55 protein-coding genes and 1 riboswitch (2 of these 56 running past the window's edge) are annotated in these 57,671 nt (G+C 48.0%); of the genes, 24 read left to right on the forward strand and 31 right to left on the reverse strand.

All coding sequences use genetic code 11. The features are described from left to right. The 4 genes from K7399_RS11900 to rpoE form a co-directional block, all read right to left on the reverse strand. Positions 1 to 1,220 carry the 5' portion of a UDP-N-acetylglucosamine 1-carboxyvinyltransferase gene (locus K7399_RS11900; RefSeq protein ID WP_028983906.1) on the reverse strand. The gene continues 76 nt to the left of window position 1, outside the view, so 1,220 of the gene's 1,296 nt are visible here — the first part of the coding sequence; it begins with the start codon at positions 1,218 to 1,220; its stop codon lies beyond the left edge, outside the window. Between the two features lie 214 nt (positions 1,221 to 1,434). Continuing rightward, complete coding sequence (locus tag K7399_RS11905; RefSeq protein ID WP_223362607.1) at positions 1,435 to 1,815, reverse strand: response regulator; 381 nt, start codon at positions 1,813 to 1,815, stop codon at positions 1,435 to 1,437. A 468-nt stretch (positions 1,816 to 2,283) separates the two neighbouring features. Continuing rightward, positions 2,284 to 3,882 carry a CTP synthase gene (locus K7399_RS11910; RefSeq protein WP_028977543.1) on the reverse strand — a complete coding sequence of 533 codons (1,599 nt, stop codon included), beginning with the start codon at positions 3,880 to 3,882 and terminating at the stop codon, positions 2,284 to 2,286. A gap of 300 nt (positions 3,883 to 4,182) precedes the next feature. After that, positions 4,183 to 4,632: a DNA-directed RNA polymerase subunit delta gene (gene rpoE / locus K7399_RS11915; protein ID WP_028977544.1), complete on the reverse strand. Its 450-nt coding sequence runs from the start codon at positions 4,630 to 4,632 to the stop codon at positions 4,183 to 4,185. A gap of 336 nt (positions 4,633 to 4,968) precedes the next feature. Here rpoE and K7399_RS11920 point away from each other — a divergent pair, with 336 nt between their 5' ends. Continuing rightward, on the forward strand, positions 4,969 to 6,183 hold the full coding sequence (locus tag K7399_RS11920) for a phospholipase D-like domain-containing protein (protein WP_028977545.1): 1,215 nt from the start codon (positions 4,969 to 4,971) through the stop codon (positions 6,181 to 6,183). A gap of 287 nt (positions 6,184 to 6,470) precedes the next feature. Here K7399_RS11920 and argS read toward each other — a convergent pair whose 3' ends face one another. Together argS and K7399_RS11930 are read right to left on the reverse strand one after the other, a co-directional pair. Beyond that, positions 6,471 to 8,141 carry an arginine--tRNA ligase gene (argS, locus tag K7399_RS11925; RefSeq protein ID WP_028977546.1) on the reverse strand — a complete coding sequence of 557 codons (1,671 nt, stop codon included), beginning with the start codon at positions 8,139 to 8,141 and terminating at the stop codon, positions 6,471 to 6,473. A 92-nt stretch (positions 8,142 to 8,233) separates the two neighbouring features. Further along, complete coding sequence (locus tag K7399_RS11930) at positions 8,234 to 8,668, reverse strand: YwiB family protein (protein WP_028977547.1); 435 nt, start codon at positions 8,666 to 8,668, stop codon at positions 8,234 to 8,236. A 285-nt stretch (positions 8,669 to 8,953) separates the two neighbouring features. Here K7399_RS11930 and K7399_RS11935 point away from each other — a divergent pair, with 285 nt between their 5' ends. From K7399_RS11935 to K7399_RS11955, 5 genes are all read left to right on the forward strand, one after another. Then, positions 8,954 to 10,957 (forward strand): transglycosylase domain-containing protein, encoded by a 2,004-nt coding sequence (locus K7399_RS11935; protein WP_028977548.1) that lies wholly within the window; start codon positions 8,954 to 8,956, stop codon positions 10,955 to 10,957. A 240-nt stretch (positions 10,958 to 11,197) separates the two neighbouring features. Then, the gene (locus K7399_RS16315) at positions 11,198 to 11,296 is read left to right on the forward strand and encodes a helix-turn-helix domain-containing protein (protein ID WP_081788033.1); all 99 of its coding nucleotides are present in this window, start codon (positions 11,198 to 11,200) and stop codon (positions 11,294 to 11,296) included. A gap of 79 nt (positions 11,297 to 11,375) precedes the next feature. Next, the gene (locus tag K7399_RS11945; RefSeq protein WP_197021222.1) at positions 11,376 to 11,528 is read left to right on the forward strand and encodes a zinc ribbon domain-containing protein; all 153 of its coding nucleotides are present in this window, start codon (positions 11,376 to 11,378) and stop codon (positions 11,526 to 11,528) included. 211 nt (positions 11,529 to 11,739) lie between these two features. Beyond that, the gene (locus tag K7399_RS11950) at positions 11,740 to 12,189 is read left to right on the forward strand and encodes a DMT family transporter (RefSeq protein WP_028977549.1); all 450 of its coding nucleotides are present in this window, start codon (positions 11,740 to 11,742) and stop codon (positions 12,187 to 12,189) included. A gap of 15 nt (positions 12,190 to 12,204) precedes the next feature. Next, the gene (locus K7399_RS11955; protein ID WP_028977550.1) at positions 12,205 to 12,672 is read left to right on the forward strand and encodes a DMT family transporter; all 468 of its coding nucleotides are present in this window, start codon (positions 12,205 to 12,207) and stop codon (positions 12,670 to 12,672) included. A gap of 8 nt (positions 12,673 to 12,680) precedes the next feature. Here the strand turns inward: K7399_RS11955 and K7399_RS11960 are convergent, their stop codons facing one another. Beyond that, the gene (locus tag K7399_RS11960; RefSeq protein ID WP_051575278.1) at positions 12,681 to 13,211 is read right to left on the reverse strand and encodes a YwhD family protein; all 531 of its coding nucleotides are present in this window, start codon (positions 13,209 to 13,211) and stop codon (positions 12,681 to 12,683) included. 204 nt (positions 13,212 to 13,415) lie between these two features. Here K7399_RS11960 and K7399_RS11965 point away from each other — a divergent pair, with 204 nt between their 5' ends. From K7399_RS11965 to K7399_RS11975, 3 genes are all read left to right on the forward strand, one after another. Further along, on the forward strand, positions 13,416 to 14,627 hold the full coding sequence (locus K7399_RS11965) for a glutathione synthase (protein ID WP_051578025.1): 1,212 nt from the start codon (positions 13,416 to 13,418) through the stop codon (positions 14,625 to 14,627). Between the two features lie 160 nt (positions 14,628 to 14,787). Further along, entirely contained in the window at positions 14,788 to 15,018 is a 231-nt protein-coding gene (locus tag K7399_RS11970) for a hypothetical protein (RefSeq protein ID WP_028977553.1), read from the forward strand. 51 nt (positions 15,019 to 15,069) lie between these two features. Then, entirely contained in the window at positions 15,070 to 15,306 is a 237-nt protein-coding gene (locus tag K7399_RS11975) for a YdbC family protein (RefSeq protein WP_028977554.1), read from the forward strand. Between the two features lie 611 nt (positions 15,307 to 15,917). Here the strand turns inward: K7399_RS11975 and K7399_RS11980 are convergent. The 3 genes from K7399_RS11980 to K7399_RS11990 form a co-directional block, all read right to left on the reverse strand. After that, entirely contained in the window at positions 15,918 to 16,436 is a 519-nt protein-coding gene (locus K7399_RS11980; protein WP_028976123.1) for a YwgA family protein, read from the reverse strand. Between the two features lie 67 nt (positions 16,437 to 16,503). Then, positions 16,504 to 17,796, reverse strand: coding sequence for an HD domain-containing protein (locus K7399_RS11985; RefSeq protein WP_028983392.1), 1,293 nt, complete (start codon positions 17,794 to 17,796; stop codon positions 16,504 to 16,506). Between the two features lie 157 nt (positions 17,797 to 17,953). Further along, complete coding sequence (locus tag K7399_RS11990; protein ID WP_028976125.1) at positions 17,954 to 18,745, reverse strand: PHP domain-containing protein; 792 nt, start codon at positions 18,743 to 18,745, stop codon at positions 17,954 to 17,956. Positions 18,746 to 19,260: 515 nt separating this feature from the next. Here K7399_RS11990 and ilvD point away from each other — a divergent pair. Both ilvD and K7399_RS12000 read left to right on the forward strand, forming a co-directional pair. Beyond that, positions 19,261 to 20,985: a dihydroxy-acid dehydratase gene (gene ilvD, locus K7399_RS11995; protein WP_028976126.1), complete on the forward strand. Its 1,725-nt coding sequence runs from the start codon at positions 19,261 to 19,263 to the stop codon at positions 20,983 to 20,985. 141 nt (positions 20,986 to 21,126) lie between these two features. After that, entirely contained in the window at positions 21,127 to 22,113 is a 987-nt protein-coding gene (locus tag K7399_RS12000; protein WP_028976127.1) for a bile acid:sodium symporter family protein, read from the forward strand. Positions 22,114 to 22,269: 156 nt separating this feature from the next. Here K7399_RS12000 and K7399_RS12005 read toward each other — a convergent pair whose 3' ends face one another. The 4 genes from K7399_RS12005 to K7399_RS12020 all read right to left on the reverse strand — a co-directional run bounded on the left by K7399_RS12005 (position 22,270) and on the right by K7399_RS12020 (position 27,560). After that, entirely contained in the window at positions 22,270 to 24,255 is a 1,986-nt protein-coding gene (locus tag K7399_RS12005; protein WP_028976128.1) for a beta-glucoside-specific PTS transporter subunit IIABC, read from the reverse strand. Positions 24,256 to 24,765: 510 nt separating this feature from the next. After that, positions 24,766 to 25,770 (reverse strand): NAD(P)/FAD-dependent oxidoreductase, encoded by a 1,005-nt coding sequence (locus K7399_RS12010; protein ID WP_160168692.1) that lies wholly within the window; start codon positions 25,768 to 25,770, stop codon positions 24,766 to 24,768. A 13-nt stretch (positions 25,771 to 25,783) separates the two neighbouring features. Beyond that, the gene (locus K7399_RS12015) at positions 25,784 to 26,578 is read right to left on the reverse strand and encodes an ABC transporter ATP-binding protein (RefSeq protein WP_028976130.1); all 795 of its coding nucleotides are present in this window, start codon (positions 26,576 to 26,578) and stop codon (positions 25,784 to 25,786) included. A 16-nt stretch (positions 26,579 to 26,594) separates the two neighbouring features. Beyond that, positions 26,595 to 27,560, reverse strand: coding sequence for an iron-hydroxamate ABC transporter substrate-binding protein (locus K7399_RS12020; protein WP_051577802.1), 966 nt, complete (start codon positions 27,558 to 27,560; stop codon positions 26,595 to 26,597). 150 nt (positions 27,561 to 27,710) lie between these two features. On the opposite strand from K7399_RS12020, the gene K7399_RS12025 reads away from it, so the two are divergent. Further along, positions 27,711 to 28,769: a FecCD family ABC transporter permease gene (locus K7399_RS12025; protein WP_028976132.1), complete on the forward strand. Its 1,059-nt coding sequence runs from the start codon at positions 27,711 to 27,713 to the stop codon at positions 28,767 to 28,769. Next, the gene (locus K7399_RS12030) at positions 28,766 to 29,776 is read left to right on the forward strand and encodes a FecCD family ABC transporter permease (protein WP_037562925.1); all 1,011 of its coding nucleotides are present in this window, start codon (positions 28,766 to 28,768) and stop codon (positions 29,774 to 29,776) included. Before K7399_RS12025 ends, K7399_RS12030 begins: the two co-directional genes overlap by 4 nt. A 91-nt stretch (positions 29,777 to 29,867) precedes the next feature. Here the strand turns inward: K7399_RS12030 and K7399_RS12035 are convergent, their stop codons facing one another. Together K7399_RS12035 and K7399_RS12040 are read right to left on the reverse strand one after the other, a co-directional pair. Further along, the gene (locus K7399_RS12035; RefSeq protein WP_028976134.1) at positions 29,868 to 30,659 is read right to left on the reverse strand and encodes a GNAT family N-acetyltransferase; all 792 of its coding nucleotides are present in this window, start codon (positions 30,657 to 30,659) and stop codon (positions 29,868 to 29,870) included. 229 nt (positions 30,660 to 30,888) lie between these two features. Continuing rightward, complete coding sequence (locus K7399_RS12040; RefSeq protein WP_028976135.1) at positions 30,889 to 31,593, reverse strand: HD domain-containing protein; 705 nt, start codon at positions 31,591 to 31,593, stop codon at positions 30,889 to 30,891. A gap of 152 nt (positions 31,594 to 31,745) precedes the next feature. On the opposite strand from K7399_RS12040, the gene K7399_RS12045 reads away from it, so the two are divergent. Continuing rightward, entirely contained in the window at positions 31,746 to 32,576 is an 831-nt protein-coding gene (locus K7399_RS12045; protein ID WP_028976136.1) for a lipoate--protein ligase family protein, read from the forward strand. A gap of 81 nt (positions 32,577 to 32,657) precedes the next feature. Then, the gene (locus K7399_RS12050; protein WP_223362308.1) at positions 32,658 to 33,281 is read left to right on the forward strand and encodes a L,D-transpeptidase; all 624 of its coding nucleotides are present in this window, start codon (positions 32,658 to 32,660) and stop codon (positions 33,279 to 33,281) included. A 57-nt stretch (positions 33,282 to 33,338) separates the two neighbouring features. Here the strand turns inward: K7399_RS12050 and K7399_RS12055 are convergent, their stop codons facing one another. The 7 genes from K7399_RS12055 to K7399_RS12085 all read right to left on the reverse strand — a co-directional run bounded on the left by K7399_RS12055 (position 33,339) and on the right by K7399_RS12085 (position 38,725). Next, positions 33,339 to 33,590, reverse strand: coding sequence for a hypothetical protein (locus K7399_RS12055; RefSeq protein ID WP_051577803.1), 252 nt, complete (start codon positions 33,588 to 33,590; stop codon positions 33,339 to 33,341). Between the two features lie 311 nt (positions 33,591 to 33,901). Continuing rightward, complete coding sequence (locus K7399_RS12060; RefSeq protein WP_028976138.1) at positions 33,902 to 34,858, reverse strand: ABC transporter permease; 957 nt, start codon at positions 34,856 to 34,858, stop codon at positions 33,902 to 33,904. After that, positions 34,851 to 35,789, reverse strand: a complete 939-nt coding sequence (locus tag K7399_RS12065) for an ABC transporter ATP-binding protein (protein WP_028976139.1) — start codon at positions 35,787 to 35,789, stop codon at positions 34,851 to 34,853. The genes K7399_RS12060 and K7399_RS12065 overlap by 8 nt, the downstream gene beginning before the upstream one ends. Further along, a complete protein-coding gene (locus K7399_RS12070; protein ID WP_028976140.1) occupies positions 35,779 to 36,471 on the reverse strand; it encodes an ABC transporter ATP-binding protein in 693 nt (230 codons plus the stop codon). The genes K7399_RS12065 and K7399_RS12070 overlap by 11 nt, the downstream gene beginning before the upstream one ends. Next, positions 36,468 to 36,845, reverse strand: a complete 378-nt coding sequence (locus K7399_RS12075; protein ID WP_028976141.1) for a GntR family transcriptional regulator — start codon at positions 36,843 to 36,845, stop codon at positions 36,468 to 36,470. Before K7399_RS12075 ends, K7399_RS12070 begins: the two co-directional genes overlap by 4 nt. A gap of 41 nt (positions 36,846 to 36,886) precedes the next feature. After that, complete coding sequence (locus K7399_RS12080) at positions 36,887 to 37,681, reverse strand: hypothetical protein (RefSeq protein ID WP_037562927.1); 795 nt, start codon at positions 37,679 to 37,681, stop codon at positions 36,887 to 36,889. Between the two features lie 84 nt (positions 37,682 to 37,765). After that, positions 37,766 to 38,725, reverse strand: a complete 960-nt coding sequence (locus K7399_RS12085) for a CPBP family intramembrane glutamic endopeptidase (RefSeq protein ID WP_051575196.1) — start codon at positions 38,723 to 38,725, stop codon at positions 37,766 to 37,768. Between the two features lie 158 nt (positions 38,726 to 38,883). Here K7399_RS12085 and K7399_RS12090 point away from each other — a divergent pair, with 158 nt between their 5' ends. From K7399_RS12090 to K7399_RS12110, 5 genes are all read left to right on the forward strand, one after another. Next, positions 38,884 to 39,378, forward strand: coding sequence for a hypothetical protein (locus K7399_RS12090; RefSeq protein ID WP_028976144.1), 495 nt, complete (start codon positions 38,884 to 38,886; stop codon positions 39,376 to 39,378). Between the two features lie 696 nt (positions 39,379 to 40,074). Further along, positions 40,075 to 41,541, forward strand: a complete 1,467-nt coding sequence (locus tag K7399_RS12095; RefSeq protein ID WP_051575195.1) for an FTR1 family iron permease — start codon at positions 40,075 to 40,077, stop codon at positions 41,539 to 41,541. 6 nt (positions 41,542 to 41,547) lie between these two features. After that, positions 41,548 to 42,702, forward strand: a complete 1,155-nt coding sequence (gene efeO, locus K7399_RS12100) for an iron uptake system protein EfeO (RefSeq protein ID WP_037562929.1) — start codon at positions 41,548 to 41,550, stop codon at positions 42,700 to 42,702. A gap of 20 nt (positions 42,703 to 42,722) precedes the next feature. Further along, positions 42,723 to 43,967 carry an iron uptake transporter deferrochelatase/peroxidase subunit gene (gene efeB, locus K7399_RS12105; RefSeq protein ID WP_028976146.1) on the forward strand — a complete coding sequence of 415 codons (1,245 nt, stop codon included), beginning with the start codon at positions 42,723 to 42,725 and terminating at the stop codon, positions 43,965 to 43,967. Positions 43,968 to 44,277: 310 nt separating this feature from the next. Next, positions 44,278 to 45,159, forward strand: a complete 882-nt coding sequence (locus K7399_RS12110) for an aminoglycoside 6-adenylyltransferase (RefSeq protein ID WP_028976147.1) — start codon at positions 44,278 to 44,280, stop codon at positions 45,157 to 45,159. Positions 45,160 to 45,225: 66 nt separating this feature from the next. Here the strand turns inward: K7399_RS12110 and K7399_RS12115 are convergent, their stop codons facing one another. Both K7399_RS12115 and pta read right to left on the reverse strand, forming a co-directional pair. Further along, positions 45,226 to 46,503 (reverse strand): MFS transporter, encoded by a 1,278-nt coding sequence (locus K7399_RS12115; RefSeq protein WP_028976148.1) that lies wholly within the window; start codon positions 46,501 to 46,503, stop codon positions 45,226 to 45,228. 706 nt (positions 46,504 to 47,209) lie between these two features. Further along, positions 47,210 to 48,202, reverse strand: coding sequence for a phosphate acetyltransferase (gene pta, locus K7399_RS12120; protein ID WP_028976149.1), 993 nt, complete (start codon positions 48,200 to 48,202; stop codon positions 47,210 to 47,212). A gap of 154 nt (positions 48,203 to 48,356) precedes the next feature. On the opposite strand from pta, the gene hemQ reads away from it, so the two are divergent. The 3 genes from hemQ (at position 48,357) to gerQ (ending at position 50,374) form a co-directional block, all read left to right on the forward strand. Further along, positions 48,357 to 49,103 carry a hydrogen peroxide-dependent heme synthase gene (gene hemQ, locus K7399_RS12125; protein WP_028976150.1) on the forward strand — a complete coding sequence of 249 codons (747 nt, stop codon included), beginning with the start codon at positions 48,357 to 48,359 and terminating at the stop codon, positions 49,101 to 49,103. Between the two features lie 275 nt (positions 49,104 to 49,378). Continuing rightward, positions 49,379 to 49,801, forward strand: a complete 423-nt coding sequence (locus K7399_RS12130; RefSeq protein WP_028976151.1) for a cell wall hydrolase — start codon at positions 49,379 to 49,381, stop codon at positions 49,799 to 49,801. Positions 49,802 to 49,831: 30 nt separating this feature from the next. Then, positions 49,832 to 50,374 (forward strand): spore coat protein GerQ, encoded by a 543-nt coding sequence (gene gerQ, locus K7399_RS12135; RefSeq protein ID WP_028976152.1) that lies wholly within the window; start codon positions 49,832 to 49,834, stop codon positions 50,372 to 50,374. Positions 50,375 to 50,607: 233 nt separating this feature from the next. Here the strand turns inward: gerQ and K7399_RS12140 are convergent, their stop codons facing one another. From K7399_RS12140 to K7399_RS12150, 3 genes are all read right to left on the reverse strand, one after another. Beyond that, on the reverse strand, positions 50,608 to 50,982 hold the full coding sequence (locus K7399_RS12140) for a DUF423 domain-containing protein (protein ID WP_028976153.1): 375 nt from the start codon (positions 50,980 to 50,982) through the stop codon (positions 50,608 to 50,610). Between the two features lie 98 nt (positions 50,983 to 51,080). Then, on the reverse strand, positions 51,081 to 51,953 hold the full coding sequence (locus K7399_RS12145; RefSeq protein WP_028976154.1) for an NAD(P)-dependent oxidoreductase: 873 nt from the start codon (positions 51,951 to 51,953) through the stop codon (positions 51,081 to 51,083). 81 nt (positions 51,954 to 52,034) lie between these two features. Beyond that, positions 52,035 to 53,294 (reverse strand): glycosyl hydrolase family 18 protein, encoded by a 1,260-nt coding sequence (locus tag K7399_RS12150; RefSeq protein ID WP_028976155.1) that lies wholly within the window; start codon positions 53,292 to 53,294, stop codon positions 52,035 to 52,037. Between the two features lie 250 nt (positions 53,295 to 53,544). Between K7399_RS12150 and K7399_RS12155 the strand changes: the two genes are divergently transcribed. Continuing rightward, positions 53,545 to 54,738 (forward strand): aminotransferase class I/II-fold pyridoxal phosphate-dependent enzyme, encoded by a 1,194-nt coding sequence (locus tag K7399_RS12155; protein ID WP_028976156.1) that lies wholly within the window; start codon positions 53,545 to 53,547, stop codon positions 54,736 to 54,738. 54 nt (positions 54,739 to 54,792) lie between these two features. Here K7399_RS12155 and K7399_RS12160 read toward each other — a convergent pair whose 3' ends face one another. The 3 genes from K7399_RS12160 to recQ all read right to left on the reverse strand — a co-directional run. Continuing rightward, positions 54,793 to 55,119, reverse strand: a complete 327-nt coding sequence (locus K7399_RS12160) for a DUF1516 family protein (RefSeq protein ID WP_081788048.1) — start codon at positions 55,117 to 55,119, stop codon at positions 54,793 to 54,795. 207 nt (positions 55,120 to 55,326) lie between these two features. After that, positions 55,327 to 56,715, reverse strand: a complete 1,389-nt coding sequence (locus tag K7399_RS12165) for an amino acid permease (RefSeq protein ID WP_223362608.1) — start codon at positions 56,713 to 56,715, stop codon at positions 55,327 to 55,329. A 232-nt stretch (positions 56,716 to 56,947) separates the two neighbouring features. Next, a riboswitch (Lysine riboswitch) is annotated at positions 56,948 to 57,129 on the reverse strand. A gap of 189 nt (positions 57,130 to 57,318) precedes the next feature. Further along, positions 57,319 to 57,671, reverse strand: the end of a protein-coding gene (recQ, locus tag K7399_RS12170) for a DNA helicase RecQ (protein ID WP_028976159.1). Its footprint extends 1,432 nt past the window's final position; the window shows 353 of its 1,785 coding nt (coding positions 1,433-1,785); its start codon lies off the right edge, out of view — the gene reads right to left on this strand; it ends in the stop codon at positions 57,319 to 57,321.

Consider the following 57,671-nt stretch of genomic DNA (forward strand, 5'->3'; position numbering starts at 1 on the left):
TGTAATTTTTCCATGATATGATCATAACCGCGATCAATATGTTCAACGCCGACAATTTCCGTAATGCCTCTTGCCATCAGACCCGCAATAATCAGCGATGCACCGGCTCTTAAATCCGTCGCACGAACCTTTGCTCCTTCGAGTGGTGTCGGCCCGCTTAAGATTGCAGAACGTCCTTCAACTTTGACATCGGCACCCATTCGGCGTAATTCATCAATATGCTTAAAGCGTGCTCCGTAAATCGTATCGGTAATAATGCTTGTACCTTCAGCTTGAGTCAACAGACTGGTCAACGGCTGCTGAAGGTCGGTCGGAAATCCGGGATATACCAAGGTTTTGACATCAGCGCTTTTTAAAGGCATGCGACTGCGCGATACAAACACCTGATCTTCGCCGACCTGAACGTCAGCGCCAATTTCGCGAAGTTTGGCAGTCAGTGGCTCCACATGTTGCGGAATTACATTGTCGATCAACAGGTTATCGGACACTGCCGCACCGGCAACCATGAACGTACCGGCCTCGATTCGATCAGGAATAATCATGTGCCGGCATCCATGAAGTTCATGCACGCCTTCGATGCGGATGACATCAGTCCCCGCTCCCTTTATTTTTGCGCCCATACTGGTTAGAAGCGTCGCAACGTCAATAATTTCCGGTTCCTTCGCAGCATTCTCGATAATGGTTTGCCCTTCGGCTTTCACGGCAGCCAGCATGATGTTAATTGTCGCACCCACACTGACCACATCAAGATAGATGCGCGCACCATGCAGTGAATTTGCACGCAGATAGATCGCACCACGTTCATTCGTTACCTTAGCGCCCAATGCTTCAAAGCCTTTAATATGCTGATCGATGGGGCGCGGTCCGAGATTACATCCACCCGGCAATCCGATCACCGCTTTATGAAAACGGCCGAGCATCGCGCCCATTAAATAGTAAGATGCCCTTAGCCGTTTCACCGAACCGTTAGGCAGTGGCATGTCCACCATGTTTCTCGGATCAACAACAAATGTATGTTCTTCAAAAGACACCGTTCCACCAATCTCACGCAAAAGTTTGCACAGGATACGCACATCAGAAATATTGGGAAGTTGATCAATGGTCACAGGTGAATCAGCAAGAATAGTGGCCGGTATTAATGCGACCGCACTGTTCTTCGCACCGCTGATCTGAACGGTGCCTTGTAAACGTGAACCGCCTTCGATTAACAATTTATCCATGGTCAGAATACTTCCTTTTAAATCATTTAGTCGGTTTTCTTGGGTGTGAAAAGAAACGGACAGAACATTATATGTAACGTTTCGAATTAATGACGCCTTTTTTAGGCTGTCGGCATAACTCTTTTCGGCAAAACGCTCTGTGAGCATTATAGCATAAACAAGCACTTGATGTCTGTGCCGGGCTTTCGCAGTGACTTGCAGAATAACAGGAGGATCATGCGATTTGTGAGCATTCGGCTTCTACAGCAATGATCAATTTTTGAAGATCAAATGGCTTTTTAAAATGAGCGATAGCGCCGTTTTTCAAAGCCTGACGGACCAGTTCATTTTCTTCATAAGCGGTCATAATCATCACTTTCACATCCGATTTGACGCTTTTCATGGCATCCATAAGTTCCAATCCGTTCATCTTTGACATATTTATATCCAGCAAAACCAGCTGCGGGTGTGCTTCCCTAAGCAGCTTCAACGCCTTGTTGCCGCTCTCAGCAGTCAGCACTTGATAGCCTTGCTTTTCAAAAACTTCGTGAAGCAGCATCCGGATACCCGGTTGATCGTCTACAACCATAATGTTTGTTTTCTTAGTAATTCGCATGTTCTTCAAAATTATTTTACCCCTTTTCCGATCTATTCTTCCGTTTGCATTCATTCTGTCTCTATAGATAATCATTCTTTATCTTCTTGACGATTCCTGCCTGTTTTTTAAAATCAAAAAGAAAGTACCTCGCACTAAGAAAAAGCCAAGCTGTGCTTGGTCCTTAATCTCCAGCCACATGTGATGGACTCGTGTCTTATCAGTGCTGAATCACCGCTCCGATTGCTCGCTTGCCGCGGGCGCACCGCAAGCCTCCTCAGACAGGCAAGACTCTGCGGGGTCTCGCTGGCACGCTGTTCCCGCTGGCGCCAGAGCATCTGCGCTTTGTTTCTCGGCCAAGACACTGGGCTATTGGTTTGAAGACAGGTCAAAATCATATACTTTCTTATCCTATCAGAAAAAACCGGCTTTCCATTGAATTGGAAAAGCCGGTCCGTTTGTTTTTAGCGTTCAATTATAGGCAAACAGTTACTTATTCTCTAAGGAAGCTTTAATGAAGTCATGGAACAGCGGTTCTGGGCGCGTTGGGCGCGACTTGAATTCCGGATGGAACTGGCAAGCAACAAACCATGGATGATCCTTCAACTCAATCATTTCCACTAAGCGGTCATCCGGGCTGACTCCGGAAAATACCATCCCGTGATCGGACATTTTCTGCCGATACTGATTGTTGAATTCATAACGATGGCGGTGCCGCTGATAAATGATTTCTTCATTATAAGCTCGATACACCTTTGTGTCCTTTTCAATCTTGCACGGATACAGACCAAGACGAAGTGTTCCGCCGAGATCTTCAATATCCAATTGTTCCGGCAGAAGATCGATAATCGCCTCGTGACAATCCTGATTAAATTCAGCAGAATCCGCACCGTTCAATTTCAATACATGACGTGCGAATTCGATCGTAGCCAACTGCATTCCCAAACAGATGCCAAAGAATGGAATTTTATGTTCGCGCGCGTATTGAATCGCAATAATTTTCCCTTCAATTCCGCGATCGCCGAACCCGCCGGGCACAATAATCCCCTGACAATCTTTTAATTGTTCTTCAATGTTGCCCGGTTCCAGATCTTCAGAATTAATGTATTTCACTTTCACTTCTGCATCGAAACTGTAACCACCGTGTTTCAGTGCTTCCACAACAGAAATGTACGCATCTTGCAGTTCTACGTATTTGCCGACAAGACCGATCTTGACATGTTTCTTCAGGTGGAGCACCTTGTCCACCAAACCATGCCATTGGCTCATATCCGCTTCACCTTGCGGCAAGTGCAGCTTCTCGCATACAATGTCGTCAAGGTTTTGATCTTGCAGTTGCAGCGGCACTTGATAGAGCGTTTCTGCATCCGTCGCTTCGATCACCGCTTCTTTGTCAATATCGCAGAACAAAGCAAGTTTCGCCTTCATCTCGTCAGAAATCGGATATTCCGTACGAACGACAATAACATTGGGTTGAATGCCCAAACTGCGCAATTCCTTCACGCTGTGCTGTGTCGGTTTCGTCTTCATCTCGCCTGCCGCTTTCAAATACGGAATCAGCGTACAGTGCAGGTACAATACATTATCGACACCGACATCGCTCTTAATTTGGCGAATGGCTTCCAAAAACGGAAGGCTCTCGATATCACCGACCGTACCGCCGATCTCCGTAATCACTACATCGGCACCCGTGGTTTTGCCTGCTCGGAATACACGATCTTTAATTTCATTGGTAATATGAGGGATAACTTGAACCGTTCCGCCCAGGTAGTCGCCTCGCCGCTCTTTTTTCAAGACCGTTGAATAGATCTTACCTGTTGTCACGTTACTGTTCTTATTCAGATTAATGTCAATGAACCGTTCATAGTGACCAAGGTCGAGATCGGTCTCTGCGCCGTCGTCAGTCACAAACACCTCACCGTGCTGGTACGGGCTCATGGTTCCCGGGTCAACGTTAATATATGGATCAAACTTCTGTATGGTCACGGTTAATCCGCGGTTCTTCAACAGACGCCCGAGCGACGCTGCAGTAATCCCTTTTCCAAGAGACGAAACGACGCCTCCAGTCACAAAAATATACTTTGTCATCCTAGATGATATCCCCCTTATAGCCTATGGAATCAGTGTTCGGCATGGTTATGCGTTGCTTAGCAAGAGGTCTTGTGCAGGATCATTTGTGCCCTTTTTCGACCAATTTTTCTTGCCTTTTCTTATAAAAAAGCAAAAGCGAAAGCTCCCCTTACGGAGGGCTCGCTTTTGCTTTGCTATCGATTCTATTTGTCGCCCTTTGCAATTCTAACAAACTTGTTCAGTCGAATCAAGGGGACCCGGCAGGAAAAAAACACCTGCAAAAAAGGCCATCAAACACCACGGATACGACGTGTTTAATTATTCGTCGTCATCATCAATAACAGCTTTCCTGCGAATCCTTTTTACATCATCATCGTCGTTACCGAGATCGTCATCTTCAGCTTCTTGATCATTATCAAGCAGTTCACTACCATCGTCATCGTCATCATCATAATCATCAAACCCGTCTTCAGCAACCTTGTGCTTCTCATGCACACTGTCACCCAGCGTTTTCGCAACATCATCCTCGCGCTGATCCAGCGGATACCAGTTGCGCAAGGCCCAAAGATTATGTCCGACACTGAGAAAACGACCATCAAGCGAGAGCGTTGTATAAAGGCGCGCCAGTGATTCGCCGTTGTCAACCTCAATTTCTCCTTCTTTAAAAACCTGATCGGTTAGCTCATAGAAGGTTTTCGGTTCCTTAGCCTGAACTAATAAATCGTAGAATTGGTCAACCTTTGACTTTTCAAGCGTATGTTCTGTCAATGGAAACATCCTTTCCCTGTATCATACTCGAATCAAAGCATTGCATCGGACACTCGGCAGGGCTTACTTGTCATGCAGCACAAACCATCCACACGCAATCCTTATCCAAAACTCTATTTAGCAGCCCATCGCCACGATGCGCAGAAAAAACCATTGTAAAGTTATACAATAAATACAATAATCGGTTCGCAATCTAAAATCAAGTCTGGACACAAAATTGATTCTTCCTTCTTACTTCAAAACAAGTCGCAGCTTGATTATCAAAACGGACGCAGTGGTTACACTAAGGGAAAAGCGTCTCGAACCAACAGGTCTCAACGAATCGGAGGAACCGTCATGAATCTTTTCATCACACTGATCACAATCCTTATACTGTTCATCATTTTGCTCGCTGCTGCCCTCGCGCTCGACCTTTACATGGGATGGAAAGTCATGCGACCGCGCATTCGCCCTAGCGTGCCGAAAACCGGAAGCAACCATTTCCACTATTTCACAAATGGTCAGCCATTGTTTCAGGACATGCGGCAAAGCATCGACCGCGCTCAATCCTCGATTCATCTGTCCTTTTTTATTTTTCGTGCAGATGAAGTAGGCAATGAATGGCTGGAGCTTCTGAAAAAGAAAGCAAACGAAGGCGTCGAAGTCCGACTGCTCGTTGATACGCTGGCGAGCTTTGCCCTGCGAAAAAAGCGTTCAGCGCTTAAAGCGGCAGGGGTCTCGCTTGCCTTTTCAGCAAAACCGACATTTCCCTACACCCTCTATTTTTTAAATCGGCGCAATCACCGCAAGCTGACAATCATTGATGGCACCATCGGCTATTTTGGTGGTTTTAATGTCAGCCGTGATTACATTGGCCGCAAACCGGAGATGGGGCCGTGGCACGACAATCATTTAAAAGTCATCGGGGAAAGTGTCGCTGATTTGCAGCGCTTCTTTCTTGAGGACTGGAAAAAGGCGACTCACGAAGATCTTGTCCATGAACCTGTGTATTTCCCGAAGAGTGAAAAGGGGCCCGGAGAACTTACCCTCCTCGCTACCGATGGAAAGCAACTGGACGAGCGTTTCGCTGAAGAATTGGCTCGCGCTCAATCGTCAATCATCATCGGGTCACCCTATTTCGTTCCGAGCAGCAGACTGATGCATGTGCTTCAGGATCGCCTTAGACATGGCGTCAAGCTGATGATCCTCTTACCGTTAAAAAAAGATCACGGTCTCGTTCAGCCGGCCTCCTACCATTACCTTGAGCCTCTCGTCAAAAAGGGGGCGAAACTGTTTCACTTTTACCAGGGCTTCTACCATTCAAAGCTCTTCATTATCGATCGAAAGCGATGCTATCTCGGAACGGCAAATTTCGATCAGCGTAGTTTGTTCTGGAACGGTGAACTATCCGGATTTACAGAAGATCAGACCGTAGTCCGCCATGTATTCGATCAATTAGCTAAAGAAATCCATCTGAAATCGATTCCGATTTCTTATGATCAAATCAAGAAACGTTCACCTTTTGAAAAAGCAAAAACACGCTGTAGCGTTTGGCTGAGTTATTTTCTCTGAATCCTCAGCTGCTGTTTTAGCTACCGTCTCCCCTAAGGACCAAACTGCGCTTGGTCCTTAGTCTCCAGCCGTCTGTGATGAATTCATGTCTTTTCGGTGCTGAATCGTCGCTTCGGTTTCTCGCTGGCACGCATCAACTAAGCGTGATCTCGCTGGCGCCAGAGTACCTCCACTTTGATTTTTAGTCAAGACACGGGTCTATGGGTTTGAAGATGGGGCAAAATCTTATATTTTCTTATCCTGCAAAAAAGCCTTCCGCAATGGAAGGCTTTTTTTACTAGCTCTGCTTACATTTTTTCAGGGGCATGAACACCGATCAGTGCCATACCGCTTTTTAACGTGATGCGTACAGCTTTCATCAGCGCCACTCGAGCCTTGCTGAGCGGAACATTCGTTTCATCCAGCACTTTTTCAGCATTGTAGAAACTGTGCAGGCACGATGCCAACTCAAACAAGTAATTCGGAATATGCTGGATCGCGAGATTTTGCGCGCTTTCCGCAACAACTGAAGGGAAGTCGCCCAACTTTTTCAAGAGATCAATTTCCTTTTCACTGGAAAGCAGATTCAAATCCAGTTTTTCGAGATCATCCTGTTCAAAAGCTTCCGCACGCTTCAGCATACTCGTAATACGTGCATACGCATATTGTACATAGTACACAGGATTTTCATTTGAGTGAGAAATGGCAAGATCCAAATCAAAATCGAGATGGCTGTCCGAACTGCGCATTGCGAAGAAGTAACGTGCTGCATCAACACCAACGTCTTCCATCAGTTCACGCATGGTTACAGCTTTACCAGTCCGCTTGCTCATTTTAACCTTTTCTCCGTCTTTGAACAGGTTAACGAGCTGAATAATCTGAACGGTCAATTGATCCGGATTGTACCCAAGGGTCTGAATCGCCGCTTTCAATCGCGGCACATAGCCATGATGATCCGCACCAAGCACATCGATCAGCTGCTCGAACCCACGATCAAGCTTGTCCTTGTGATAAGCAATGTCTGGTGTGAAGTAGGTATAGCTGCCATCTGATTTGACGAGAACGCGGTCTTTGTCGTCCCCATACTTCGAGGTTTTTAGCCATAATGCTCCATCTTTTTCATACGTTTCTCCCTTACCCTTCAGGTAGTCAAGCACCGCTTCTACCTTATGCTCCTCATAGAGGGAGCGCTCGGAGAACCAGCGGTCAAAGTGAACCCGAAAATCGGTGAGATCTTTTTTGATGCCGCGCATCAGGTGATCGACGCCAAAATTACGGAAGAAACGAATGCGTTCTTCTTCCGTTTTTTTTGCGAGAGTATCGCCGTATTTGGCAACTAACTGTTTTGCCAGTTCAATGATATCCTTACCATGATAGCCGTTTTCCGGGATTTCTGCCTCCTGCCCCAGCTGCTGGAGGTAGCGGACTTCAATGGAAACCGCTAAATTGGTGATTTGGTTGCCGCCATCGTTAATGTAATACTCAGGAACAGCATCATAACCTGCTTTTTTGAGTAGCTTGCACAACGCATCACCTACCGCAGCCCCGCGTCCGTGACCGAGATGCAGACTGCCGGTTGGGTTAGCGGAAACAAATTCGACAAGCACGCGTTTCCCTTGCCCGCTGTCCGAACACCCATATGCGTCGCCCGCTTTTATAATTGTTGGGACTAGGTCGGTTAGGTACTGGTTATCAAGAAAAAAGTTGATGAATCCCGGCCCGGCAATATCAATCTGGCGTATGTGTCCTTTTTGCTTATCAAAGCTGGCAATCATCTCTTCAGCGATCTTTCTCGGCGCCTTCTTCGCAATGCGTGCGAGCTGCATCGCCATATTCGTCGCAAAATCGCCATGCGCCTTGTCTTTCGGTGTCTCAAGCACCACATCCGGCATTTCTTCTGGTGCAGCGAGTTCCGCCTTAATTACTGCCTGTATAATTTCTTCCTTTAACTGATTCTTGACTTGTTCCACAATCGTCATCTTATTTACCCTCCAAAAAATTGCGAATGACGCATCGCTTGCACGATCAACCTTTATTGAACATGGGAAACCCTGAATGCTTGCATGCCGCTCTATTTGATTGAGTAGCGATACTCCATTGTGGCTTTCCCAACTGATTGTTCCTGTATCAACAATTCGTAGACCAAATGAACCGATCCGCAGCGGCCGGCCGGATCACAGGTAGTCTCTATTCTTTTTGCCGTTGCTTGCGTCTCCATTCGACCAAACTGAGATTCATAACTGCCCTTTATCGATTGCCCGATTACGAGCTGCTGCCTCATCGGCAGTGCACCTTTGCGTAAAATCAATGCGTCCTCATTACCGACACGGATTGTATAATCCGCAAGCCCGACATCGGCGATCTCAGCGCTGAACACGAGGTAAAGGCTTGATTCGCTTTTGCCGATCTTACCTTGAATCACCTGTTCAATCGTCTGCCGATTTCCCGGATCGCTCGGATCATCAATGTGGCTCGTAAAAACGATTTCAGCATTTTGTGTCTGCATTGATTCGCCTTCCTTCATAAACGCGCAAGTCCGCATTCTTATACTACTATAAAAGATTGCCTATCCAGGGGCAAGGTCAAGCGACTATTTTTCCAAGGATTCTATTTTTTTCCTGGATTTATACCTTTCTTCATCCATTTTCAGGCCGCAATGTTTAAAATTCAGCGCCTCATTCCATAATGATCGATAGAACCGAATGAAGACATGCCGCGTCATTTGGGTAGCTGTTTTTCGGATTGAGGAGGTTCTATATTCATGCATTTTGACACGAGGATCCGAAAAAAGATGGCTCTGTTACTTAGGCGGAGCGCCTTGTTTCTGCCTGTATCTCTCTTGCTGGGGTTGATTATACTGCTCCTAGCCGCCAAAATTGCCGGACCAATGGACATCCCGGCTTCCAAGCCTGCCGTTTTCTATGACAACCGCGGTCAGCTGGTCGGAAAATGGGACACAACGAATAAGCAATGGATGGATAGCAACGCAATGGCTCCCGCACTGAAACTCGCAACACTCGCCGTGGAAGACCGCCGTTTCTTCCATCATCACGGTTTTGACTTTCGGCGCATGATCCAATCCGCCCTGATCGATCTGCGTCATTTCAGCAAAGCACAAGGTGCAAGTACCATCACCATGCAGTACGCGAAAAATTTATTTTTAAGTAATGACAAGACGTGGCTGCGCAAATTCTCAGAGATGTTCTACACTATTCGTCTCGAAATGAATGAATCAAAAAAGAGCATTCTTGAGGGCTACTTAAATACAATTTATTACGGGCGTGGTGCCTATGGGGCAGAGGCTGGCGCACGCACATACTTTAATAAAAGCGCCAGGGATCTGTCCCTTGCAGAGGCAAGCATGCTCGCAGGAATTCCCAACGGCCCAAGCATCTATTCACCGTTTATGAACTATGGCAAGGCAAAAAAGCGGCAGAAGGTCGTTCTGAACACCATGGTGAAAAGCGGCTTCTTGTCGAAAAAGCGTGCAGAAATCGCCTATCACGCGCCCCTGCATCTTGCCCATGCAGAAAATAAAGTGCCTGAGAAGGCGTCCTACTTTCAAGATGCGCTGCGGCATGAATTAATTGACCGTCTGCATTTCACGCAGAAAGAGCTTGCTTCGGGAGGGCTTAAAGTCTATACCACCCTGGATAACGAAACACAGGAAACCGCGGAGTACTGGGTGAAGCGGGTCATCCCAAGTTCCACTCCCATTCAAACAGCACTTGTTGCGCTAGACCCCAAAACCGGGGGCGTCGTTGCGATGGTTGGCGGACGCGACTACACGAAAAGCACCTATAATCGAGCCGTCAGCGCAAAACGCTCACCCGGCTCTGCGTTTAAACCTTTTCTTTATTATGCAGCACTGCAGAACGGCTTTACACCGGCAACGCGTTTAAAAAGCGAGCCGACCGCGTTTGCCTTTGACAACGGACGTCGTGATTACACGCCGAATAATTTTGGCGGCTATTACGCCAACAACCCCATTACAATGGCGCAGGCACTCGCACTTTCCGACAATATTTTTGCAGTCAAAACGCATCTGGCAATCGGCATGAAAAAGCTTGTTTCGGCTGCGCGCAGCGCCGGTATTTCAAGTGCGCTGGCACCGATCCCCTCACTTGCACTCGGAACAAAGCCGGTCAGTGTTTTGGAACTGGCACGCGGATACGCGACCTTCGCCAATCAAGGCGCGCGGATTCAGCCGGCGATGATTACCAAGGTCACCGACAGTAAGGGGCAAGTTCTCTATGAATGGCAGCCGAAGAAGCAGCAAGTTCTGAACCGCCAGACCTCGTTTGTCCTGTCTCAGATGATGACCGGCGTCTTTGACAAACGGTTGAATGGGTATACCAAGGTCACCGGAAGCAAAATATCTGGTCTGCTGACTCATAAAGTGGCTGCAAAAACCGGATCGACACCTTCGGACAGCTGGATGGCCGGCTTCACGCCTGAGCTTGTTTCAGCGGTTTGGGTGGGCTATGATCAAGGTGAAATGATCAGCACCTACCCGGACAGCGGCTATGCAAAAACCATCTGGGCTCATTTCATGGAATCGGCACTCAAAGGAAAGCCGAAAAATGCCTTTAAAGCCCCGAAAGGTGTCGTCAGTGTCCGTATTGATCCCAAAAGCGGGCTGCGTGCCGGGAAAGGCTGTAGCGGAAGACCCACCTACTTTATAAAAGGCACAGCACCGACCACCTATTGCGGCAAGCAAGAGCCACACAAACTGCAAAAGCCGACCAAGCAGAGGCGCAGTCTGCTCGATCGTCTCTTTCATTGGTGGAAATAGCCGGTTCAAATTCATCGGCAAAAAAGCAGGGCTTCCTCGCTCAAGGGAAGCTCTGCTTCTTTTCTTCAGTTGCACCGAAAAAAAGTTGCAAACCGAAACGTTTTAACAACATTTTGGCGTGAAGTCTCCCGCTTCAAGCTTTGTGAGAAGCTAAGCGGTAAGATGAATCGCTTTCTTTAGTGTCTCGTTACCATTAGCAATAATCACGATTGGTCCAGAACTAAGCAGGCGGGTGAGCCCATGATCCAGAAAAAAGCCTACACGTTTAGACTGTATCCCACCAAAGAACAGGTCACTTTCTTCCATCAATGCATGGGCTCTGCCCTTTCCATTACCTAAGGTGACCGACTACAAAAAGTCTTTTCCGTGGTACGGGAAAGCGTTCATTAAAATTGATCGTTTCTTTGCGTCCAGTTAAATTTGCTCCGCTTGCGGGCACAAAGACGGCAAGAAAGCATTAGCGATCCGGGAATGGGATTGTCCGCAGTGCGGGACTCACCACGACCGCGATAGCAACGCAGCGATCAATATCCTGAACGAAGGACGCAAAAGGATCGCAGTCAGCGCCTAAGACATAAAAAAGAACCGCCGGGACGGTAGGGTAGCCTGCTCAGTTAATTTGGCCGCTACCCGTCGTTTGGACGTGACTGGCAAGCCTTGTGTTCCCAGGAAGCTCCCACTTCAAACGCTCTAAAGCGTTAAGTGGGAGTCGTTCACTGTTCATTGATCCCGTTCTTCTCTTATACTAAATTTATAAAGCGAAAATTGAGGAGTTTCGATCAATGATTCTTTTATTTCTAATTGGCGGATTGATTGCGGGCAGCGTCATTCCCGTACAAGCTTCAATTAATTCGAGACTGGGCAGAGAGGTCGGATCACCGTTTCTCGCCTCGTTTATCTCGTTTTTCACCGGTACACTGACCTTGATCATCCTTGCACTTGTCATTGACCATCGGCTGCTGATCGCGCCGCATACAATTCTGAGTCACCCATGGTGGCTGTGGATCGGCGGCGGACTGATTGGCGTCTTCTATTTGACCACCAACATTTTGCTTCTTCCGCGCCTTGGGGCAGCCTTGACCATTGTCGTCACCCTCGTTGGACAAATGATCATGGCCATCGCGATTGATCAGTTCGGCTGGTTTCACGTTCCCATACACACATTGAGTCTCCCCCGTCTCATCGGGGTTATCTGTATGCTGATCGGAGTACTTCTCATTAAGAAATGCTAAGGAGCACATCTGCTTATGAAAAAACGAACCTATTCCCTTACTTTTCTATTTCTCGCCTGGGGTCTGCTTGCCGGCGCTGCTTCACCTATCCAAACATCCGTCAATACACAGCTGCGCGAGGTTGTCGGCTCTCCGTATATTGCGGCATTGATTTCGTTCGCAACGGGCACTTGTTTTCTGGCACTGATTGTTCTGCTCATTGATCACACGATTAAAATTGATTTTGCTCAAATTCGGCACATGCCGAAATGGATCTGGGTCGGCGGCATGCTAGGTGTCGTTTTTGTGACCGCCAACGTTCTGCTTCTCCCGGTTCTCGGTTCCGCATTCACCGTTGTTTCCCTGTTGTTCGGGCAGATGATCGCTGCCTTGTCCGTCGACCACTTCGGCTTATTCGGCGTGCCGAAACATGCAATGAATTGGCCGCGTGCGGCAGGGTTGGGTTTCATGATTCTCGGCATCATTCTGATTCATCAGTTCTGAGCCGTCAGTTACTCAACAGCCAGTTGTGCCTTTAGTTCCGGATTCGCCCTTTCCCATTGCTCAGGAGCGACTTGCCTTAAAAAGTCGCGCAGTACCTTTTTAGATGGCACATCCATCGGTTCAAGAATCACGTTGCCCTTAAGCGCTTTGTCCATTTTATTCACATGGTCGGCCAGTACTTTATAGCCGCGCTTTATTTCGCGGTGAATGATCATCTCAGCTGCCGCCGCACCCGCATAGCGCGGTCCTTCCTTGGTCACTTCCGTGTTGATCCATACGAGCCAATACTTTTTCCCGCCACCTTGAAGATCCTCTTTATGCGTTGAAAAACGGATCCGACGCTCAATGTCGCTGCGCGCATGCAGCGCGCCCATATCAACCTCCGCCGTACCGGCGGCAACATCAATGATCACCGGGGTCATGTTGTCCAGATTGATTAAACCCGCGCCAAAGCCGCCGTGGCCTTTCGTTGAGTCGCCTTTAATTATATTAAAACCTGATTTTTTTCCGTCCTGATGAAACAGATCCAATTCAATCATCCTCTCACACGTGATCAATCGCACTCTGCCTTTATTTTAGCATAGGAACGGCAGCAATGCTTCATTAGCCAACACGGGCAGCCATTCAAACCCTCCTTTTCGCGTGTACGATCGAAATCATTGAATCAAACGGGCACATCCTATAGACTCTGAGTTAGAGACGCTTTCGAACGTTAAATTTGCAGAGAAATGCGAGGGAACATCATGTGCAATCAAAAGGCATCCATCTTTAGTTATCCGCATGCTTCCGGACACTTCGGTATTGAGCGTGAAAACCTGCGTGTCGATCATCGCGGACAGCTTGCTATGACGCCCCATCCGAGCGCGTTGGGCAACAAGCAAACGAATCCTGAGATCACCACCGATTTCTCCGAAAGCCAGGTTGAACTGGTGACACCTGTTGCCTCCTCCTTGCAGGAAACGCTGTCGCACATGCAGCGGCTGACCCGTACGGTTTACAGGGGCATTGGTACTGAACTGCTCTGGCCGCTCAGCACGCCCCCAAACCATTTGCCGCCGAATGATCAAATCCCCATTGCTGATTTTGGTACGGCAGGCAAGGAAAAGACCGCGTATCGCTTCTACCTGGCAAACAAATATGGTCGCAAACGACAGCTCTATTGCGGCATACATTTGAATTATTCTTTTCCTGATGATCTGATCGGCGATGCAACTCAGCGCAGCTTTTTCTATGTTCAGGTCGCCGCTTCGGCACTCCGTCACCGTTTTTTTCTCGTCCACCTCTTGGCGGCAAGCCCTGAAGAGATCGATGGGGTCTGTTACCGCTCTGCACGCTTAAGCGTGCACGGGTATAAAAACATCAGACCCATTTATCTGGACTATTCGAGTCCCAGTGCCTACCAACAGTCGATGAAAAAAGCGGTCGCTCAAGGATTGCTTGAAGGACCGCGCGAACTCTATCAATTGGTACGCATTAAAGGGGAAGGATTTGAAGATCTCGAACAGACACCTGAGGCAGGACGTATTGAACTGCGCATTGCCGATCTTAATCCCTTTTTCCCAATGGGGATTAACCCCAGTGATCTGTACCTCATGCACTTGTATCTGCTTTGGTGCACACAAAACAGAATGTCCGATTTTACGGTTGAACAACAAAAAGAAGCCGATGCATGGGCGACTGAAGCAGCCCAAACCCATTTTTCAGACCCTTTTCGCAGCCGGATGAACCAAATGTTCGCAGCGTTGCACCGCTTCTTGCACCACAGCAGGTTGCCGCAGGTTTATGATCAGGCATTAACGCAAGCTCAATCACGCTGGAGTGAACCCAAACTCAGCTACGCGGCACGGATCAAGGCTGCATGTGCTGAAAATCCTCAGCATGCCATGCAATGGGCAAATACACAAAGGGAGCAAAATCTCGATTCTTCTGCTCAGAGAAGCCCTTATACCCCATGATGCTGTCGTATGGAATCTGGGTTATTGCCAAAAAGTTTCGCAGCCATTATGCTAAAAAAAGACCTTTCCCGTCAAAATGGATCGGCTTGATTCACCTAAACCAAGCCGATGCATCTTTGTCGGGATATCGGTACGCTTTGTTGTGGAGGATTCATAAGGCATGATCTTGGTCAGATGCATCAAAAATGTATATGGGGAAGCCGTCGACATTCCGCTAGACTTTATGGAGATTCGGCTGCTTTTTAAAGTAAACAACTTTTATATGGCCGATCAGGACAAGGAAGGGCATCTTATGACGCAAGATGAAGAGGGGGAACCACACATTATCGCCGACAGTACAGAACTGCTCAGCATCGATTCATGGTTTCACCAGCATTTTGTGCTCATGTAGAATCGTCCATTAAATCGAGTAACAAACACTACTACTAGGAGGGTGCAACCAATGGGCAGTATCGACTACGAACGCATCAAACAAATCGGCACCATTAGCGAATCATCCCGAGGATGGACGAAGCAGCTGAATCTGATCAGCTGGAACGGACGCTCACCGAAGTTTGATCTGAGAGACTGGGCTCCGGACAATACAAAAATGGGCAAAGGCATGACACTGACATTGGATGAACTTAAAGCGTTAAAAGAACTTCTGAATCAGATGCACGAACTTAATGAGACCGTTTGATCGAATCCGATCAAACGGTCTCATACTGAGTGATGGTAAGAAAAACCGGGCAAAAAGCACCCGGTCCTTAACCTCCAGCCATGTGTGATGGATTCGTGTCTTTTCGGTGCTGAATCATCGCTTCGATTACTCGCTTGCCGCGGGCGCACCGCGAGCCTCCTCAGACAAACAGAAATCTGCGGGGTCTCGCTGGCACGCTGTTCCCGCTGGCGTCTCGCATCTCCGCTTTGATTCTTGGCCAAGACACTGGTCTATTGGCTTGAAAACAGGGCAAAATCATGTACTTTCTTTACCTGTCAGAAAAACCGGGCAAAAAGCGTCCAGTCCTTAATCTCCAACCATGTGTGATGGACTCGTGTCTTTTCGGTGCTGAATCGTCGCTTCGGTTGCTCGCTGGCACGCATCAACTAAGCGCGATCCCGCAGGCGCCAGAGCACCTCCGCTTTTGACGCTTGGCCAAGACACTGGTCTATGGGTTTGAAGACGGGGCAAAATCGTATACTTTCTTATCCTGTTAAAAAAACAGCTTTCGCTAACGAAAGCCACCGCATCCTGCGGAAGTACGGACTAGGCATCGCCTAGTTTTTCTTATTCTGGCAGATGTTCCGCAATTAAAAGACGGATACATCCGCAGCCTGTGCCGCACGCAGTTCGCTAAGAAACGTAAGTGCTGGTTCGAGAAAGCGACATACCTCATTATTTTTTTCAAGCGTTCTCACTTTGTCGAACGCTACATTTTGTGGCAGCTGATCAAAGAAAAGTAGCATCGCCGCGCATTCAAGAAAAGACGTTGTTTGCCCCATCACACGCTGAATCAGCGGGGTTTTCGGCAGCTCATCTTTATAATGGGAGAGGAAATCCTCCCCGGCTTCTGAAATGCGATAGGCGCACTGTTCAGCCTGATCGCTTCGACTCGTCCAGTCCTCGATTAAAAAACCAAAGTCGCATAATTCATCCAATTGGATCGACAGCTCTTCAGAATAAGGTCCGCTAAAATAGAAATGGAACTTCTGATTGAACGGACAGCCGAAGCGCTGAAGAATGTATACGACTTTCTGAAGTTTCTTGCGTTCTAAATAACCCTCCGATTGATGAATTAAGGCAGCAATTTTCGCGTGGTCTTCCAACATGTATCCTTATCCCCCATGTACCATGATCTCTATCGTTTCGTTTACACATGTTTCGGTCTGTAGTCGCTTAGATGCCAAGGAGCTGTTTTATTTTTTTTCGATACGTTTCCTGCTTGGGCAGTTCATCAATCCGATCTTTTGGAAAATAGAGTTTGCAGTCCGTCCGGCGCATCCCGGTAATTGATCCGACAACATCGGATTCCTGCGACAACTCATGCAGTGTCCCGTCCGGCATCAGCAGTTCAATCGGCTGCCGCTCGCCTTCCTCACCCGGCCGATACAAATCATAGGGTGAATTGGATGAAGAATCAATTTCCAGATAGTAGCGCGGGTCGATGCCCGCTTGTTTAAAAGCAAGGGCGAGCTGATCTTTGGAGTGAATCAGAGACGGCGAAAATTCAACATACTTAAACAAACGCCGATTCATGAACCTGCAGCAGAGATCGCGGAGAATCTCATCCTTTTCTTCTTGCCAGACCTGGAAGAAATAGAGAATAACCGACTCGTCCAGCTTGAGATAGTCATGAAGCGTCATGTTTCCGTCAAAGATCTGAATCAGCGGATGCGGTGTGTACTTGAATTGAAAACCTTCCTGATAAAGCGTTTTGGCCCGATGCAGAATCTGAGTGAGAACGACCTCGGCGCTGCGTGTCACCGGGTGGAAGTATACTTGCCAATACATCTGATAACGGCTCATAATATAGTCTTCCACTGCATGCATGCCGGATAATTTAAAAACGATCTGATCATCAACCGTGCGCATCACGCGCCAAATACGTTCCATATCAAAATGGCCGTAGCTGACCCCGGTAAAATAAGCATCGCGCAACAGATAATCCATCCGATCACAATCAATTTGACTGGAAATCAAACTGACAACCAACCGATTCGGATAGGTTTTGCCGATGACTTCAGCAACTTTTTCTGCGAATCCTTCGCCCTGCCGTTCAAGCAAGCGGTGAATTTCCGTATCCCCGAGAATGATTTTCTGCGTATACTCTTCGTGATTGGTACCAAAGACCTTTTCAAAGGAATGTGAAAAAGGTCCATGTCCGACATCATGAAGCAATGCAGCACAGAGCGCAATCATCGTTTCCGAATCATCCCAGTTGTTTCGGTACTTGAATATATCAATCACACGTCTGGCAATTTCATAGACGCCAAGCGAATGACCGAATCGGCTGTGTTCGGCGCCATGGAAGGTGAGAAATGTCGTGCCCAGTTGCCGAATACGCCGCAAGCGCTGAAATTCAGGCGTACCGATTAAATCCCAAATCAAACGGTGCCGAACATGAATATACCGGTGCACCGGATCCTTAAATACTTTCTCTTCATTCAGTTTCTGCGCCGCCTGGGTCAAAAACACCACATCCTATAATTAAAGCGATTTTTTCCATTCTCTCGCTAAGTTCTGCGATTAGTATACCTGCATGAAGCGTTTTTGTTAATCACAAGCGTCTTTTTTCATCGACTAAACGGGTTTCGGTCCTTCGATATTGTTGTTTGACCGGTATGTTTTAGAGCGTCAGCTTGTCCACCATCTGCTTGCGCTCCTTAAAATAAACGGGAACGAGATTATACTCACGTGCCATCGCTTCACCAAGCGCATAGTTCGTTCCAATCGACTCCGCCGTATGATTATCGCCGCCAATCGTCACAAAGCTGCCGCCAAGCTCGCTGTAGCGGCGTACAATACTTTCAAGTCCTTCACGGAATCCGTTTTGATCAATGAGACGAAGGTTGATTTCAAGGCAAATATCATTCTCAATCAGTGTGCTGAGCAGATTATCCATGAGGAGCGGGTAGTCTTCGTAGCGAAGAACATTATCATTGTATTTCAAATAACGGCATGGGTAATCGATATGGGCAAACGTGTCGATATACGGATTTCGATGAATCGTATGTTCGGCATAGATGAGGTACTGTGCAAACAGATCATGTTTACTGAGAAAATTTTTAGCCCGATCTGAATACAAATCAAAATCCTGAAGGTTGTGGACCGATCCAATCACCATATCGAATGGATAGGTTTCCACAAGTGCACGGTTGCGTGCTGTATAATCCGGCCGATTATCCAGACCAAGTTCAATTCCGAGCAGCAGATGCTCACCTCTTAACGGGCCATAAGCATCGAAATAATGCGCAAGGTCGAAATCGACTGAAGAACCGTCCTCTTGGCGTTCATTCAGATCATAGTGCTCGGTAAGCACGAGATTCATATGACAGCTTTCCGCTTTTTTCAGCGCTTCTTGAACATCCATATCTGCGTCAAATGAAAAACGTGTGTGGTTATGCGTATCAAAAACCATAACTTCGTTCCCCCAATAGCCGTTTTCATTTCCTCAGCCGGTCCATCCAGAGATGGCTTGCTTAACCACGTGAACCGGTATGAGTACGTATCTTTTTTCATATCTTTATAGTATAAGATTAAATAGATTTTGAAACAACGGATCTGCCAAGTTCGTTCTTTTCATGTCTGATCGTCCAGTGATCCTTGCTCGCTGCATCGATTAACTCGGCCTATTGTCATTCAATAAGAATGCTGTGCATTTTCTAAAAATTCCGTTGACGAACGGCAATGGGCGTGTTATAGTAATTTTTACAAATTTCTTAATTTAAATCAGAGGCTGATCATAATGTTCATTCTATCCCAACTACGCGTCGTGATTATTATCTAGGATCCTGGCAATCGCTGAAATGAATAACGATTGTCCGGGTCCTCCTTGGCGTAGTTGGGAGTCGGGCAAGGCTCCCATTCAATTTGAATGGGAGCCTTTTTGTACCTCTGGAAAATAAGAAAAAGAAACAGAAAGGATGAAATGAATTGAGAAGTGATGAAATCAAGAAAGGGGTCGATCGTGCCCCGGCCAGAAGCCTGCTGCGCGCAACCGGCATCGTAAAGAATCAAGAGGATATGAACAAACCGTTTATTGCCGTTTGCAACTCTTATGTGGATATCGTTCCCGGTCATGTTCATTTGCGTGAATTAGCCGATGTTGCCAAACAAGCGATCCGTGAAGCCGGTGGAATTCCGTTTGAGTTCAATACCATCGGCGTTGATGACGGCATCGCCATGGGTCATATCGGCATGCGCTACTCGCTGCCGAGCCGTGAACTGATCGCCGATGCTGCCGAGACGATGATCAATGCACACTGGTTTGACGGCGTTTTCTACATTCCTAACTGTGATAAGATCACGCCGGGCATGATGCTTGCAGCTGTTCGTACCAACGTTCCGGCTATCTTCTGTTCCGGAGGTCCAATGAAAGCCGGGCTATCTGCGCAGGGTAAAGCGCTCACACTGTCATCGGTATTCGAAGGTGTCGGAGCCTTCAAAGAAGGACAGATGACCAAGGAACAATTCTTGGATCTTGAATCCTCCGCCTGTCCCACCTGCGGATCATGCGCCGGTATGTTCACCGCCAACTCGATGAACTGCCTGATGGAAATGCTCGGCATCGCACTTCCAGGCAACGGCACCGCGCTGGCCGTTTCTGATGAACGACGTGAACTTGTTCGGAAATCAGCGTTTAAACTGATGGACCTGATCAAAAAAGATGTTCGCCCGCGCGACCTGATCACCCCGGAAGCAATTGATGACGCATTTGCACTCGATATGGCAATGGGAGGATCAACCAACACCGTCCTTCATATGCTGGCCGTTGCTTCTGAAGCAGCGATTGATTACGACCTGAACCGCATTAACCAAGTCGCAAAAAAGGTGCCGTACCTGGCAAAAATAGCGCCAAGCTCCGCATTCTCGATGCAAGATGTTCACGAAGCCGGCGGTATCTCGGCGATCATCAAGGTCCTCACCGATATGGATGGGGTCATCCATCCGGACCGACTTACCGTCTCAGGAAAAACACTCCGCGAAAATGTCGCCAATGCGACCATCAAAAATCCAAAAGTCATTCACCCGCTTGAAGACGCCTACAGCAACGAAGGCGGACTCTCCGTGCTCTTCGGCAATGTTGCGCCAAAAGGTGCGGTCATCAAAGTCGGCGGTGTCGATCCGTCCGTCAAAACATTTACCGGTCATGCGATCTGCTTCAACTCACATGATGAAGCGGTTGAAGCGATTGATCATCACATGGTACACAAGGGCCATGTCGTCGTGATCCGCTATGAAGGCCCAAAAGGCGGCCCGGGTATGCCGGAGATGCTTGCGCCAACCTCATCAATCGTTGGACGCGGGCTTGGTAAAGAAGTTGCATTACTCACAGATGGACGTTTTTCCGGTGCGACACGCGGCATCTCGGTCGGTCACGTTTCCCCTGAAGCCGCTGCAGGCGGTCCAATCGCACTCGTTCAAGACGGGGATGAGATCACCATCGATCTGATCGACCGTACCGTGCATCTTCATGTTTCCGACGAAGAACTTGCTGCAAGGCGCAAAACATTGAAGCCTTTTGTACCGAAAGTGCGAAGCGGCTATCTGTCCCGCTATGCCGCACTGGTCACTTCTGCACATACCGGCGGCGTGATGCAGCTGCCTGAAGCATGGTCTGGATCTGAAACAGAGAAAAAGACGAATCCTGTGCACTGATCGGCGGTGATCCAAAAGAGACAGAAGATACCGACGAAATGATCCATTAGCAGTGATTCCATTGAAATTTTTATGATTATTTTGTGAACGAGACAGAAAAATAAAAAAGGATACTCGAAAAGAGAAAGGATGTTCTGAATCATGAAGGCTGTTGTCGCAACGGGCCAATTTTTAGGAAAATATTTTGCTGCATTCGTACTGGCAGCTGCTGTTGTCAGCTACCTCCAACCCGGCTTAATCACGTGGGTACTTCCGTATGTGAACGTTTTGCTCGGAATCATCATGTTCGGCATGGGCATGACCCTTAAGAAATCTGATTTTTCCGCAGTTTTCAAACGTCCAAAAGACGTTATCATCGGTGTTGTTGCTCACTATTTGATTATGCCGCTGATTGCTTTCGCACTGTGTTTTGCGTTCCAGCTTCCGTCTGCCGTTGCTGTCGGCGTGCTCCTCGTCGGCTGCTGCCCAAGCGGAACAGCTTCAAATGTCATGTGTTTCCTCGCCAAGGGCGACGTGGCACTCGGTGTTTCGATCGGTGCTGTATCTACGCTGATTGCACCCGTGATGCTACCGCTGATTCTCTGGCTGCTCGCCGGTCACTGGGTAAAGATTCCGACCCAGTCGCTCTTTGTCAGCGTTGTTGAAATCGTCATTGTGCCGATCGTTCTCGGCGTACTCGTCAATACGTTGTTTGGCAAAAAGACCGCTAAAGTAGCCGATGCGCTGCCGCTTGTTTCAACACTTGCCATTATCCTGATCGCAGGCGGTGTTGTTGCCGCATCAAATAAGAACGGCGACTTAGTGACTGCGGGAACACTTGTCATCATTCCGGTTGTTATCCTACACAACTTGCTTGGCTACCTGTTAGGCTTCTTCTTCAGTCGCAAGCTTGGTATGAATCACGCTAAAAGTCGCGCGATCACCTTTGAGGTCGGTATGCAGAACTCCGCACTCGGCGTTGCCCTTGCTATGGCGTTCTTCTCACCGGTCGCTGCCATTCCGGCAACACTGTTCAGCGTCTGGCACAACATGTCCGGTTCGCTGCTTGCCTCCTTATGGGCGGGCAAAAAAATATCGGCTAAAGAAAACGTATCAAAAGATGATGCAGACGCAGTCCCTACTCCATAAAGCATCTTAACAGCAGACCAATCTACACTTACAAAAAAGGCGCTCATTTCAAATTAAGGAAATGAGCGCCTTTTTCGCATGATAAGAAGTATAAGGGCAACTATGATTTAGCAGGCGCCAAAGGCCTAGCTTTGCCAAGTTTTCTTTATTTGCCTTTTACTTGCTGTATACCTGAATCAGCGGCTGATCCGTTGCAGCGTCTTGGTCTAGCTTTGGAACAACGGCCTCATAATTATTTGTGTTGGTCACAATCACCATCGTGGTCGGATCATAACCGGCTTCTTTAATCTTGTCCGGCTCAAAGGTTGTCAATAGATCGCCTTTTTTCACTTTCGCACCGGTTTCAATTTTCGGATCAAAGTGCTTGCCTTTCAGTTCAACCGTATTGATTCCTATGTGAATCAGTACTTCGACACCATTGTCGGATTTGATTCCATATGCATGACCGGTCGGAAAAGCCACCGTAATTTCACCGTCTACCGGCGACACGCAAGTCCCTTTCGACGGCAGCACGCCGACGCCGGATCCCATCGCACCCGAACTGAATACCGGATCATCTACTTGAGAAAGCGGCACCGGATGACCGGCAACCGGGCTGTATACGGTTTCTGTCAAAGTCAGGCCGCTTACGTTTACCGCCGGCTGCTCGGATTCTTCCGCTGCGGTTGAAGCTGCTGCTTCATCCTTTACATTAAGTCCAAGCTTTGCTGTCTTCTTTTCCGTCAGGCTCTTCTTTCCAGAGGTCACCTTGGCGAACAGCTTTTCCGTGTTGCTTTCATTAAATCCAAAAACAAGGACGAGCAGCAATGCGCTGAGAAAGGCGACAACAAAACCGATGATCGCCCATACAATACTTGAATCGCGGCCAATAAACAGCGGCATTTCAAAAATGTTCATAATCGGTGTGTAACTGAAACATTTAACGCCCGCTGCACTCACCGTTGCGCCACCAAGCGCACCGCCGACCAGGCCAAAGATAAATGCTTTTTTATATTTTAAGTTAATCCCGTAGATTGCCGGTTCAGTAATCCCAAAGAATCCACTGATTGCGGCTGAAATGGCGATTTCTCGGTTTTTCAGCTTCTTTGCTCTGAAAATTGACCCGGTGACTGCGCCAAACTGTCCGGCAACGGCAACCATCATAACCGCAAGCAAGGTATCATAGCCGTACGCTTGAATATTAATCAACGAAATCGGCAGGATGCCCCAATGCAATCCGAAAATAACAAAGATCTGGAAGGTGGCACCCAGAATGCCGCCGGCAATCAGTGGGCTTAAGTCGTATAAGAACTTATACCCATAAGCAAGCCCGGTACCGATCGCCGTGCCGAGCGGTCCGATAATCAAGAAGGTCAACAGCCCGGCAACAACCAAGGTCAGAAAAGGAACGAAAACCAGCTGCATGACTGCCGGAAGCTGTTTCTTAAACCAACGTTCGATATGACTTTCAAGCCAGATCGCCAGAATGGTCGGAATAACCGCACCGCCATAAGTTTTAAAGTCTACCGCATAGCCCCATAAATGGGCAACCTCGGGAATCTGAGCGTCCGTCAGCGGGTAGATCATCGCTGCAGCGAGGGCCACCGCGATGTAGCGATTGGTATTAAACTTGTCGGCCGCCGTAATGGCAATGAAAATCGGCAACAACGTAAATACGCCGCTCGCCAGTGTATTTATAATGAGATAAATCGGTGAGTTTGCTGGCAGCCAGTGAAACGTTGAAATAAGAATAGCGACGCCTTTTAGAACGCCGACACCGGCCAGTACTGAAATAAACGGCGTAAAAATGCCAGAGATAACGGCAACAAAACGTTCAAACCAGTTCTCCGATTTTGCCTCTTCTGCTTTGTCTTCCTGTCCCGCTGCAGATTTGCTGTCTGTGGCACTGAATCCGTATCGATTCATAATCGCTTCATAGACCGGCACCACTTCGTCGCCGATAACCACTTGATATTGTCCCCCGGCACTAACTGCGGTCAGCACCATTGGAAGATCTTCAAGCACTTCCTTATTTGCCTTGCTTTGATCATTCAATCTGAAGCGCAACCGTGTCGCGCAATGAATCAATGATTTCACGTTCTCTTTGCCGCCGACATTTGCAACAATTTCATTTGCCAGCTGGGAGTAGTCTTTCTTTGCCATGTCTAAGCCTCCTATAAACCGTTTTCATTAATACGCATTAAACGCTACGTGCACAAGTTCCTCTATAATCAAGTTCATCGAACAAATCCTTATGTTTTCGGCACTTTATTGCGAGACCGTAAACATGCTTTAAGCAAATTAAGCTTAAAATAAAAACGCCTTCTTGTCAAATTAATTTTCATGAAATTTATTTTCTTAAACCGTTCTTTCAAAGACGACTTATCGGAGCTGGTACGCTTTTTATTAGGCTCGATAATTGAATAATAAATAAGGAAAAGCATCAAAAACAAACGGTTCTGTTTCTAGTTTCTCAGCATCATCTCACCAAGACCCGGCTCCTCTTGATTCAGCGTCTCGACATCTTCGGATTCACATCGCTACACGTAACAGCATCGCCAATTTCAGGTTTGATACGAATTTTGGTCCGTTTGATACAACTTTTCAGGTTTGATCGTTCTAGATAAAAAAAGCACCGGATTGCTCCGATGCGCTACTTTGTTCGTTCATTTTTTACTTATCGTTGAAGAAGCTGTGGTGTGTACTGACCATTGCCTGAGCCGGTGCTTCCGGTTCCAGATCGTGCTTCACGCTGTTGACGGCTATTGGACCTTCAACAAATCCGGCGGCGATCAAATACAATTTCTGCGGATAGGAAGCGGCATTGCCGATTGCATAGATGCCGTTTACGGAGGTCTGCATGCTTTGATCAACGCAGATTCCGCTGTTGTCAATGGTCATCCCCCAATCATCCAATCCGCCGAGGCTGCATTGAAAACCGTGATTGACAATCACCGCATCGGCCGCAACCGTCTCCGAACAACCGGATGCACTGCTGCATACGGTAACGCTACTCAATTGTCCCTTCGTACCGCTTAGCGCAACAATCTCAGAGGACATTTTCACGTCTACCTGATACGTATGCAGCCGTTCCACATTATGCTCTAAAGCATGAACAAATTGGTCTCCTCTGTAGATCACCGTGAGACGCTTACAATGAGGCTCAAGCTCTGCCGCCCAATCCAGTGCGCCGTTCCCGCCTCCGGAAATCACCACCTGTTTGCCGGCAAATCGTTGCGGATCGCCGGCAGCGTAAAACAGGCTCGTATTTTCATATAAAGGCGCCTCTTCGAGTGGAAGCTTGTTGACTTCAAAAATGCCGCTGCCAACCGCAAGAATGATCCGGCGCGAATAGTGAACAGCACCGTTTGAAGCAACCAACTTGAAGGTCTGATTCTCCAGCCTCTCCATGTTCACAATTGTTTGGCCGGTGATTATCGCCGGATGAAAGGTCTCAGCCTGCCGATTCAGATGCTCAATCAACTGTGCGCCTTTAATACTCGGAATACCGCCAACATCATAGATCGTCTTCTTTGGGTAAAAGTGCGTGACCAATCCGCCAAGATCACTTTTCGCTTCAATAATCTTCGTTTTGAGTGCGCGCATTCCGCTGTAAAAAGCGGTGTACAGTCCGGAGGGTCCGCCCCCGATAATGGTTACGTCATAAAGATCAAGCACACATTTCTCCCCCTCAGCTGAGTTCATTTACTGTATCATAGGGCACGCAGAGCGGCAGCTGTGTCCGTTGATCGATAAAAATATCCGACTTCACGCCAAATGCCTGCTCCAGCACCTGTTCCGTTACAACATTCCGCGGTGCGCCTTCGCAGATCACTTTGCCCGATTTAATGACGATCATATGATCCGCAAATCGAATCGCATGGTTGAGATCGTGGACAACCATCACAACGGATCGCTGCTCATGCCGATTCAGCCTGCGAATTAACTTCAAAATGTCCAGTTGATAGGTCATATCCAGAAAGGTTGTCGGCTCATCGAGAAAAAGCCAATCGGTTTCCTGAGCGATCGCCATCGCAATCCAGGCGCGCTGGCGCTGCCCGCCGGATAAACTGTCGACTGCGCGGTCAGCAAAGGAGTCCAAACCCGTTGCGCGGATGGCCCATTGAATCGCTTGCCGGTCTGTCTCGCTAAGTTGGTGCATTCCCTTTTGATGCGGATAACGTCCATAAGAGATCAGTTCTCGAACCGTCACGCCTCCGGGGGCAATCGGATGCTGCGGAAGAATAGCCAGTTGTTTCGCTACCTGACGCGTCGGCTGTTTGTGAATGCTGCGGCCGTCAAGCAGCACGCTCCCGCCTTTTGGGCGCATCAAACGAGCCATTGTTCTTAAAATCGTGGACTTTCCTGATCCATTTGCTCCAACCAAAGCGGTGATTTTGCCTTCGGGCAGATCAATGGACAAACGGTCAACGATCAGTTTATCTCCATAAGCTATATCCAGTTCTTCCGTATGCAGCCGTCCCATGCACGATCGCTCCCTTTCACTTACTTTGAGTCATATTTTTCAGCACACCATCAATGATTTGTGAATTGGCATTGGGTCCTGAATACAACCAGCTTGCGTCCGCGCCATACTCAAAGACATGGTGATTTTTCACTGCAGGAATGTTTTTCCACACAGCATCTTTAAGCATTTTTGCACCGCTGCTTTTGTCGCTATTAATTAAGAAAAGATAATCTGCATCGAGTTTAGCTAATTTTTCAAGTGAAATCGCCGACCAGTTGGCCGTTGCACTTTTTGAAATTTCTTGAACGACTTGCGGTGCTTTTAAACCAAGGTCTTGATAAAGAACCGCGCCGCTGGATACATTGTCGCCAACGACAAAGAACTTGTTCCCAGTCAGCCAAATCGCGGCTACAGTTGGCGTGCCTACTGCATTTTTCACCGTCTGCTTTGCCTTTTTGGCTTTGGCATCATAATCAGCAAGTACTTTCTCTGCTTGTTCTTTTTTGCCAAGAACAGTACCGACTTGAAGCAATTTGTCGCGCCAGTCGCCGTTCACATCTTTATTCAAGACGTATGTCGGCGCAATCTTCTGGTATTGCGCGTATTTGCCTCCGCTTACTGCGCCGGCTGAGTCAATTAAAATAAGATCCGGTTTGAATGAGGCAACGGCTTCATAAGGCAGGTCAGAAGGAACAGTAGGAACCGCTTTTAGATCCTTTTGAAGATAGTCCTGAACACTTTTACCGTTGTTGATCGACCATTGGGCGACCGGTTTAACACCAAGCGCTACCAGATTATCCTCTAAATAAGAGGCAAGAATCCTTTTCGGTTTTGTCGGCACCTTGACGTTGTGACCCATCGCATCTTTAGCAACACGCGTTTTTGGAACAGACGATGCGTTGTTATCCGATGCATCGTTCGCCGTGCTGCATCCTGCCAATAGACTTAAAACGAGTAAAACACTTGCGAAAGTAACTGCCGCTTTTTTTATGTAAATCAAGAGTGGTTCCTCCCTAATTTATTAATTAATTGTGACATTTTTATGATAACGATATTCATTATCAATTACAACTATTTTTTTGATTTTATACTATTGATATTCGTTATCAATTATAATAGAAACAGAGTTCAATATTAAGGAGCTTCATCTATGTTCTTGTCATTTATTGCAAAACAGCGAACACAACGCCCCAACAATCGAAAACCAACGCGGGCAGCGCGGGCGTTAACGGCTTTGATTGGCGGCCTCATTCTTCTCGTCGTCACTTTTATTCTGTCACTGCTCTACGGCGCGGTACACGTTCATTTCTCAACTGTATGGCAAAGCTTCACGAATGATCAAACGCTCACAGCCAATCAGCAGATTATTCGTAATATCCGAATACCTCGAGCGATTGGCGCGGCGCTGGTCGGCGCTCTCCTTGCTGCTTCCGGAGCCGTCATGCAGGGGATGACCCGTAACCCACTGGCCTCACCTTCACTGATGGGGGTCAGTTCCGGGGCTTCCCTGGTCATGGTCTGCGCCCTTGTTTTTGCTCCACAGGCTTCCGTTCTTTCGCTGATGCTTTGTTCGTTTGTCGGCGCCGGCATCGGAGCACTGCTCGTTTTCGGTATTGCCCTGTTCTCACGCGGCGGCGTTTCTCCAGTTAAGCTGGTTCTTGCCGGGATGGCGGTTACCGCCTTTTTGAATGCCTGCACATCAACGATTGCCATTCGTTTTAATGTGGCGCGCGATTTGAGTTTCTGGTATGCCGGCGGTGTATCCGGTGTGCAATGGCTGCATGTCCAACTCCTGATTCCCGTCGCCGTGTTCGGTATTATTCTCGTCTTGACGATTTCACGCTCAATCAATGCACTCAGCTTAGGCGAGGAGACCGCCAAAGGACTTGGCGAACGCACCCTACTCGTAAAAACAATCGCTATTCTGGCCGTTCTGCTGATGACCGGCGCCGCTGTATCCGCTGCCGGAGCGGTTGGATTCATTGGTCTGATCGTGCCGCATATCACACGATTTCTGATTGGCGGCGATTACCGCTGGCTGCTGCCTTGCTCAGCCGTATTTGGTGCTGTCCTGCTGGTTGGCGCCGATCTGGGTGCGCGGATGATTAATCCGCCTTTTGAGACTCCAGTCGGCGTCGTTACCGCCTTAATCGGCGTACCTTTCTTCCTCTATCTCTCGCGCCATGCCGCAGGAGGGATGCACGGATGATACCGAAAAGACGGATCTTGAGCGTCACTTTATGTATACTTTGTGTCATTGGGGTTACATTGATCATAAGTTTAAATACCGGCTATTTGCGGATCGCCCCCATCGATGTGCTGCGTGTGCTTGTAGGAAAAGGCAGTCCCCAAGATGCGTTAGTGCTCATTCAATTTCGTCTGCCGCGCATGGTGATTGCGCTGTTTATCGGCGCGGGCATGGCAGTTTCCGGTGCCCTTCTTCAAGGCATCACACAGAACGACTTGGCCGACCCCGGCATCCTCGGGATTAATTCCGGTGCGGGATTGGCTGTTGTTTTTTACATCTCTATGATTCAGGGGCAAGCATCCGCACTGAGCGGGCTGTCCTTATTCTTAATGCCGTTTTCCGCACTCTTTGGTGCAGCGCTGGCTGCTTTGCTTATTTATGCACTTGCTTGGCAGCATGGCGTCACGCCGCTGCGCCTGATTTTATCAGGAATCGGCGTCAACGCCGCATTTATGGCTGTGATCACGATTATTCAGCTCAGGATGGATCCAAAAGATTTCATGCAGGCGACAATCTGGCTGTCGGGAAGCATATGGGGAACCGACTGGCCTTATGTACTCGCCATTCTTCCGTGGATGCTCATCCTTATCCCGCTAGCCACTTTCAAAGCGCGCACATTAAACATTCTTGCGCTTGGAGACGCAGTGGCCAGCGGTCTAGGTGTGGCGGTGAACCGTGAACGAACGCTGTTTCTGATCATCGCAGTCGCCCTTGCCGGAGCCAGTGTGTCTGTCGGTGGCGGCATCGCATTTCTTGGTTTGATTGTCCCGCATCTCGTCCGCCGGATTATCGGACGCCGTCATGAAGTTCTAATCCCATTATCCGCACTGATGGGGGCCTGCCTGCTGCTCATTGCCGATACGCTCAGCCGAACGATCTGGGCACCGGCAGAGGTCCCTGTCGGTCTTGTTGTTTCAGCGATCGGTGCACCCTACTTCATCTACCTCTTATTTCGAGAAAAGATTTAATAGCCAAAGGTAAGATGACGACCGATCATTGAAGGTACAAAGAGAGGCCGACGCTCCCGGCAAGTGCCGCAGTGTCAGCCTCTTATATCCTTTAATAACGTTCGATCATCCATTTTCCTATTGGAATAAAGTTGAGTTTTTCGTAGATACGTGCGGCGACCGGATGATCATAAAACAAACAGGGGCGTTTATGCTCGGCTTGCAGCGCGCTGATCGTCTTAATCAGACAACTGGTTGCAAACCCTTGGTGCTCATATCCTTTTTTCGTACAAACACCGACAATCATCGCCGCTCCGGCTGTCTCGGCTGTGGTTGATACACTGCTGACGGGTTCATTATTCCGTTCAATGTAGAACGTTCTGGAAATCCCTTGATCCATATTCTTCTGGAGGGTTGCCGGCGTCTCCGCATGATTAGAGAAAATCGTCTGACGCAGCGCAATAATTTTTTCTGCTTCTTCAGGAAAGAGCATTTTCACATCTTTACGTGCCGTTGATTTATCAAGAGGTGCGCCAAGATCTCGCGCTGCGTAATAACAGAGCTGTTCCTTTTGTACGGGCTTACTCATGTAAGGAAGTATTTTTTGCACTAGATTTTGCAGGCCGGACAGGCAAGTTAGTACGCTGCAGCGCGTAATCACGTCCGCCCATATCTTGCCGTCAAGCAGTTTGGCATCTCGTGCATAGGGAATAAAATTGCCAAGATAACGGAGCAGAATGCTGCGCAAAGCTCCTTGGCCGTCAAAGTCCCCCCACAGGGTAACACATTCGCCCTCTAGACCATATGCTTCAATATCCCCAAATATAAATAGATTCTCTGCCGGTCGATCGCCAGCAAAGCGCATGACTAGGTCTCTGTCTTTCTCGGTAAGCTGTCGGATCATTCACACGGCCCCCTCTCTCATTCCTATTTCTTACCCTAACTGCCGAGTCATGGATAAGCCATGATCACGCCTCGATCCAAACACAAAACGCTTCATCGGCTTTCTGCAGCCATTGAATTTCTATACAGTTTAGCCTATCCTTCGTGGATATGAAGTGATTGTCGGCACACTTGGGCCCATAAATGAACACGTTTTCCTTCATGATCCGCCGGCTGTTTATTTCGCGCATTCACGAATCATTCTCGGTTTGACAAAAAGTCCGCAGCAGACGCAGATGCACCGATTCGTCCGCATGGGACTCCTTTAAAAAACGGTCTAAGAAATCGACCATAAAGCGATGCCGTTCTTCAGCCAGTTTTCGAGCTGTTTCTGTATTCATACGATCCCGAAGGAGCAGTAACTTTTCGAAGAAATGGTTGACGGTTGTTGACTGCTGCGCCTTGTACTGCTCCGCCGTCTGATGCAGATGCGGCGGCGCTCCCGGATCAAACATCATTCGATGCTTAAATCCGCCATAAGCAAAAGCACGTGCAATTCCAACCGCGCCTAGCGCATCCAGCCGGTCCGCATCTTGGACAATCTTCCCTTCAAGGGTTGACATTGGGGTCTGCACACCGGCCCCTTTAAACGAAAGCTCGCTGATTATGGTGCACACGGCTTGAATGGTCGGCTCGTCCGTATGCAATGATTTCAGCCAGGTTGCGGCGGCGCGCGGACCGACCGATTCATCACCGTGATGGAATTTCCAGTCGGCGATATCATGCAGAAGCGCGCCTAAAGAAACAATTTGTTTATCTGCTTGATGCGGCGCTTCACCCGCCAAGATTTGCAGGCTCGTCCGATACACACGGTACAAATGCGCCCAGTCATGGCCGCTGCTCTCGCTCTTGAACTTTTCTTTCAGATAACTTTCGGTCTGTGCAACACGATTCATCGCTCTCTCAACCTCACTTTCTCCCATAATTATAGCGCATCCCTCATCTGCTGCTGCAACGCGAAGCACCGCTACCGACGTATGTTTCGAAAACAAACCGATCACTTGCTATAATAGGAGTAGATCAATCGACGAAAAAAGGAGGCATTCCCATGTCGCTGCTCAATCAGCCCGTGTGGCGTGTGATCGATCAAAGCAGCTTAGGCAGAGGCTTTGACGGCAGACAGTCGTTTGCGATTGATGACGCCATCTGCCAATCGGTCGGAAGTGGTCAGTCGCCATGCACTGCCCGGCTCTGGGTTCACCATCAAACGGTGATGCTCGGTATACAAGATACCCGACTGCCCCATCTGCGTGCAGGGCTTGATGTACTGCGGGCCCACGGATTCAACTTCATCGTACGCAATTCAGGCGGACTTGCCGTTGTTCTTGATCAAGGCGTGCTCAATCTCTCTTTGATTTTTCCGGAAAAGGATGGGGCATCGACGATCGATGATGGGTTTGAAGCCATGACAGCATTTATGAAGAAAATGCTGGCGCCGCTGGACATCGTCTTCAACTGTGGCGAAATCAACCGGTCCTACTGCCCCGGCCGCTATGACCTGAGCTCGAGCGGGCGCAAGTTTGCCGGCATTTCGCAGCGCCGTGTCAAGCAAGGGGTCGCCGTACAAATCTATCTCTGCGTCTGCGGCAGCGGTTCGCAGCGCGCGCAACTGATTCGTTCCTTTTATACGCAAGCGCTGCAAGGGGAGGCGACACATTTTGCCTATCCCGACATTGACCCGAAGGTTATGGCATCCTTGGAAGAAATCAGCGGGTGTCCATTAACCGTTCAGGGACTCGTTCATGCGTGCCTGTGCAGCCTGCAAAGCTTGGGAACCGTTCAATCTTCATCATCTTTGTCGCCTGAAGAATCCCTTGCCTTTGGCAGCTACTACGAGCGAATGATTCGTCGGAATGAAAAAGCGTTCGACTTCATGTAACAAAGTCCCAAAATTGGTGTACTGACAGTCGAACAATAAAGGGAAGAAAATCTTTATCCAGGTTATGAAGGTAGGATAATCATGAACGTTTTCTATAAAGTTTGCATTGTGTTTGCCCTTATTGCAGCGATGGGCATCACCGCTTTTTTGCCGTTACTTTCGCCGCACAGCTTTTCCGGTCGTCAAGCGGAGCAAAACCAAACCAGCCACACGATCAGTAGCAAGGAGAAAACGCCGGCATCATCTTCAAAAGCGCGGCCTGTCTCTTGGAATAAACCGTCCGGCGGCAGTTATCCGGTCATCGGAAAAAATGAGCCACTTTGGATCGATGTGGCGATCAAGAAACAAAAAGTGTACATCAAAAGCGGTAGCCGCACCTTGTACACCATGCAGGCATCAACCGGTCTTGATAGCAGTCCGGATACAACAACACCGACCGGAACCTACTACATCCAGGCGGAACGCGGAAAATGGTTCTACTCCCCGAAATACAAAGAAGGCGCAAAATACTGGGTATCCTGGAAAAACCACGGCGAATTTCTCTTTCACAGTGTCCCAATGAACCAAAACAAACAGGTGCTGCCGGCCGATGCAGCAAACCTAGGTAAAAAAGATTCACACGGATGCATTCATCTCACCGTTCCCGACGCCAAATGGGTGTACGAGCATATCCCATACAACACCAAAGTAGTCATTCATGCCTAAAAAATAAGCAGCTTGGTTTCCAAAGAGAACCAAGCTGCTTATTTCATCTCCATTCAATTAAGCGAAGGAAAAAGATTTTCTTAGCTGACCTGCGCGACTTCCTTCAACCACAACAAGACACTCATCGCCCTTTGACAAATTATCAATCAGAAGTGTTAGCCAATCGGACATCTTGTGGACTTGTTTCACCTGATTTTTTCCATAAATGTATACATCTTGACCTAGTTTTTCGCAATACTTGTAAAAGCGAATCATCTGTTTGACATGGAAGGCGGCAGCATACACTTTGAATGAAAAGATATGCTTCATGTTCGTCATCCTCCTTGATTCTTAGACCTGTCTTTCTTGATCACCTTTAGTCTACAGGTTAATTATGAACTTAGTCTTCATTGCGATCCGCGACTGTGAAAAATTTTTTGTAATTCGCGCCGCTCCAACTGCTCGCTGGCACGCATCAACTAAGCACGATCCCGCAGGCGTCTCGCTCTGCGCTTTGATTCTTGGCCAAAACACTGGGCTATTGGTTTGAAGACAGGGCAAAATCTTATACTTTCTTTTCCCGTGAAAAAGGCGTCTCAAAGTCAACGAGTGACTTTGGAACGCCCTCTTTCAGGTATTGTTTATGCTTTAATATCGCGGCGTGTGTAGAAAAGCCAGCCGACCAAAACGAAAATGATGTAATAAACGACGAGAACTGCGAGTGAAAAGCCGAGGGTCATGTCGTCGCGCAACGGCGATCCGGTCGTATACTGCGTCAGATCGGTATTGGCAAACAGCACATATTTTACCCAGTCATATTTGGCAAGCAGACTAACGACAATTGAGGAAGCCATCAAGGTAAAGATCGATAGGCCAATCGCAAGTCCTCCGTTTCGGAATGCGGCGGCGATCAGTCCTGCGAACGTCACCATCATGAAGAGTGAGACGCAATTGAGCAGGTAGTCCTTCCAAACGGCGAGCGTCCAACTCGATTGGTAGACCGTGCCATGGTCATACACCAGATGGGCCTCACCCGCACCGCCAAAGCCGAAGAAGATCCCGCCCACAAGCCATGAGGCGATAAACAACGTGATCAGACAAACAACGGTGAACAATAAAGTAGAAATATATTTCGACAGAAGAATTTCCGTGCGATAGATCGGACGAATCAGCAGCAATTTAATCGTCCCCGTGTCGAATTCGCTGGCAATCGAGGTGGACACGACGATAATGGTGAAAATGCTGATCACAATAATCAGGTTGCTGCCCGCGCCTTGAACAAAGCTCCACAACGTTTCGCCTTGCGCCGGTTTTAGATTATGATCGATCCGGTACTCATTCATCTTGATTGTTTTCTTAAAGTAATCGGTGGCCTGTTTGTTCCCTTTTACCGATGCCATTTGTTTTTCCATGTTCTTATTGTCTTGAACCAGCATCTGTTTCCAATTGTGATCATTCTTTGGCTCGGGACTGTTTAATTTAATAATGAGACCGGCGGTTAAAATCAGCCCTAAAAGAATGATAATCATGACTTTCGCCGATGTTCGGCGATAAATTTTCATGTTTTCATTTTGCAGCAGTCCAAAAAAATTACTCAACGCTCTTCCCCCCTGTAACTTCCAGGAATCTGTCTTCCAGTGATTTTGCAACAGCGGCTACACCATAAATCCTTATTTTTGAAAGCACCAATGTATCGACGACGACCGGAATTTTTTCATGTTCCACCGGCAGTTCGATCGTTGTCTCGTCAATCCGTTCGGTTTCAATCGCCAGCTTCTCTTTGATCGCTTGCGCGGCTAGGCGACCATCATCAACCTGAATCCGTACTTTTGCCGCACCTTTTTCAATGAATTCATTGACTTTTTCAACGCCGACAAGTTTTCCTTTTTGCAGAATGCCAATGCGATCGCACATCAGCTGCATTTCGGAAAGCAGGTGGCTGGAAACAATCACCGCCACGTTTTCTTTGCGCGACAATTCATGCAAATAGTTGCGCAAATCATGAATACCTTGCGGATCAAGTCCGTTCGTTGGTTCATCAAGAATCAGCACAGATGGGTGATGCAGCAGCGCTTGAGCGACACCGAGGCGCTGACGCATTCCGAGCGAATAGCGCTTCACTTTTTCATGAATACGATCCTGAAGTTCAACCAATTTGACCACTTCCATAATCCGGTCTTTGCTAATTCCCGGGATCATGCGCGCATAGTGAATGAGGTTCTGGTACCCGGTTAGGAATTTGTACATTTCCGGATTCTCAACAATCGCGCCGACCTGACGGATTGCTTTTTTAAATTCGCCATTGATGCTGTGGCCCTGTATGTAAATGTTTCCCTGGGACATTCTCATCAAGCCAACGATCATACGAATGGTCGTCGTTTTCCCTGCACCGTTGGGACCAAGAAATCCGAAGACTTCACCGCTGTAGATCTCAAAGCTTAAATCATCAATAATCGTTTTCCCGCCAATACGTTTACTCACATGTTCCAAGCGTACGGCCGGTTTCTTTTCTGCGGCATTATTCGCCATACTTTTCCACCATCCAATCACTCAGACTTAACTTCTCATTGCGACGAATCGCTTCAACACGCTTCTGATCAAGAATCACTCCGTTTTTAATCAGAATGACCGAATCCAAGAGTGGTTCGATTTCCTGCAATTCATGCGTTGTGATGATCACCGTCTGTTTTTCCAAATCAACGAATGAAATCAAGCCCTTAATAATTGAGCTGCGCACCATTGGGTCCAGTCCGGAAAGCGGCTCATCCATCAAAAGAAACGGCACCTCGCGGGCAAGCGTCACAACAATTTTCAAACGGCCGCGATTGCCTTTTGAGAGATGCTTGACCTTCTGCATACGATCCAACTTCATGAAATCGAGCATCTCTTCAGCTTTCACGCGATTAAAATCACTGAAGGTACGCGCATAAAAGTCAACGGTTTCCAAGACCGTAAGAAATGAATAATAACTGTCCAACTCAGACAAATAGGCGACCTTTCGACAGATTCTTCGATTGGCCGTCTCACCATCAATGAGCACAGTGCCATGTGTGGGTCGGAGCAATCCGGCGATCAGCTTCAACGTTGTTGACTTGCCGCTGCCATTTGAGCCGATCAGCCCGGTAATCTGGCCTGGTTCGATTTGCAGGCTGACGTCTTTCAACGCTTTTTTCGTTAAATAGCGCTTCGATACGCCTTCTAACTGAATCATTCCTTTTCCTCCTTATCCGTTAAAAAGTCTTTCAATCCATCCAGCATTTCCCGTTCTGAGTAACCCATTTCACGCATCTCAGACACAAACAGCTTGATATGGCTGGTTTTCAATTCCTCGCGCATGCGCTGCAGTACGGCAGGTTTCTCCGTTACAAAGGTCCCCTGTCCACGTTTTTTCTCAACGATGCCCGTTTCTTCAAGTTCTCGGTACGCACGCTGCACGGTATTCGGATTTACTGCCGCGTCAATAGCCAACTCTCGAACGGAAGGCAAACGTTCACCTATTCCAATTTCACCGCGGATAATCCTGTTTTTAATACGCTCGCACAATTGTAAATAGATCGGAACAGACGGGTTAAATGGCTGGGCCATGCGCGTTCTCCTCCTTGCTGTCACATTCGTTATTCATACACTTATGATGCCTCCAGCTTATGATCGGTTAGCCAAGCAGCCAGAATAAACATAATCACCGTTTTCACCAGATCAAGGACAATATCGCCCACCGTCAGACCAATTGGATCAGCCGTTGCAAAATCTGTGCTCAGCGTTGTCGGTGCGCCGTCCGGCATTACAAAGTGCAGCACTGAAACATTTTGAATCGGGCCCCAATCGGTTAGAAACGCGAATGCTCCGGATTCGATAAATTTCCCATCAATAATGGAGTAAACCACGATGCCGACAATCAAGACGATCCAAGCCCATTTTCCAATGCGCGACCGCATCGTGCGCTGAACCATCCAAAGGAAAAGAAAGGTGATCCCGCCGCCGATGCCGCTCCAAATCAAGATCAGCACAGCAAGCATGGTGATTCGAAAGAGAGATAATTCCTGCGGCATCTCGGTGATTCTCATCAGACTTACCCATGTGTAGGTGCCGACAATCGCCGTAGTGCCGATAAAGTAAACCAACGCTCCAGACAATTTTGCAAGGAGCATTGACCATCCGGGCAGCGGATTCTGCATCCAGATATGAAACGTTTTCCGCTCCTGAATGACCGTAAAAAGCAGGTATACCGGAACATAGAACAACAACAGAATGGTCAGCATGACACCGATAACCATCGGTGCGACATTTCCGTCATCGCCGTAGCGAAAGTTCAAGAATACGCCCAGAGCCATGAGCAGCAGCTGCAGGATCAAAAAGATCACGAAAGCCATCCAGCCGAGCCTCAATTCCTTTTTGAACAATGTAAACCAAACCGTTTTCATGTATATCCCCCGTTTATTTATATTACCGTATTAGTTAAATAATACACTAGACATCCCGTTTTGTCAATTCACCTTAGAACGTGCTTATAATTTTTCAATACCGAGCAGAATCGCCACGCCATTGAACAGAAGCAAGAGGATTATGGGAATGGAGGTAAAAAAGTACAACCACAATTTCTTTTCCGGACGCTTTTCCCACGCAGCATGCAGCCAGCTTCGAATAGCATTTCTATTTTTATAGAGAAAAACGCCAAGAACCAGGAAGACCGCAACAAGTAACCCGCTATTCAGGATGGCTGATAATACCTCAGAGTGTACCGCACTGATCGCTTCGCTCAGCAAGTTGTTCAAACTGTGTATGAGTATGGTCAACCAAATGGAATAGGTCTTTGCCAAATAGCCAAGAACTATGCCGGTTCCAAAGGCGACCGGCAGTTGAATAATATTGCCGTGCATCATGCCGAACAGCAGCGCCGAACCCGTAATCGCAAAAAATGAGCCAAAGCGTTCTAGGCTGCGCAAAACAGCGCCGCGATAAATAAATTCTTCAAAGATCGGTGCAATCAAGCAAGTATAGACAAACATACTGATTGTCTTCGACCCTTCCAGAATTTCTTCAGACGGCTCTGCCGTATAACCGAAAAGATGCAGCAGTCCTTCGACCGGATACATGATCAGCATGAAAATCATATTAAGTCCGAGAACAAACACAAACCCGATAAAAACGATGCGACGATTCATCCTTTTTCCAACAGTTGTTAAATCATGCGTCCAAAACAGCTTCTTTCGATAGATCAGGAGCGGGATAAAAGCGATCACCACCGCAAGAATCATCGGCCAGCCGCTTTCCTGCAGGGGATTAATGAATTGTTTCTCCATCTGTTGTTCCGTCAGGTCAGGGGTGAGAAACAGCGCCGGGAAGATTTGAACAACCATAAATGCAATCACCACGGCCCATAATAATCCCCCTTGAAACAGCAATGAAATCCCCAGTTTTCTAAAATGACGCTTTATTTTCTTCCGTTTAGCTCTATTACCATTCATAAGCATCCCTCTAACACATCATTGTATTAGTAAAATAGTACAGTGATGATTTGTTTCTGTCAATTCCCGGTTGGGTTAGACCCGCACGCAAAGCGTAAATATTCCCGCGTTCCTTTACTGAAGCTGGGTATGCTATAATAAACCGACAAAACGAGAAAATGGAGTTGAACGCATCTTTGTTACTTGATTTCAATCAAAAGCTTGCGATTATTGAATCCTTTAGCGAACTTGAACAAAAGAAAGTCTCACTGGGAAGGCTGAATTTCCAATACAATGGTAGTGCGACAGACAAGAAAAACGTCGTCTATCATCTGCATCCGAACGGCAACGGCTATGTATACGCCAAAGGAATTGATGGCTACGATGCTGATGCCAAAGGTATGGTCAACATCCGCGATTTCTCTGAAGAGGAGCTCCGAGAATTACTGAAAAAAGCCATTTTTGCGCTGTCGCCTGAAGGCCTCTATAAAAGAGAAACCGCGAACGGCAACGATCACGAACTTTGGGTGACGCCAAGCGGCCGGAGCGAACTGGAAATTGTCTACGACAATGCATTGTGGAACGTCTATGCTGGAGATTTACTCGACGGAACGTTCCGAACCTATAAAGAAGCGGTGGAATATTTAACGGAAGAAGGCTTCGTCCGGAAATGAGGCGCCGCAGGCAAGCGGCGCTTTTTTCACACTGGTAAGAAAGTATAAAAAATAAAAGATTTTCGGTAGAACGCCGCGTCCTGCGGCTCACCGAACACTAGGCCGTCCATGGCCGTCGCGACGGCGACTTTGCCTTCGCCAGAGGCTTGGCAAAGCCAAGTTTTCCAATAGGTGATCCACCGTTACACATCCCCGATCTCTTCTTGCTCATTCCCTATCCGTCTTTGCTCGCAGGATAAGGTTTTGCCTCGTCTTCAAACCCATAGACCCGTATCTTGACCGAGAATCCGAGCGAAGGTACTCTGACGCCTGCGGGATCGCGCTTTATTGATGCGTGCCAACGAGCCCCGCAGATTTCTGCCTGTCTGGGGAGACTCGTGGTGCACCCGCGGCAAGCGAATAACCGAAGCGACGATTCAGCACTGAAAAGACATGAACCCGCCACACATAGCTGAAAATGAAGGACCGGGCGTATTTTACCCGGTTTTTCTTATTTTCTACCATTTCTAGCCCATTCTTCATGTGATGTTGCTCGTCTCTCACGCTCACCCTAACAAAATTATTGTTTTATCTATAACATTCATCACATTATTTATTCACTTTTTAAAATTTTTATTGACACCTTTATGTAAGGCTACTAAACTATAAATGCTTAGTTGAAAATGATTATCATTTCCAATACGGAGGTGTTTGTATATGAATCGGCGCCATAGCATCGGCGCAATCATGATCGTGTTGCTTTTGCTCAGCCTTCTCCATCCTTTTCCTGCACATGCGGCAAAGGCAGTGGATGTCTCTCCTGCACTGAAAGACTTGAATCAGGCGATCACCGCCCTTCAAAAAGGTCAATCGGCGGATGCGCCTTATTCATCATTTAAAACGTGGTGGCAGCAGCACAAAACAGCGGTATCTAAAAGCTCGCTCGATGTCTCCATTCAATTAAGTCAGGACATCAGTTCCGCTTCACTAGATCTGCTTAACGGCAATCGCAAACAGTCAATCAAAAGTCTCAGCACGCTCAGGCAGACGCTTCAGGATTACCAAAGCGGGTTATATGGCGGCGTCAAAAGTTCGACGCACCAATCCCTAGGTTCTTACATAACGGAGCTTGAGAACGCCAAACACGCTTTGGAGCAAAAGGATTGGGTCACCGCAGCCACCCAGGTCAAACAGTTGCAACAGGACTGGCTTTCTGTAGAAGGGGATGTGGTCAGTCAATCACAGAGTATCTATACCGAGTCGGAGAAAAATCTCGTCATGATGGATGCTTACCTGGCAAATCCGAAAACGCATTCAAAAGCGCAGCCACTGATTGACGAGATGATCACGAGCCTTAAACCACTCGCCTCAGCGAATTACGGGATGTGGGATGCCGCACTCATTCCGATTCGCGAAGGACTTGAGGCTCTGCTCGTCATCGGCGCATTGCTGACGTTTGCGCGCAAAGCCGATTCAACGCCTGCTAAGCTGTGGATCTGGAGCGGTACAACGCTTGCCATCGTTGTCTGTCTAGCTGTCGGCGCACTGGTTTCGTTCCTACTTTCAGTCGCTTCCTTCGGCAACAACAATTCGCTGATCAACGGCTGGTCGGGCGTCATTGCCAGTCTGATGCTACTCTATGTCGGCTACTGGCTGCACCGCAATGCTGATATCCAACGCTGGAATGCGTTCATTAAGTCGCAAACGGCTCAAGCAATCAGCAAGCGCAAAATGATCTCGTTTGCGCTGCTTGCCTTCATCGCTGTGCTGCGTGAGGGCATGGAAACCGTCATTTTTCTTATTGGAATGGCCGGACGCATGCCGGCATCAACGTTGATTCTCGGGATCGCCATTGGCTTCGGTTTTCTAATCGTGATCGGTGTGCTCATGCTGAAGCTTGGCGTTCTGCTGCCGCTTCGTCCATTCTTTATGATCTCAAGTTTTGTGGTCTTTTACTTAGGTTTCAAATTTATGGGTTCAGGCATCCACAGTTTGCAAATGGCCGGCGTATTGCCTTCCTCGGTGTCCGATCGTTTGCCTTCCGTAAACAGTCTGAGCATCTTCCCATCCTGGTACAGCATTGTGCCGCAGGCGATATGCCTTGTTATTTTCGTCATCGTTCTTTCAAAAAGATGGTTGATGAACGTATTTCATACAAACAGCAAACAAGCCAAGGAGGCTTAACTTCTCATGACAAATCAAAAGAAAATCATGTTTATCCTTTTAGCTGCACTGATGCTCCTCCCCATCTCCGCTTGCAGCAGTGCGCAGAAATCCGATGGTGAAAAATCAGCACAAACAACCGCAGATCCAGTTAAACAGGGGACGAAAAAGATGCAGCAAATCAACAAGAATCTTCAAGCAGCGTTAGAAAAAAACGATACCGCCGCCATTAAAAAATACGGCAAACAACTAAACACTCAGTGGCTTTCCTATGAAAATGGTGTCCGTGACCGTTTCCCGCTCCAATACGCAAAAATTGAACGCTATCAGCAACCGATTTATGCGCAATCAAATTTGGAAAATCCCAATGCAGCACAAGTTAAAGAAAACAGCAGGGCCTTGACCGACCAGCTCAGCGATCTGCTTGCAGCAAAAGAAACCAAAGCAAAACCGTCCAAGCAAATGGATCAGGCCGTTGATGATTACTTGAAGTATGCTGATGAACAGATTGATCAGCTTGTCAAAACAACCAAACCTTTCGTCCAGGCAGTTAAAGACGGAGACGTTGAAAAAGCGAAGAAACGCTATACATTGCCGCGTATCTACTACGAACGGGCCGAACCAATCGCTGAAAGTTTCGGAGACCTTGATCCGGCAATCGACGCACGGATCAATGACGTAGAGACCGAATCCGACTGGAGTGGCTTTCATGAAATTGAACGCGCGTTGTGGGAGAAGAACAGTCTGAAAGGCCAAGAAAAGTATGCCGATAAGCTCATGGCCGATGTGCTCAGTCTGCAAAAGAAAGCAAAATCGTTCAAGCTGACACCAAAAGCGATGGTCGCCGGGGCAATGGAACTGCTTGAAGAAGCCGCAACCAGCAAGATTACCGGTGAAGAAGAGCGCTACTCACATACAGATCTCGTCGATCTTCAAGCAAATGTTGACGGTTCAAAAGCCGTTTATCAGGCTGCCATTCCGGCGCTGATTCAAGGCCATAAAGATCTGGCAAACCAAATCGACAAGCAATTTCAAGCGTTTGACAAACAAATGCTGAAATACAAAAAATCAGATACCGAATACGAAGACTATACGAAACTGAACAAAGAACAGATCCGAGAAATCAGCAATGAATTGAGCAAGCTATCCAAGCTGATGGCCCAGACAGCAAAAATATTCTAAACAGAAAGGGTTGATCCCTCATGGCCAAAGATGATCTGAGCACTCCAAATGAGCAAAAAGAGTACTCAAGACGGGATATGTTGAAAATGACGGCACTCGCCGGCGGAGGCATCGCGCTTGGCGCAAGCGGCTTCGGTACTGTACTTGAACTGCTTGGCAATAAAAACGGTGAAGCGAATGCCGCAAATCAATCCACCGTCCCATTCTTCGGAAATCATCAGGCCGGCATCACAACTGCCCATCAAAACTACGGTTATCTCGCCGCATTCGACATTGATCCATCGGTACATGATGCAGCCAAAATCATGGCACTATTCATCACTTGGACACGCTTGGCTGCCACGCTGACGCAAGGCAAACGCGAAGTCAACAGCGACAATAAAGAGCTGCCGCCAAACGACACGAATGAGGCGCGCGATCTCGGCGCGGCAAATCTAACGATCACCTTTGGACTTGGTCATTCTTTCTTCACCAAGGATGGGAAAGACCGCTTTGGGGTCGCAGCCCACATGCCGAAACAGCTCACAGCGATGCCGCATATCGCCCATGAAACGCTGGATCCTGCTATTTCAAACGGAGATCTTTGTGTTCAGGTCTGTGCCGATGTACAGCAAGTGGCCTTTCATGCCTTGCGCAATCTGATCAAAGAAGCACTTGGCACAGCGAACATTCGCTGGATGGAGTCGGGCTTTCTCAATGCGCCAAAGGGCCAAACTCCAAGGAATCTATTTGGCTTCAAAGACGGAACGGCGAACGTCGCTGATTCTGAGGACCAGAAGAACGTCATCTGGACAGGCAGCGATGAACCGCAGTGGATGCGTGGCGGAACCTATCTTGGCTACCGTAAGATTAAAATGATCATTGAAACTTGGGATCGGGATTCGTACAGCGATCAAGAAAATGTTTTCGGACGAAAGAAAAATTCCGGCGCACCATTCGGACAGAGGCATGAAAAAGATCCGGTCATTATGAACAAGATGCCAGCAGATGCGCATGTTCGACTGGCACATGGAACGGGAAAACAGATTTACCGGCGCGCCTATTCATACACGAACGGCATCCAGCCGCAAACCGGAAATTTAGACGCGGGGCTTTTATTCATTTCCTATCAAAATAAACCCCAAGACAGCTTCATTCCAATGCTGCGTTTGCTTGGTAAAAGCGATGCGCTCAATGAATATACCGATCACATCGCCACAGGACTGTTTGCCATCCCTGCCGGCATTAAGAAAAATGAGTATTTCGCTCAGCATTTATTTGAATAACTTGGATACGTTCTGCCCTCGTGCTCCTGTGCACGGGGGCTTAATTATTTCCACGGCTAGCCTAATTCACGTATAATAATCTTAATAATCAGTCAGAAATGCATTGTGTGAATCAAGAAAAGCGTTTTACACCCCTACAGCGAAGCGCAGCCAATCGATCCTCTGTCATTCTTTTAAACGAAGATCACGAAACGGTTTTTCATACAGAAAGGACAATACAATGAAATCATTAAACCGGCATTAGACCCGTTCTGAGTCACCTCCGCCCATCTGCGATTTTTTCACCATTACAATAAATGGAGGAAATAAAATGCGAACAGAACAACAAATGAACCAACGGATTCTGGACCAGGCAATCAATGATGAACGCATTCGCGCGGTCATCCTAAACGGCTCACGGGCAAATCCGGATGCGCCTCGTGATTGTTTTCAAGATTACGATATCGTTTACGTCACACGCAAAGTATCCGCGTTCACGTCTGACCATCGATGGATCGACGTCTTTGGTGAACGCATCATCCTGCAGATGCCCGATCTGACGGACATCGGCTGCGGAACGCCAGCATTATCCGATCAGCACTTCACCTACTTAATGCTCTTTAAGGATGGCAACCGAATCGATTTGACGCTGATGACTCCGGAACAAGCCAACGATTATGTGAATGGCGACAGTCTGAGCGTCATCCTGCTTGATAAGGATGGGCAATTTAATGCCGTACCACCTTCATACGACCGGAATTACCACATCGCGCCACCGAGCAAACAGCAGTTCGCCGATTGTTGTAATGAATTTTGCTGGGTAGCACCCTATGTAGCTAAGGGGTTATGGCGCGGCGAAATGCCTTATGCCAAAGCGATGCTTGAGAACCCGGTCCGTGATATGATGGTACGCATGCTCTCTTGGCATGCAGGCGTACGCACTGATTTTACTGTGAGTGCAGGCAAATGTGGCAAATACTTGCCTCGCTATGTCGAAGCAGACGTTTGGCAAGACTATCTAAGCACATACCCGGATGCAGATTCAGAGCACATCTGGCAAGCTCTTTTTCGCATGCGCGCACTTTTTCGACGACTTGCGCAGCATGTGGCAGATCATTTCGGCTATGAGTACGCCAAAGCCGATGACCGGAACGTCACTAACTATTTGAATCACGTGCATGCACTGCCTAAAGAGGCAAAGGCGTTTGACTAATCGTTAGACAGCAAAACTCGGACACACAGGTGCCCGAGTTTTTTTATTATCGTTGCGCTGAGTGTATTAGCCTTGAAGCTTCTCTTCCTGAAACGCGCCGCGGCGGCTGACTGTCCATGCGCAAAAACTGACCGCGAGCATGCCGATAAACGAACCAATAATGATGCCAATGGCTGATGTATACTGGAACAGCACCCCGTAAACAAACATGCCAAGCGGCTGCAGCGAGGTCGCGCCAACCATCAAAATCGTAAAAACACGGCCCTGGTAATGCATCGGAATCGTCTTTTGCATGTATGTGGTCAACGGTACGTTAACAAAGACCAGAACCAGTGCCAATACAAAATTAATGCTCCCAAAAATGAAGGTCGACACCCATGAATTGAGTGTAAAAAGAAGCGGAATGATGGCGAAAATCAGTGGCAGTCCTTCAAAAAAAAGCGACTTGCTGACCATTCCAATCGGATTGCTGTCCACTGTCAATTTCGCCGCCAGAAGCCCGCCGGCGACCATCCCTAATGAAAACAGCGCTTCAGTGAGACTGTATTGAATATTTTGCATGTGCAGGACTTGAACAATGAGATACGGGAAACCAACGTTAAATACACCGCAGAGAAAGTTGAGTACCGAGGCAACGAGAATCATCATCAAGATCAACGGTCGTTTTTTCACATAAACCAATCCCTGCCTCATCGATGCCCACATCGACTCTGATTTGCTGCCCTGCTGCATGACAGGCGGTTCAACAAGCTGAAAGTTCATCGTGAGCACAATCAGAACAACCACGAGCTCAGCGACAATTTCAAAATAGATAAATGACCGAAACGGTACGAACGCAAATACGACACCGGCAGCTATAGGCCCGAGAATTTGCGCAAGCGAGTTTGCCGACTGCTCCAAGGCATTCAACTGTTGAATAAACGCTTTTTCGACAAGACGGGAAATTGCTGACATATACGTTACACTGAATAGGCGGGCATTTAGTCCGAGGGTCGCCACCATGATGAGCACCATTAAATAATGCCAATTTCCAAGCAGCGGGAAAAGCAGACTGTACACAATCAGTAAAAGCACACATCCGATTTGTGTCGAAACCATAACGCGCTTGTGATCGTAATGATCGGCAAGGTAACCGATAAATGGTGAAAAAACAATGCCAATTAGCGGACCGATCAATAAAGTTGTTCCGAAATTCATTGCCGATCCGGTCAGTTTTAATATGTATAAACTGATTGCAAAATTAAAAAGTGAGCTACTGAAGCTTCCGATAAAATCGCTAGTGACGGCTTTTTTTATTTGCCGCTGTGACGCCCGTTTCAGATAAAGGGCTTGGTCTGGATCCATATTCTCACCTTCGATTGTCCATGATCTTCCAATTATATACCTTATCCTTTTAGCCAAAAAGATTTTTCAGAAGTTTTCGAAAGAAAATATGCTTTGTCTCTAGGGAACCTCGTCATCAAATGGTTAAAACTAGTCCAAGCCATACGAAAAACCGGGCAAAAAGTGCCCGGTCCTTACTTCCGCAAGATGTGGTGGCTTTCACGTCGCATACAGGACGTACTTTCACAGGATGTGATGACTTTCGCGTTGCATACAGGACGTACTTTCACAGGATGTGATGACTTTCGCGTTGCATACAGGACGTACTTTCACAGGATGTGATGACTTTCGCGTTGCATACAGGACGTACTTTCACAGGATGTGATGACTTTCGCGTTGCATACAGGACGTATGCGCACTTAGCGAAAGTTCCTTTAGGAAAGTTCCTTTAGGAAAGTTCCTTTAGGAAAGTTCCTTTAGGAAAGTTCCTTTAGGAAAGTTCCTTTAAGAAAGTTTCTTTATGTGTGATGGGCTCGCGTCTTTTCAGTGCTGAATCGTCGCTTCGGTTACTCGCTTGCCTCGGGCGCACTGTCTTTTGCGGGACCAAAAATCTTATACTTTCAAAAACCGAGCGAAAAACGCGTGCTTTCAGTCGTATGAAGTATTTGCCCGTTGCTTCAATTGCTCACCTAACGGTACCGAACGCCTCGGAACGGATGCCGATCCTTTATACATTTTGAGGCTGGGCTGCACTCAGCGCTTGCTTGGCCGTAATCAGCGCCAGCTTGTAAACATCATCTGCCGAACAGCCGCGTGACAAGTCGTTAACCGGCTTGGCCAATCCCTGTAAAATCGGTCCCACTGCTGTATAGCCGCCGAGTCGCTGTACCATTTTGTAACCAATATTTCCTGCATCGATATTTGGAAAAACAAACACAGTCGCTTTGCCGGCAATCGGGGAATCCGGCGCTTTTTTAGCTGCTACTTCCGGCACATAGGCAGCATCAAACTGCAGCTCGCCGTCAACCGCAAGATCCGGTGCTTTCTCATGAACGCGCTTTACTGCTTCGTTCACTTTATCAATCGACGGGTCTTTTGCCGATCCCTTCGTAGAGAAGCTGAGCATTGCAATTTTCGGATCGATACCGAACAGTACCGCTGTCTCCGCTGATTCGATGGCGATTTCCGCCAATGTTTCACTGTCGGGCGATATGTTAATGCCACAGTCGGCAAAAACGAATTCTTTATCCCCCTTCGTAAGAATAAAGGAACCCGAGATCCGTTTCTTGCCCGGCTGTGCTTTGATGATTTGCAGTGCCGGACGCACGGTTTCAGCGGTTGAATGGGCTGCACCGCTGACAAGTCCTTCCGCTTCGCCCAAGTAAACCAACATCGTCCCGTAGTAGCACGGATCGCTTAACCACTGTGCCGCTTGGGCAGCATCCGTCTTTCCCTTTCTGCGTGCCACCAATGCATCGATTTTAGTCTGCAGTTCTTTATCCGTTTCCGGATGCAGAAATCGAAGCTTATTTTCAGAAGCAAGCGTCCTCAATTCCTCAGTGGATTCTTCTTGTTTCCCAATCAGAATGGGCACAATCAATTCTTCTGACGCTAAAGTGCACACCGCTTCGCGAATCCGTTCATCGTCTGCTTCAGGAAAAATAATCGACGGTTTCCCCTTCTTAATTTCGGGTTTCAATCGTTCAAATAAGTCTGCCATCGTCCATCGCCTCCCAATAATTATCTTATACCTTTAGTATAAACGAAAAGAACACATCCTACATTTGGAAAGTTAATTTCATCCTCTGATCCAATTGGGAAACTGTGCTATATTAGACTAGGTGAGAAAATGAAAAAAAAGAGAGGTGTTCACGATGGCTGAAGCAGCACAGACACTCGATGGCTGGTACTGTCTCCACGATTTCCGTACCATTGACTGGTCGGCATGGAAAGAAAAATCCGAATGGGAGCGACAGCAAGCATTAAATGAATTTAATCAGTTTTTCAGTCGTGCCGAGATTAACGAAGAAGCGCATGATGGAAGCTTTGCGCTCTATTCCGTGCTCGGTCAAAAAGCGGATTTCGTTATGATTACGCTTCGCCCAACGATGGACGAACTCAGTGATCTGGAAACCGAATTTGATAAATCAAAACTAGGTGAGGTGACCGATCCCGCCTATTCTTTTGTTTCGGTCGTAGAACTAAGCAATTATCTGGGCAAAGACGGCGGCGATCCCTATGCGAATCCCTATGTTCAGAAGCGGTTGAAACCGATCCTTCCAAAAAACGACTACTTCTGCTTCTATCCAATGGATAAACGGCGCGAACATGGCGATAATTGGTATATGCTACCGATGGAAGAACGGCGTGAGATGATGAAGAGCCACGGACAAATCGGCCGCAAGTATGCCGGAAAAATTCATCAGATCATCACCGGGTCGGTCGGTTTCGACGATTGGGAATGGGGCGTAACCCTTTTCTCAGATGATCCGCTGCAATTCAAGAAAATTGTTTATGAGATGCGTTTTGATGAGGCAAGCGCCCGTTTCGGCGAATTCGGACCGTTTTTTGTCGGCAATCATTTAACACAAGAGCAGTTTCAACAAAAATTTTTCATCTAATCTTCTGATGTAAAGACCTGGAAACAGGTCTTTTTTTATTGGCCGTAATTCCAGACCCGCTGTCATCATTTGCGATCAGACGCATAGGCTTTATATGTACTTAAGAACCTTGGCTTATAAATCTTCCGTTCAAGCAGCCGGGCTGGTTCGACGCACCACTTTAAAAGGCGCGCGCCAATCCGGACGGCCGCACTGATGCGTCACTTTTGCAATGGGGATACCGATGCCAATTCACATAAGATTCTTCACCAAAAGAAAAGGGGGCAGGCATGATTATGGCCGTGGTTCAGTATACGTCGAACGATGTTTCACTTCTCGCTCGTTTAATGCGTGCCGAGGCAGAAGGCGACGGTCAGCTCGGTATGCTGATGGTCGGCAATGTCGGCGTCAATCGGGTACTCGGCAACTGTCTTGATTTTGAAGGATTGAGGACAATTCAACAAATGGTTTTTCAGAGTCCTGGCGGTTTCGAGGCAACGCAAAAGGGATATTTTTATCAAGCGGCTCGCTCACAAGATAAACGGCTTGCCGAGCGAACACTTAAAGGGGAACGGTTCCATCCTGCATCGAATTCGCTTTGGTTTTTTCAGCCGGCAGGCGCGTGTCCTGCTCAGTGGTACAATCAGTGGAACACCGGCCGCTTTAAAGCACATTGTTTCTTCTCCCCTACTGAATCGGATTGTCCGCGAGTTTATTGACCAATCGATTGTTAAGGAGTGAGTTCATTTATGGGCGTTCAATTTCCGCCAGACAGCTGGCCTTATGGCGCAGCATTTAATCCGGATCCCCAAGCGCAGCAGACCTGGGATGACTCAAGACAGCAAGTCCAGCCACAGCAGCCGAGCGGTTCATTTCCTTTTCAAGCTCAGACGCAGCAGCCAATTGGTGCACCGCAGCCCGCACCACAAGCATTACCTTATCCTTTTCCGGCTTATACGCTCCCGGTTCCGCAGACCGGTGCACCGCAGCAACCGGTCAGCCCACAAGTTCTTCCGCTGCCTTTTGTCGAACAATCTTATATTGAAAACATTTTGCGACTGAATTTAGGCAAAACAGCAACCGTCTACTGCACCTTCGAAGGCAATAGCCAATGGAACGCGAAAACGTTTACCGGTACAGTTGAAGCGGCCGGACGTGATCATGTTATTATTGAGGACGAAGAAACACAACGACGCTTCCTCATTCCGATGGTGTTCGTCAACTATTTCGAGTTTACCGGACCACTGGCGTACGAATATCCTTACGCGGCGCCAACTCCTGCCGGGCGTTAATTCCTGCAATCGTGAAAAAAACAAGCTGTGCTCGGTCCTTAAACCATCCTAATTTTGTGTGCGCTTCGATTGCTCGCTGGCACGCGGTTCCCGCTGGCGCTAGAGTACCTCCACTTTGATTCTCGGTCAAGACATGGGTCTATTGGTTTGAAGACGGGGCAAAATCTTATCCTTTTTTTCCTGTAAAAAAGACGAAGCGGTTCGTAAAAACCGCTCCGTCTTTTTCGCGTACATCACGCACGCAAGACCGCTGCAACAACGAGTACCCAGCTGATGAGAAAAAGAACGCCGCCAATCGGTGTGATCGCCCCCAGTACGCGGACACCGCTAAGCGTGAGTGCATACAAGCTTCCTGAAAAGAGCACGACGCCAAGCGTCATCAACCAGCCGGCCCAAGCGAGCAGTGTCGTCTGTCCAGTGAAGACCGTCAGAGCCAAAATGCCAATCAAAATCAGCCCTAGTGCGTGAACCATTTGATACTGAACGCCGGTTTGGAAAATGGAAAGATTCTGCTCCGTCAAGCGCGCCTTCAGCACATGTGCGCCAAAAGCGCCAAAAGTAACCGATAAGAACGCCAGAATGGCACCAATTGCAATAAAAACTTTCACATGAAGCCCCCCCTCTCATTATTTGTCCCAATGCGTATTCCTTCATCGCTTGCATCGCTTTAATGAAAGCTGCACGCTTTACGCAACGGTTTTGTTGCTTATTTCTCATTCCAATAGTTTTTATAAATCGCTTGTGTGCCGCTGTTTTCTTCGCCCTGATCAGCGAGCGCTTCGTAGATCTCCTTTGACAAGGCGAGGCCCGGAGCATCCATGCCCATGGCTTGCGTTGATTCCAAAGCAATTCGTTCATCCTTGATCAAATGCTTGATGTAAAAACCGGGTTCGAAATCTCCTTTTAGCATGCGCGGCCCCAGATTGCTCAGTGACCAGCTGCCAGCAGCCCCGGTTTCAATACTCTCCATGACTTTGTCTGTATCAAGTCCAGCGTGTTTTGCATAGGCTAACGCCTCGGCCACACCGATCATATTGGATGCGATCGCGATCTGATTGGCCATCTTTGTATGCTGACCGGAGCCTGCTTTCCCTTGATACACGATCTTCTGGCCCATCGCCTGGAAAACGGGTGTCATTGCTTCGGCGTCGTGCGCGTCACCGCCGACCATGATGGACAGCGTCCCATTCTTTGCCCCGACATCTCCGCCGGACACCGGAGCATCCAATGCATGCAGCCCTTTAGGGGCAGCCGCCCGATAAATTTTTTCAGCGAGCTGCGGCGAAGACGTTGTCATATCAATCAGATAGGCGCCTGCTTTTGCATGAGCGATGATCCCATTATCAAAATAAACGGAAGCCACATCTTTAGGATAACCAACCATTGTAATCACAATGTCGGCTCCTTCAGCGGCTTCCGCGGGACTTGCTTTCCAGACTGCGCCTTCGGCAATAAGATCGTCTGCCTTGCTTTTGGTACGATTATAAACGTGAAGTGCAAAACCCGCCTTCATCAAATTGCGGATCATGCCTTTGCCCATAACTCCGGTTCCAATAAACCCAATCGTCTTTTCTGCCATGCCTCTCACTCGCTTTCCTATCCTTAGCATCTAGGATAACGATAGCATGAACACCTCTCATTTTCACGTCATACGCAGTGCTCAGACCTTTCGAATTTGGAAAAAGTGAGTGAACACCCAAGGATAGACCGCCATCGGAAAGTTAATCTGCCAAGAACCGATACCAGCGATTCGCGAATCGTAAACCAGCTGTGCCTTTGCAAACAAACTGCGCACATCTTCAAACCAGACCACGCGGTTCTGACCGCTGTCGTCGGTATAATAGAAATAAGCGGCTTGATCTGTTGTTGAATAATTAATCGGTACCTGTTCGCTCATTGCCAGATCAATGGCGGCTTGATACGTAATCGCCCGGCCCGGATTCTGAGCGGAAAACGGAATCGGCCAATCATAACCGTAAAAAGGTGTACCCATGATTATTTTATTTCGATCCATTAGGCTAGCAGCAAATTCAAGCGTTTCGCGAACAAGCTGAATTGGAGCGGTTGCTCCTGGCTCACTCCCGCTATAATGCCAGTCATACGCCATAATGAAGAATTGATCGACGATCGCACCGATTGCTGCATAGTCATAGCCACGCACCCAAGGCACATCATCATTCGTTTTTGCAGGCACAGCGATACTCAGATTCAAATTGGCCGATTGTGTCCTTTGCTTTAGCGCTTGCAGAAACATCACAAACGCATTGCGATCCGCCGGCAGTACGCCTTCGAAATCAATATTGATCCCGCCGTAGCCGCTGGAGGTCGCCATGTTGATCATGTTGTCGATCAGAGTCTGCTGCACACTCGGTGTATTTAAAACACGTTGCACTAAAGCCGAATTAAATCCGGTCGCCGTCAAATTGGTTACGGTCAGCACCGGGGTCACCCGCCCGCGCCAAGCGGCAAGCACCGCGGCATTGTCATTGAGCGGACTCAGATCGCCGTTCCAATTAAAATGCGTTTCAAAAAGTGCAATGTACGTTAAATACGGCGCATTATTAGCAATAACCGATTGATCAAGCGCCGGCGTCCGAAGCTGTGAATAGCTGAAATGAGTGGCGACGCGCCGCTCAATCGTTGGAAGATTAATTTTCTGACCAATACTCAGCTGATCTGGGTTGATTCCTGGATTTGCTTGTCGGAGCGCGCTTAACGGTACATAAGCCATACGCGAAATCGTCCATAAACTGTCACCGGGCTGCACTGTATAAACATCGCTAGTCACCAGCAGCGCTTGACCGGTAACAATATTTGTCGCCGCCAGCCCATTGACGCTTCTCAATGTGTCCACCGGAACATCAAACTTCTGACTGATCGCAAATAAAGAGTCTCCGGTTCTTACTGTATAAACAAACATTGTTTCACCCTTCCCCGCGCACCAAGATTTACAGGTATGCACGATACTCAAACATAGGCATTTCACTCTAACTTATTCAGCAGCTGAGGAACGGTTCCACAACGGTACATAGATTCATAGAGAAAAAAGCGTTATGATAAGAGACGTTGCGAATTTTATTGATCACTATGAGCAACCTGTGGTAGAATGAACGCCCTTAAAGTGAAGGGCATAGAGTATAGAAAAGTACGGAAAGAAACGAGGGTTATTTATGGCTGAATTCATTCCATCCCGGCAAGTTCAAGCGCTTCCCGCCAATTACTTCACCAGCATTGAACAAAAAATTGATGCTGTGGTGAAGCAGGGCATTGATGTCATCCATCTTCATACCGGCAGTCCGGATCAGCCGACGCCGAAACCAATTATCGAAGCAATGAATCAAGCCGCTCCGCTCCATGAGAATCAAGGTTATCCTACTGCAGGCGGCAAACGTTCTTTTAAAGAAGCAATCAGCAGCTTTTACAGACGCGAATATGGGGTCACGCTTGATCCCGAAACAGAGGTGACCGTCTTTGACGGGGCAACGGTGGCGATTTCAGCATTACCGCAAACACTGCTAAATCCGGGCGATGTCATGTTGACGACCGATCCCGGCTACCCGCTGTACTACGTCTGTCCGGAACTTGCCGGTGCGCGGACCTACGGAATCCCGGTGCGCGCAGAAGACGACTTTTTACCGGATTATCGAACGATTCCTGCAGATATTTTGGAAAAAGCGCATTTGCTGATGTTAAACTATCCGAATAATCCAACCGGAGCAATGGCTACCGAGGCATTCTTTGCTGATACGGTACGTTTCTCACGCAAACATCAAATGCCGGTTGTCCATGATTTTGCCTATGCGGCATTCGGTTTTGACGGGAAACGTCCAATCAGCTTCCTGCAGACGCCGGGCGCAAAGGAACAAGGCATTGAAGTGTACACGTTGTCAAAAACATACAACATGGCCGGATTCCGGGTCGGCTTTGCAGTCGGAAATGCGTCAATTATCCGCGCGCTCAGCACCTTCCACGACATTGATCACTCCGATGTCCCGAGCCCGATTCAGGATGCGGGATCGGCTGCGCTGCTTGGCGCGCAGCAGTCAGTTCAGCAATTATGCGCGCTTTACGAACAGCGCCGAAATGTCTTAGTCGAAAGCATGCGCGCGATTGGTTGGGATGTCCGTGCACCAAAGGGATCATTCTTCTGTTGGTTCAAGGTACCGAACGGTTACACTTCCGAGTCCTTTGCTGATGCTCTGCTCGAACGTGCTCATGTTGCCGTCGCACCCGGCGCCGGTTTCGGCACCCATGGCGATCAATTTGTACGCGTCGGACTGCTTGAGCCTGAAGAACGGCTCAAAGAAGCCGCCGAACGCATTAAAGCATCAGGAATTTTAAGTGAAGCACCCGTAAAAAATTAAGCATAAGAGAAACAAAAAGAACTTTTCCCGATGCTATTCGGGAAAAGTTCTTTTTTAAATGACGCGGTAGCCGATCAACAGAATCACAATTAAGACTACCGTACTGAGCACGAGCAGAAGTCCTGCCGGTTGCTGTTTTTTCCGTTTGCCAAGCGCCGCTTCCATCAAACCGATTAATGCAAAGGACAGAACGGCTTTAACGACCAGCATGAACGGAAAATGGATGATGAACAGCATCGCTATTCCGGTTCCAATCATCACCAAATAAGTGAGCCGCAGGATCATACTCCATACTTTTTGCTGGTAGAAAAGATAGCTCAGGAGAAAAAGAATCACCATAAGTCCCCAAACCAGCCCATGGATTTGTGCCAAACTATGCATCACTATTCCTCTTTTCTTGTACGAAACTCTCTTTATTTTACCATGAACCTGTACCATTCCCAGGCCAAGCCGCATCGATGTACCCACACATTCGAAAAACAGGACCATCCACACAAAAGTTGTCACCAACGACCCCAGAAGCGCGCATACAAGAAGGTGCCTCAACGTCACCTTTGACTATTGAGACACCTTCCTTGAGATCAATAATTAATTGCCATGACGTGACAGGTCACATTGCTCAAGCGGAATCAGTTTCGTTCTCATTTTCCACTTGGCAATCAGCCAAACGGCGAGGAAAATAGGAATGCCGATGTAAGCGGCAATAATTCCGCCCCAGTCGATTTCCCCTCCAGAAAAAGCACCGAAACTCTGACCGATAATGACGATCAGGCAGACGGCAAAAGCAAACAGCGGACCGAATGGGAACCATTTCGCCCGGTATGGCAGATCACTAAGCTTACCGCCTTGTGCAACATAAGCACGCCGGAATCGATAATGGCTGATTGCGATCCCGAGCCAAGCAATAAACCCGCACATGCCCGATGCGCTGAGCAGCCAGTTATAAACAATACCATCGCCAAAGCCGGAAGCAAAGAAGGCAAGCAGGCCAAAGGCTGCCGTAACGATCAGCGACCAAATCGGAATGCCGTGTCGCGTAACATAGCCGAGGAATTTCGGCGCCTTGCCCTCTGTGGCGAGTGCATAAAGCATACGTGTCGATGCGTACAGACCTGAATTGCCTGCCGACAGAACAGCTGTCAAAATCACCGCGTTCATGACTGATGCAGCAACAGCAAGCCCGGCGCGGTCAAACACCAATGTGAACGGGCTGACCATGACCGAGTCCGTCGCTGACAGATTGTGATTGGTATAAGGTAGAATCATAGCAATGACAAATATGGCCAAAATATAGAAGAGCAGAATACGCCAGAAAATCGTATTCATCGCTTTCGGAACATTTTTTTCTGGATGCTCGCTTTCACCCGCACTGACGCCGAGCAGTTCAGTCCCTTGGAATGAATAGCCCGCCGCCAGAAAGACGCCGAATGCAGCGAGAAAACCGCCATGGAACGGTGCATCGCCCACGGTAAAGTTCGAGAATCCAGGCACACCCCCGCCTAAGATACGGAAAATCATCAGCAAACCGATGATGATAAAAATAATGACGGTCACAACTTTAATAATGGCAAACCAGTATTCGGACTCGCCGTAGCCTTTCACAGTCAAGGCATTCAGTAAGAAAATAATCGCTAGAAACAGACCGCTCCATAGCATGGATGGACTGTCCGGGAACCAGAATTTCATGATCAGCGTTGCCGCCGACAATTCACTGGCAATCGTGATCGCCCAGTTATACCAGTAATTCCAACCGAGTGCAAAACCAAAGGACGGATCGACAAAGCGGGTTGCATAGGTACTGAACGACCCACTGATCGGCATATAGGTAGCCAGCTCACCCAAGCTGGTCATCAGGAAGTACACCATCACTCCGGTCAGTCCATAAGCAAGCAGTGCTCCACCCGGTCCGGCAGTATAGATCGCGTTCCCGCTCGCTAGGAACAATCCGGTTCCGATCGCCCCTCCAAGCGAAATCATCGTTAGGTGACGTGACTTCAATCCGCGTTGCAATTGATTCTTGCTGTCTTTCTTCACTTGTTCTCTCTCCCTCTCTGTAATTCAGAGGAACATGCGGCATAAAAATGAATGAACGATAAAAACGCCCGTCAAAAGCATCGTGATGCTCTTAAACGGGCGAACTCTTCATAGTAAAGTTAATAAGATCTGCTTGAAAATTAAAGTCAATCGATCCACTCACTCCACGCACATCTTCCCCGATAGCACACCACACGCAAACTGCTCGCATGTGACAGTTTCGCTCCTTTCGGAAACGAACCCAACCGATTCGGCAAGGGATCCGAACCCGCTTCGGCAACAGTTCCTTACGCACACCGTCCGGCGTCCCTTCGCCTCAGATGTACTTCTCATAACTGCCGCGCCTCTACCCCCTCTGTTTGCGAGGAGACTTTTTTCGACAACAGGCTTAATTCTACCTGCATCCCAGATAAAATTCAACCAAAAGGCCTTTTTAAACCGGTATTTCAGGAACTTACCAATGCATGCACGTTTGTGTCAACGTTATAGATAAGATCAATAAACATCGGCGAACCACTGCCGACCAATTCAACTCAGGGCGTGACGTCATACCGGTTCCTGCTGCGCCTCCTGATACTCAGCAATCGCCTTCATAAAGGCTTGTCCGTATTTTTCCAGCTTCTGCTGGCCAACGCCTTTGATCATTAGGAATTCATGGTCCGTTGAGGGGAGCCGTGCGCTCATTTCGCGCAAAGACTGATCAGAGAAAATAATATAGGGCGGCACATATTCTTTCTGAGCCAGTGCCTTGCGTACTTGTTTCAAAGTTTCAAAGAGTGCATCGTCCACAGCAAGACGTTCCGCACGTACGCTGCCCTTTTTATACACCTTTGCTTCGCCTTTTAAAACAGCGAGCGAGCGATCGCTCAGTGCGAGCACCGGATAAGCACCGCCTTGCT

Origin of the sequence: Sporolactobacillus terrae, from assembly GCF_019930545.1 — a bacterium.
Classification (GTDB): Bacteria; Bacillota; Bacilli; order Bacillales; family Sporolactobacillaceae; genus Sporolactobacillus; species Sporolactobacillus terrae.

Excerpts from the sequence above, each read along its gene's own strand:
- K7399_RS11920 (WP_028977545.1), top strand. The coding sequence starts at position 4,969 with ATGAATCTTTTCATCACACTGATCACAATCCTTATACTGTTCATCATT.
- K7399_RS11910 (WP_028977543.1), bottom strand. The coding sequence starts at position 3,882 with ATGACAAAGTATATTTTTGTGACTGGAGGCGTCGTTTCGTCTCTTGGA.
- K7399_RS12155 (WP_028976156.1), top strand. The coding sequence starts at position 53,545 with ATGGCTGAATTCATTCCATCCCGGCAAGTTCAAGCGCTTCCCGCCAAT.
- K7399_RS12045 (WP_028976136.1), top strand. The coding sequence starts at position 31,746 with ATGTCGCTGCTCAATCAGCCCGTGTGGCGTGTGATCGATCAAAGCAGC.
- K7399_RS11980 (WP_028976123.1), bottom strand. The coding sequence starts at position 16,436 with ATGTTGGAAGACCACGCGAAAATTGCTGCCTTAATTCATCAATCGGAG.
- K7399_RS12150 (WP_028976155.1), bottom strand. The coding sequence starts at position 53,294 with ATGTTTGTTTATACAGTAAGAACCGGAGACTCTTTATTTGCGATCAGT.
- K7399_RS12075 (WP_028976141.1), bottom strand. The coding sequence starts at position 36,845 with ATGGCCCAGCCATTTAACCCGTCTGTTCCGATCTATTTACAATTGTGC.
- K7399_RS11905 (WP_223362607.1), bottom strand. The coding sequence starts at position 1,815 with ATGCGAATTACTAAGAAAACAAACATTATGGTTGTAGACGATCAACCG.
- K7399_RS12165 (WP_223362608.1), bottom strand. The coding sequence starts at position 56,715 with ATGATTTCGCTTGGAGGGGCGATCGGAACCGGATTGTTCCTAGCGAGC.
- K7399_RS11950 (WP_028977549.1), top strand. The coding sequence starts at position 11,740 with ATGATTCTTTTATTTCTAATTGGCGGATTGATTGCGGGCAGCGTCATT.
- K7399_RS11965 (WP_051578025.1), top strand. The coding sequence starts at position 13,416 with ATGTGCAATCAAAAGGCATCCATCTTTAGTTATCCGCATGCTTCCGGA.
- K7399_RS12085 (WP_051575196.1), bottom strand. The coding sequence starts at position 38,725 with ATGAATGGTAATAGAGCTAAACGGAAGAAAATAAAGCGTCATTTTAGA.
- K7399_RS12030 (WP_037562925.1), top strand. The coding sequence starts at position 28,766 with ATGATACCGAAAAGACGGATCTTGAGCGTCACTTTATGTATACTTTGT.
- K7399_RS11960 (WP_051575278.1), bottom strand. The coding sequence starts at position 13,211 with ATGATTGAATTGGATCTGTTTCATCAGGACGGAAAAAAATCAGGTTTT.
- K7399_RS12115 (WP_028976148.1), bottom strand. The coding sequence starts at position 46,503 with ATGGATCCAGACCAAGCCCTTTATCTGAAACGGGCGTCACAGCGGCAA.
- K7399_RS11990 (WP_028976125.1), bottom strand. The coding sequence starts at position 18,745 with ATGGTTTTTGATACGCATAACCACACACGTTTTTCATTTGACGCAGAT.
- K7399_RS12145 (WP_028976154.1), bottom strand. The coding sequence starts at position 51,953 with ATGGCAGAAAAGACGATTGGGTTTATTGGAACCGGAGTTATGGGCAAA.
- K7399_RS12005 (WP_028976128.1), bottom strand. The coding sequence starts at position 24,255 with ATGGCAAAGAAAGACTACTCCCAGCTGGCAAATGAAATTGTTGCAAAT.
- K7399_RS12050 (WP_223362308.1), top strand. The coding sequence starts at position 32,658 with ATGAACGTTTTCTATAAAGTTTGCATTGTGTTTGCCCTTATTGCAGCG.
- K7399_RS16315 (WP_081788033.1), top strand. The coding sequence starts at position 11,198 with ATGATCCAGAAAAAAGCCTACACGTTTAGACTGTATCCCACCAAAGAA.
- K7399_RS12090 (WP_028976144.1), top strand. The coding sequence starts at position 38,884 with ATGGAGTTGAACGCATCTTTGTTACTTGATTTCAATCAAAAGCTTGCG.
- K7399_RS12160 (WP_081788048.1), bottom strand. The coding sequence starts at position 55,119 with ATGCATAGTTTGGCACAAATCCATGGGCTGGTTTGGGGACTTATGGTG.
- K7399_RS11975 (WP_028977554.1), top strand. The coding sequence starts at position 15,070 with ATGGGCAGTATCGACTACGAACGCATCAAACAAATCGGCACCATTAGC.
- K7399_RS11930 (WP_028977547.1), bottom strand. The coding sequence starts at position 8,668 with ATGCAGACACAAAATGCTGAAATCGTTTTTACGAGCCACATTGATGAT.
- K7399_RS12035 (WP_028976134.1), bottom strand. The coding sequence starts at position 30,659 with ATGATCCGACAGCTTACCGAGAAAGACAGAGACCTAGTCATGCGCTTT.
- K7399_RS12095 (WP_051575195.1), top strand. The coding sequence starts at position 40,075 with ATGAATCGGCGCCATAGCATCGGCGCAATCATGATCGTGTTGCTTTTG.
- K7399_RS11970 (WP_028977553.1), top strand. The coding sequence starts at position 14,788 with ATGATCTTGGTCAGATGCATCAAAAATGTATATGGGGAAGCCGTCGAC.
- hemQ (WP_028976150.1), top strand. The coding sequence starts at position 48,357 with ATGGCTGAAGCAGCACAGACACTCGATGGCTGGTACTGTCTCCACGAT.
- K7399_RS11955 (WP_028977550.1), top strand. The coding sequence starts at position 12,205 with ATGAAAAAACGAACCTATTCCCTTACTTTTCTATTTCTCGCCTGGGGT.
- K7399_RS12080 (WP_037562927.1), bottom strand. The coding sequence starts at position 37,681 with ATGAAAACGGTTTGGTTTACATTGTTCAAAAAGGAATTGAGGCTCGGC.
- K7399_RS12065 (WP_028976139.1), bottom strand. The coding sequence starts at position 35,789 with ATGGCGAATAATGCCGCAGAAAAGAAACCGGCCGTACGCTTGGAACAT.
- K7399_RS11935 (WP_028977548.1), top strand. The coding sequence starts at position 8,954 with ATGGCTCTGTTACTTAGGCGGAGCGCCTTGTTTCTGCCTGTATCTCTC.
- efeO (WP_037562929.1), top strand. The coding sequence starts at position 41,548 with ATGACAAATCAAAAGAAAATCATGTTTATCCTTTTAGCTGCACTGATG.
- K7399_RS12130 (WP_028976151.1), top strand. The coding sequence starts at position 49,379 with ATGGCCGTGGTTCAGTATACGTCGAACGATGTTTCACTTCTCGCTCGT.
- pta (WP_028976149.1), bottom strand. The coding sequence starts at position 48,202 with ATGGCAGACTTATTTGAACGATTGAAACCCGAAATTAAGAAGGGGAAA.
- K7399_RS12040 (WP_028976135.1), bottom strand. The coding sequence starts at position 31,593 with ATGAATCGTGTTGCACAGACCGAAAGTTATCTGAAAGAAAAGTTCAAG.
- K7399_RS12025 (WP_028976132.1), top strand. The coding sequence starts at position 27,711 with ATGTTCTTGTCATTTATTGCAAAACAGCGAACACAACGCCCCAACAAT.
- argS (WP_028977546.1), bottom strand. The coding sequence starts at position 8,141 with ATGACGATTGTGGAACAAGTCAAGAATCAGTTAAAGGAAGAAATTATA.
- K7399_RS12000 (WP_028976127.1), top strand. The coding sequence starts at position 21,127 with ATGAAGGCTGTTGTCGCAACGGGCCAATTTTTAGGAAAATATTTTGCT.
- K7399_RS12110 (WP_028976147.1), top strand. The coding sequence starts at position 44,278 with ATGCGAACAGAACAACAAATGAACCAACGGATTCTGGACCAGGCAATC.
- K7399_RS12055 (WP_051577803.1), bottom strand. The coding sequence starts at position 33,590 with ATGAAGCATATCTTTTCATTCAAAGTGTATGCTGCCGCCTTCCATGTC.
- gerQ (WP_028976152.1), top strand. The coding sequence starts at position 49,832 with ATGGGCGTTCAATTTCCGCCAGACAGCTGGCCTTATGGCGCAGCATTT.
- efeB (WP_028976146.1), top strand. The coding sequence starts at position 42,723 with ATGGCCAAAGATGATCTGAGCACTCCAAATGAGCAAAAAGAGTACTCA.
- K7399_RS12070 (WP_028976140.1), bottom strand. The coding sequence starts at position 36,471 with ATGATTCAGTTAGAAGGCGTATCGAAGCGCTATTTAACGAAAAAAGCG.
- K7399_RS12015 (WP_028976130.1), bottom strand. The coding sequence starts at position 26,578 with ATGGGACGGCTGCATACGGAAGAACTGGATATAGCTTATGGAGATAAA.